Source organism: Stenotrophomonas panacihumi, from assembly GCF_001431645.1.
GTDB classification, from domain to species: Bacteria; Pseudomonadota; Gammaproteobacteria; order Xanthomonadales; family Xanthomonadaceae; genus Stenotrophomonas_A; species Stenotrophomonas_A panacihumi.
Genome location: NZ_LLXU01000085.1, coordinates 1 through 55,020, shown reverse-complemented (window position 1 = coordinate 55,020; position 55,020 = coordinate 1). Strand labels below are relative to the sequence as shown.

At 69.3% G+C, this 55,020-nt stretch carries 56 protein-coding genes, 1 tRNA gene and 1 pseudogene (1 of these 58 only partly in view); 38 read left to right on the top strand and 20 right to left on the bottom strand.

Annotated features, from left to right (window positions below; genetic code table 11):
- The 6 genes from treY to ARC20_RS10980 all read left to right on the top strand — a co-directional run.
- Positions 1–1,124, top strand: the 3' portion of a protein-coding gene (gene treY / locus ARC20_RS11000; protein ID WP_057647030.1) for a malto-oligosyltrehalose synthase. It extends 1,468 nt beyond the left edge of the window; only the last 1,124 of its 2,592 coding nucleotides appear in the window; its start codon lies off the left edge, out of view; its stop codon occupies positions 1,122–1,124.
- 4 nt (positions 1,125–1,128) lie between these two features.
- Complete coding sequence (locus ARC20_RS17985; RefSeq protein WP_081418151.1) at positions 1,129–1,302, top strand: DUF2934 domain-containing protein; 174 nt, start codon at positions 1,129–1,131, stop codon at positions 1,300–1,302.
- A gap of 19 nt (positions 1,303–1,321) precedes the next feature.
- Positions 1,322–3,496: a glycogen debranching protein GlgX gene (gene glgX / locus ARC20_RS10995; RefSeq protein ID WP_057647028.1), complete on the top strand. Its 2,175-nt coding sequence runs from the start codon at positions 1,322–1,324 to the stop codon at positions 3,494–3,496.
- Between the two features lie 43 nt (positions 3,497–3,539).
- Entirely contained in the window at positions 3,540–4,166 is a 627-nt protein-coding gene (locus ARC20_RS10990; RefSeq protein WP_181360109.1) for a glutathione S-transferase family protein, read from the top strand.
- Between the two features lie 103 nt (positions 4,167–4,269).
- Positions 4,270–4,707, top strand: a complete 438-nt coding sequence (locus tag ARC20_RS10985; RefSeq protein ID WP_146165773.1) for a hypothetical protein — start codon at positions 4,270–4,272, stop codon at positions 4,705–4,707.
- A 59-nt stretch (positions 4,708–4,766) separates the two neighbouring features.
- On the top strand, positions 4,767–5,405 hold the full coding sequence (locus ARC20_RS10980; RefSeq protein ID WP_057647024.1) for a Rossmann-fold NAD(P)-binding domain-containing protein: 639 nt from the start codon (positions 4,767–4,769) through the stop codon (positions 5,403–5,405).
- Between the two features lie 3 nt (positions 5,406–5,408).
- Here ARC20_RS10980 and ARC20_RS10975 read toward each other — a convergent pair whose 3' ends face one another.
- Positions 5,409–5,798 (bottom strand): OsmC family protein, encoded by a 390-nt coding sequence (locus tag ARC20_RS10975; protein WP_057647022.1) that lies wholly within the window; start codon positions 5,796–5,798, stop codon positions 5,409–5,411.
- A gap of 91 nt (positions 5,799–5,889) precedes the next feature.
- The gene (locus ARC20_RS10970; protein ID WP_057647020.1) at positions 5,890–6,648 is read right to left on the bottom strand and encodes an SDR family NAD(P)-dependent oxidoreductase; all 759 of its coding nucleotides are present in this window, start codon (positions 6,646–6,648) and stop codon (positions 5,890–5,892) included.
- Between the two features lie 175 nt (positions 6,649–6,823).
- Between ARC20_RS10970 and ARC20_RS10965 the strand changes: the two genes are divergently transcribed.
- Positions 6,824–8,218, top strand: a complete 1,395-nt coding sequence (locus tag ARC20_RS10965; protein WP_057647017.1) for an FAD/NAD(P)-binding protein — start codon at positions 6,824–6,826, stop codon at positions 8,216–8,218.
- A 72-nt stretch (positions 8,219–8,290) separates the two neighbouring features.
- Here ARC20_RS10965 and ARC20_RS10960 read toward each other — a convergent pair whose 3' ends face one another.
- The 4 genes from ARC20_RS10960 to pdhA are packed head-to-tail and all read right to left on the bottom strand — an operon-like array spanning position 8,291 to position 12,179.
- Positions 8,291–9,679 carry a dihydrolipoamide acetyltransferase family protein gene (locus ARC20_RS10960; protein WP_057647015.1) on the bottom strand — a complete coding sequence of 463 codons (1,389 nt, stop codon included), beginning with the start codon at positions 9,677–9,679 and terminating at the stop codon, positions 8,291–8,293.
- Positions 9,676–10,029, bottom strand: a complete 354-nt coding sequence (locus ARC20_RS10955; RefSeq protein WP_057647012.1) for an SH3 domain-containing protein — start codon at positions 10,027–10,029, stop codon at positions 9,676–9,678. Before ARC20_RS10955 ends, ARC20_RS10960 begins: the two co-directional genes overlap by 4 nt.
- Before the next feature lies 1 nt (position 10,030).
- Positions 10,031–11,104, bottom strand: a complete 1,074-nt coding sequence (locus ARC20_RS10950; RefSeq protein WP_057647010.1) for an alpha-ketoacid dehydrogenase subunit beta — start codon at positions 11,102–11,104, stop codon at positions 10,031–10,033.
- Positions 11,097–12,179 (bottom strand): pyruvate dehydrogenase (acetyl-transferring) E1 component subunit alpha, encoded by a 1,083-nt coding sequence (pdhA, locus tag ARC20_RS10945; RefSeq protein ID WP_057647009.1) that lies wholly within the window; start codon positions 12,177–12,179, stop codon positions 11,097–11,099. The genes ARC20_RS10950 and pdhA overlap by 8 nt, the downstream gene beginning before the upstream one ends.
- A 318-nt stretch (positions 12,180–12,497) precedes the next feature.
- On the opposite strand from pdhA, the gene ARC20_RS10940 reads away from it, so the two are divergent.
- The 3 genes from ARC20_RS10940 (at position 12,498) to ARC20_RS10930 (ending at position 15,820) form a co-directional block, all read left to right on the top strand.
- A complete protein-coding gene (locus ARC20_RS10940) occupies positions 12,498–13,361 on the top strand; it encodes a tryptophan 2,3-dioxygenase (RefSeq protein ID WP_057647007.1) in 864 nt (287 codons plus the stop codon).
- Between the two features lie 337 nt (positions 13,362–13,698).
- The gene (locus ARC20_RS10935; RefSeq protein WP_057647005.1) at positions 13,699–15,222 is read left to right on the top strand and encodes a peptide MFS transporter; all 1,524 of its coding nucleotides are present in this window, start codon (positions 13,699–13,701) and stop codon (positions 15,220–15,222) included.
- A 10-nt stretch (positions 15,223–15,232) separates the two neighbouring features.
- Positions 15,233–15,820, top strand: coding sequence for a thioredoxin family protein (locus ARC20_RS10930; protein ID WP_057647002.1), 588 nt, complete (start codon positions 15,233–15,235; stop codon positions 15,818–15,820).
- 69 nt (positions 15,821–15,889) lie between these two features.
- On the opposite strand, the gene ARC20_RS10925 is transcribed toward ARC20_RS10930, so the two are convergent.
- Entirely contained in the window at positions 15,890–16,393 is a 504-nt protein-coding gene (locus tag ARC20_RS10925) for a MarR family winged helix-turn-helix transcriptional regulator (RefSeq protein ID WP_057647001.1), read from the bottom strand.
- 175 nt (positions 16,394–16,568) lie between these two features.
- Between ARC20_RS10925 and hppD the strand changes: the two genes are divergently transcribed.
- The 4 genes from hppD to ARC20_RS10905 all read left to right on the top strand — a co-directional run bounded on the left by hppD (position 16,569) and on the right by ARC20_RS10905 (position 20,788).
- Positions 16,569–17,639: a 4-hydroxyphenylpyruvate dioxygenase gene (gene hppD, locus ARC20_RS10920; protein ID WP_108143286.1), complete on the top strand. Its 1,071-nt coding sequence runs from the start codon at positions 16,569–16,571 to the stop codon at positions 17,637–17,639.
- Positions 17,640–17,674: 35 nt separating this feature from the next.
- The gene (hmgA, locus tag ARC20_RS10915) at positions 17,675–18,979 is read left to right on the top strand and encodes a homogentisate 1,2-dioxygenase (RefSeq protein ID WP_057646996.1); all 1,305 of its coding nucleotides are present in this window, start codon (positions 17,675–17,677) and stop codon (positions 18,977–18,979) included.
- Between the two features lie 117 nt (positions 18,980–19,096).
- The gene (locus ARC20_RS10910; protein WP_057646993.1) at positions 19,097–19,756 is read left to right on the top strand and encodes a hypothetical protein; all 660 of its coding nucleotides are present in this window, start codon (positions 19,097–19,099) and stop codon (positions 19,754–19,756) included.
- Positions 19,757–19,825: 69 nt separating this feature from the next.
- Positions 19,826–20,788: a calcium/sodium antiporter gene (locus ARC20_RS10905; protein ID WP_057646990.1), complete on the top strand. Its 963-nt coding sequence runs from the start codon at positions 19,826–19,828 to the stop codon at positions 20,786–20,788.
- Positions 20,789–20,803: 15 nt separating this feature from the next.
- Here ARC20_RS10905 and ARC20_RS10900 read toward each other — a convergent pair.
- From ARC20_RS10900 to ARC20_RS10870, 7 genes and pseudogenes are all read right to left on the bottom strand, one after another.
- Positions 20,804–21,127, bottom strand: a pseudogene (locus ARC20_RS10900) (Na+/H+ antiporter subunit G); the annotation flags it as partial.
- Positions 21,124–21,408: a K+/H+ antiporter subunit F gene (locus tag ARC20_RS10895; protein ID WP_057646986.1), complete on the bottom strand. Its 285-nt coding sequence runs from the start codon at positions 21,406–21,408 to the stop codon at positions 21,124–21,126. The pseudogene ARC20_RS10900 and the gene ARC20_RS10895, both read right to left, overlap by 4 nt.
- Positions 21,405–21,914, bottom strand: a complete 510-nt coding sequence (locus tag ARC20_RS10890; protein WP_057647040.1) for a Na+/H+ antiporter subunit E — start codon at positions 21,912–21,914, stop codon at positions 21,405–21,407. Before ARC20_RS10890 ends, ARC20_RS10895 begins: the two co-directional genes overlap by 4 nt.
- Positions 21,914–23,458: a monovalent cation/H+ antiporter subunit D gene (locus tag ARC20_RS10885; RefSeq protein ID WP_057646983.1), complete on the bottom strand. Its 1,545-nt coding sequence runs from the start codon at positions 23,456–23,458 to the stop codon at positions 21,914–21,916. The genes ARC20_RS10890 and ARC20_RS10885 overlap by 1 nt, the downstream gene beginning before the upstream one ends.
- Positions 23,455–23,835, bottom strand: coding sequence for a Na+/H+ antiporter subunit C (locus tag ARC20_RS10880; RefSeq protein WP_057646982.1), 381 nt, complete (start codon positions 23,833–23,835; stop codon positions 23,455–23,457). Before ARC20_RS10880 ends, ARC20_RS10885 begins: the two co-directional genes overlap by 4 nt.
- Entirely contained in the window at positions 23,835–26,660 is a 2,826-nt protein-coding gene (locus tag ARC20_RS10875; RefSeq protein ID WP_181360113.1) for a monovalent cation/H+ antiporter subunit A, read from the bottom strand. Before ARC20_RS10875 ends, ARC20_RS10880 begins: the two co-directional genes overlap by 1 nt.
- A 118-nt stretch (positions 26,661–26,778) precedes the next feature.
- Complete coding sequence (locus ARC20_RS10870) at positions 26,779–27,702, bottom strand: universal stress protein (RefSeq protein WP_081418150.1); 924 nt, start codon at positions 27,700–27,702, stop codon at positions 26,779–26,781.
- A 75-nt stretch (positions 27,703–27,777) separates the two neighbouring features.
- Here ARC20_RS10870 and ARC20_RS10865 point away from each other — a divergent pair, with 75 nt between their 5' ends.
- Positions 27,778–28,671, top strand: coding sequence for an SDR family oxidoreductase (locus ARC20_RS10865; protein ID WP_057646976.1), 894 nt, complete (start codon positions 27,778–27,780; stop codon positions 28,669–28,671).
- A 7-nt stretch (positions 28,672–28,678) separates the two neighbouring features.
- Here ARC20_RS10865 and ARC20_RS10860 read toward each other — a convergent pair whose 3' ends face one another.
- Together ARC20_RS10860 and ARC20_RS10855 are read right to left on the bottom strand one after the other, a co-directional pair.
- Positions 28,679–29,158, bottom strand: a complete 480-nt coding sequence (locus ARC20_RS10860) for an Mpo1 family 2-hydroxy fatty acid dioxygenase (RefSeq protein WP_057646974.1) — start codon at positions 29,156–29,158, stop codon at positions 28,679–28,681.
- Positions 29,159–29,254: 96 nt separating this feature from the next.
- Complete coding sequence (locus ARC20_RS10855; RefSeq protein ID WP_057646972.1) at positions 29,255–30,181, bottom strand: phosphoribosylaminoimidazolesuccinocarboxamide synthase; 927 nt, start codon at positions 30,179–30,181, stop codon at positions 29,255–29,257.
- A gap of 222 nt (positions 30,182–30,403) precedes the next feature.
- Between ARC20_RS10855 and ARC20_RS10850 the strand changes: the two genes are divergently transcribed.
- The 11 genes from ARC20_RS10850 (at position 30,404) to ARC20_RS10800 (ending at position 39,897) form a co-directional block, all read left to right on the top strand.
- Complete coding sequence (locus ARC20_RS10850) at positions 30,404–30,733, top strand: J domain-containing protein (RefSeq protein WP_057646971.1); 330 nt, start codon at positions 30,404–30,406, stop codon at positions 30,731–30,733.
- Positions 30,734–30,752: 19 nt separating this feature from the next.
- Positions 30,753–31,424 carry a ribulose-phosphate 3-epimerase gene (gene rpe / locus ARC20_RS10845; RefSeq protein WP_057646969.1) on the top strand — a complete coding sequence of 224 codons (672 nt, stop codon included), beginning with the start codon at positions 30,753–30,755 and terminating at the stop codon, positions 31,422–31,424.
- A complete protein-coding gene (locus ARC20_RS10840; protein ID WP_057646967.1) occupies positions 31,421–31,912 on the top strand; it encodes a GNAT family N-acetyltransferase in 492 nt (163 codons plus the stop codon). The genes rpe and ARC20_RS10840 overlap by 4 nt, the downstream gene beginning before the upstream one ends.
- 329 nt (positions 31,913–32,241) lie before the next feature.
- Positions 32,242–33,171, top strand: coding sequence for a lipid kinase YegS (gene yegS, locus ARC20_RS10835; protein WP_057646965.1), 930 nt, complete (start codon positions 32,242–32,244; stop codon positions 33,169–33,171).
- A 168-nt stretch (positions 33,172–33,339) separates the two neighbouring features.
- A complete protein-coding gene (gene trpE, locus ARC20_RS10830) occupies positions 33,340–34,815 on the top strand; it encodes an anthranilate synthase component I (protein ID WP_057646964.1) in 1,476 nt (491 codons plus the stop codon).
- Positions 34,815–35,858, top strand: a complete 1,044-nt coding sequence (locus ARC20_RS10825; protein ID WP_057646961.1) for a threonine aldolase family protein — start codon at positions 34,815–34,817, stop codon at positions 35,856–35,858. Before trpE ends, ARC20_RS10825 begins: the two co-directional genes overlap by 1 nt.
- Positions 35,859–35,882: 24 nt before the next feature.
- A complete protein-coding gene (locus tag ARC20_RS10820) occupies positions 35,883–36,662 on the top strand; it encodes an SIMPL domain-containing protein (RefSeq protein WP_057646960.1) in 780 nt (259 codons plus the stop codon).
- A 10-nt stretch (positions 36,663–36,672) separates the two neighbouring features.
- Entirely contained in the window at positions 36,673–37,257 is a 585-nt protein-coding gene (locus ARC20_RS10815) for an anthranilate synthase component II (RefSeq protein WP_057646958.1), read from the top strand.
- Positions 37,258–37,288: 31 nt separating this feature from the next.
- Entirely contained in the window at positions 37,289–38,323 is a 1,035-nt protein-coding gene (gene trpD / locus ARC20_RS10810) for an anthranilate phosphoribosyltransferase (protein WP_057646956.1), read from the top strand.
- 69 nt (positions 38,324–38,392) lie between these two features.
- The gene (trpC, locus tag ARC20_RS10805; RefSeq protein WP_057646954.1) at positions 38,393–39,184 is read left to right on the top strand and encodes an indole-3-glycerol phosphate synthase TrpC; all 792 of its coding nucleotides are present in this window, start codon (positions 38,393–38,395) and stop codon (positions 39,182–39,184) included.
- On the top strand, positions 39,181–39,897 hold the full coding sequence (locus ARC20_RS10800; RefSeq protein WP_057646951.1) for a haloacid dehalogenase-like hydrolase: 717 nt from the start codon (positions 39,181–39,183) through the stop codon (positions 39,895–39,897). The genes trpC and ARC20_RS10800 overlap by 4 nt, the downstream gene beginning before the upstream one ends.
- Positions 39,898–39,952: 55 nt before the next feature.
- Here ARC20_RS10800 and crp read toward each other — a convergent pair whose 3' ends face one another.
- Positions 39,953–40,642, bottom strand: a complete 690-nt coding sequence (crp, locus tag ARC20_RS10795; RefSeq protein ID WP_057646950.1) for a cAMP-activated global transcriptional regulator CRP — start codon at positions 40,640–40,642, stop codon at positions 39,953–39,955.
- 139 nt (positions 40,643–40,781) lie between these two features.
- Here crp and speD point away from each other — a divergent pair, with 139 nt between their 5' ends.
- Positions 40,782–41,576 carry an adenosylmethionine decarboxylase gene (speD, locus tag ARC20_RS10790; RefSeq protein ID WP_057646947.1) on the top strand — a complete coding sequence of 265 codons (795 nt, stop codon included), beginning with the start codon at positions 40,782–40,784 and terminating at the stop codon, positions 41,574–41,576.
- Between the two features lie 158 nt (positions 41,577–41,734).
- A complete protein-coding gene (sugE, locus tag ARC20_RS10785) occupies positions 41,735–42,049 on the top strand; it encodes a quaternary ammonium compound efflux SMR transporter SugE (RefSeq protein ID WP_057646945.1) in 315 nt (104 codons plus the stop codon).
- 32 nt (positions 42,050–42,081) lie between these two features.
- On the opposite strand, the gene coq7 is transcribed toward sugE, so the two are convergent.
- Positions 42,082–42,750: a 2-polyprenyl-3-methyl-6-methoxy-1,4-benzoquinone monooxygenase gene (gene coq7, locus ARC20_RS10780; protein ID WP_057646944.1), complete on the bottom strand. Its 669-nt coding sequence runs from the start codon at positions 42,748–42,750 to the stop codon at positions 42,082–42,084.
- A gap of 169 nt (positions 42,751–42,919) precedes the next feature.
- Here coq7 and rplM point away from each other — a divergent pair, with 169 nt between their 5' ends.
- Together rplM and rpsI are read left to right on the top strand one after the other, a co-directional pair.
- On the top strand, positions 42,920–43,348 hold the full coding sequence (gene rplM / locus ARC20_RS10775; RefSeq protein ID WP_057646941.1) for a 50S ribosomal protein L13: 429 nt from the start codon (positions 42,920–42,922) through the stop codon (positions 43,346–43,348).
- 2 nt (positions 43,349–43,350) lie between these two features.
- Positions 43,351–43,743: a 30S ribosomal protein S9 gene (gene rpsI, locus ARC20_RS10770; protein WP_057646939.1), complete on the top strand. Its 393-nt coding sequence runs from the start codon at positions 43,351–43,353 to the stop codon at positions 43,741–43,743.
- A 161-nt stretch (positions 43,744–43,904) separates the two neighbouring features.
- Here the strand turns inward: rpsI and ARC20_RS10765 are convergent.
- A tRNA-Gln gene (locus tag ARC20_RS10765) sits at positions 43,905–43,979 on the bottom strand.
- A 324-nt stretch (positions 43,980–44,303) separates the two neighbouring features.
- Here ARC20_RS10765 and ARC20_RS10760 point away from each other — a divergent pair.
- The 6 genes from ARC20_RS10760 to ARC20_RS10735 are packed head-to-tail and all read left to right on the top strand — an operon-like array spanning position 44,304 to position 49,711.
- Positions 44,304–45,164 carry an STAS domain-containing protein gene (locus ARC20_RS10760; RefSeq protein WP_057646937.1) on the top strand — a complete coding sequence of 287 codons (861 nt, stop codon included), beginning with the start codon at positions 44,304–44,306 and terminating at the stop codon, positions 45,162–45,164.
- A gap of 1 nt (position 45,165) precedes the next feature.
- Entirely contained in the window at positions 45,166–45,528 is a 363-nt protein-coding gene (locus ARC20_RS10755) for an STAS domain-containing protein (protein ID WP_057646935.1), read from the top strand.
- Complete coding sequence (locus ARC20_RS10750; RefSeq protein WP_057646933.1) at positions 45,525–45,926, top strand: anti-sigma regulatory factor; 402 nt, start codon at positions 45,525–45,527, stop codon at positions 45,924–45,926. Before ARC20_RS10755 ends, ARC20_RS10750 begins: the two co-directional genes overlap by 4 nt.
- Positions 45,917–46,927 carry an ATP-binding protein gene (locus ARC20_RS10745; protein ID WP_057646931.1) on the top strand — a complete coding sequence of 337 codons (1,011 nt, stop codon included), beginning with the start codon at positions 45,917–45,919 and terminating at the stop codon, positions 46,925–46,927. Before ARC20_RS10750 ends, ARC20_RS10745 begins: the two co-directional genes overlap by 10 nt.
- Entirely contained in the window at positions 46,927–47,787 is an 861-nt protein-coding gene (locus tag ARC20_RS10740; protein WP_057646929.1) for a sensor histidine kinase, read from the top strand. The genes ARC20_RS10745 and ARC20_RS10740 overlap by 1 nt, the downstream gene beginning before the upstream one ends.
- Positions 47,777–49,711, top strand: coding sequence for a response regulator (locus ARC20_RS10735; RefSeq protein ID WP_057646927.1), 1,935 nt, complete (start codon positions 47,777–47,779; stop codon positions 49,709–49,711). The genes ARC20_RS10740 and ARC20_RS10735 overlap by 11 nt, the downstream gene beginning before the upstream one ends.
- 4 nt (positions 49,712–49,715) lie before the next feature.
- Here the strand turns inward: ARC20_RS10735 and ARC20_RS10730 are convergent, their stop codons facing one another.
- On the bottom strand, positions 49,716–50,273 hold the full coding sequence (locus tag ARC20_RS10730) for a DUF3228 family protein (protein WP_057646925.1): 558 nt from the start codon (positions 50,271–50,273) through the stop codon (positions 49,716–49,718).
- Positions 50,274–50,371: 98 nt separating this feature from the next.
- On the opposite strand from ARC20_RS10730, the gene ARC20_RS10725 reads away from it, so the two are divergent.
- Positions 50,372–51,616, top strand: coding sequence for an MFS transporter (locus ARC20_RS10725; RefSeq protein ID WP_057646924.1), 1,245 nt, complete (start codon positions 50,372–50,374; stop codon positions 51,614–51,616).
- Positions 51,617–52,019: 403 nt separating this feature from the next.
- Positions 52,020–55,020: efflux RND transporter permease subunit (locus ARC20_RS10720; RefSeq protein ID WP_338062984.1), on the top strand; the 3,001-nt coding region annotated here is incomplete at its 3' end.

Below are 55,020 nucleotides of genomic sequence, written 5' to 3'. Positions count from 1 at the left end.
CCAAGGCCGTGGAGGACACGGCCTTCTATCGCCACGGCGTGCTGCTCTCGCGCAACGAGGTGGGCAGCGAACCGGATCACTTCGCGCTGACCACCGCGCAGTTCCATGAAGCCTGCCGCCGACGCGCAAGGACGCATCCCCGCGCGCTGCTCGCCACCGCCACCCACGACCACAAGCGTGGCGAGGACGTGCGCGCGCGGCTGGCCGTGCTGTCCGAATGGCCGGCGTGGTGGCGCGAACAGCTGCGCGGCTTCGACGCGCTGGTGACCGGCCTGCCGGTGCCCGCCCCCGACCTCGGCGATGCGGCGATGCTGTGGCAGACGGTGGTCGCGGCATGGCCGCTGGCGCTGGCGGTAGACGACCACGGGGGCCTGGCAGACTACGCCGCCCGCGTATGGCAGTGGCAGTGCAAGGCATTGCGCGAAGCCAAGTTGCGCAGCAGCTGGCTCGATCCGCAGCCCGGCTACGAAGACCGCATGCACGCCTTCATCGACGCCGTGCTGGTATCGCGCGCTGGCCTGCCGCTGCGCCGCGCGCTGCATCGCGCCGCCCGCCACATTGCGGTGCCCGGCGCGCGCAATGGCCTGGCGCAAGCCTGCCTGCGGCTCACCGTGCCCGGCGTGCCGGATCTGTACCAGGGCCGCGAAGGCTGGGATCTCTCGCTGGTCGACCCGGACAACCGCCGCGAAGTGGACTACGCGCAGCGCCAGCGCTGGCTCGATGATCGACGCGATTGGCCGACGCTCCTGCACGACTGGGCCGATGGCGCGGTGAAGGCACAACTCATCGCCCGGCTGCTGCGCGTGCGCGCCGAACATCCCCGCCTGTTCGCCGAGGGCCGTTACCAACCCCTGGCCGGCGCGGGCGAGCGCGTGCTCGCGTTCCTGCGCGACGATGGCGAGCGGCAGCTGCTGGTGGCCGTGGCACGCCTGGGCGCCGACACCGGCGCGCACGCGCTGGCGCTGCCCGCGCGCACCTGGGGCCAGGCCGCATTGCCGTGCGCGCCGGGCCGGTATCGCGACGTGCTCGAACAACGCGACGTCGTGCAGCGTGGCCGTCGCATCGCGCTCTCGACGCTGCTTGCACGCAGCCCGGTGGCAGTGTGGCTTTCCTCCACGGATTGACCGAATGAAACCCACCGAGCGCGATGCGCGAATACGCGAGCTGGCCCGCGAGATCTGGGAGGCCGAAGGCCGCCCGGACGGCCAGCAGGTCCGCCACTGGGCGATGGCCGAACGGCTGGTGGATGCGGAAATCCGCGCCGCCGCCGAAGACCCGCCGCCGTCGCACGACACGCCATGATCCATAGCCCGGAGCGCGCATGCCGCCACGCAAACTGACCCAGCGCTCGCGCATCCGCGAGGGCCGTCCCTTCCCGCTCGGCGCCACCTGGGACGGGCTGGGCGTGAACTTCTCCCTCTACTCGGCCAACGCCACCCAGGTGGAGCTGTGCCTGTTCGACGAGCGCAACCGCGAAACCGAGCGCATCGTGCTGCCCGAGTACACGGACGAGATCTGGCACGGCTACCTGCCTGACGCGCGCCCCGGCCAGCGCTATGGCTATCGCGTGCATGGCCCCTACGCGCCGGATGCCGGACACCGCTTCAATCCCAACAAGCTGTTGCTGGACCCGTATGCGAAGCAGATCGTCGGCCAGCTGAAATGGGCGCCGCAGCTGTTCGGCTACACGCTGGGGCACAAGGACAAGGACCTGAGCTTCGACCGCCGCGACAGCGCCGCCTTCATGCCGCGCAGCGCGGTGATCGACCCCGCCTTCACCTGGGGCCAGGATCGCCGCCCGCACGTGCCGTGGCAGCACACCGTGATCTACGAAGCCCACGTGCGGGGCCTGAGCATGCGCCACCCGGCGGTGCCGGAAGAAGAGCGCGGCACGTTCTCGGCGCTGCGCAACGACGCGCTGGTGGAACACATCAAGGGGCTGGGCGTGACGTCGGTGGAGCTGCTGCCGGTGCATGCCTACGTGGACGACTCACAGCTGCTCGACCGCGGCCTGCGCAATTACTGGGGCTACAACACGATCGGCTTCTTCGCCCCGCAGGCCCGCTACATGGCCACGCGCACGGTGGCCGAGTTCAAGCAGATGGTGGCACGGCTGCACAACGCCGGGCTGGAGGTCATCCTGGACGTGGTCTACAACCACACCGCCGAAGGCAACGAGCTGGGGCCGACGCTGTCGTTCAAGGGCATCGACAACGCCAGCTATTACCGCCTCGCCGATGACCGCCGCTATTACATCAACGACACCGGCACCGGGAACACTTTCGACCTCACCAATGCCGGCGCGCTGCGCATGGTGCTGGATTCGCTGCGCTACTGGGTGCTGGAGATGCATGTCGACGGCTTCCGCTTCGACCTGGCCACCATCCTCGGGCGCGAGCGCTACGGCTTCGACCCCAGCGGCAGCTTCCTCGACGCGGTGCGCCAGGACCCGGTACTGAGCCAGACCAAGCTGATCGCCGAGCCGTGGGACGTGGGGCCGGGCGGCTACCAGGTGGGTGGCTTCCCGCCCGGCTGGGCGGAATGGAACGACCACTTCCGCGACAACGTGCGCGCGTTCTGGCGGGGCGACGCCGGCCAGCTGGCCGAGCTGGCCACGCGCCTGACCGGGTCGGCCGACCTGTTCCGCCACAAGGGCCGCCGCCCGCATGCATCGGTGAACTTCATCACCGCGCACGACGGCTTCACCCTCAACGACCTGGTCACCTACGACAACAAGCACAACGAGGCCAACGGCGAGGACAACCACGACGGCAGCGACAACAACATCTCGGCCAACTACGGGGTGGAAGGGCCGACCGACGACGTCGCCATCATTGGCACCCGCCGCCAGCAGATGCGCAACCTGCTGGCCACCCTGCTGCTCTCGCAGGGCACGCCGATGCTGCTGGCCGGCGACGAGTTCGGCCACAGCCAGGGCGGCAACAACAATGCGTATTGCCAGGACAACGAGACCACCTGGATCGACTGGGAGGCTGCGCAACTGGCGCCGGCCGCCGACCAGGCGCGCTTCGTGCGCCGGCTGCTCTCGCTGCGCCGGCGCTACCCGCTGCTGCACCGCAGCCGCTTCTTCGACGGCGAGTACGACGAGGCGCTGGGCTTCCGCGATGTCACCTGGCTGGCGCCCCATGGCGAGGAGATGACCCCGGAACAGTGGCAGGACGCCAACGCGCACGCGCTGATGATGCGGCTGGATGGCCGCGCTCCCGCCAGCGGCCTGCGCCAGGTGGCGGCGAACGTCACCTTGCTGATGCTGCTCAACGCCGACCCGGTGAACTCGGTGGAGTTCCAGCTGCCGGCGATGCACGACGAGCACTGGCGGGTGTTGATCGATACCGCCCGCCACGGTGGGCGCGCGGTGCCCGGCGGCAGCCCGTGGACGGCGCCGCCGCGTTCGCTGGCGCTGCTGGCGGTGGAGCGCGACCGCATCGCCAGCAGCGCGAAGGTGGCGCCGGATGGCGGCATGCTGCCGCATTGAGTCGGCGGGCCGCGCTTAGAATGGCGGCCATTCCACTCGGGCGATGGCCATGCTGAAGATCTGGGGACGCCACAATTCCAGCAACGTGCGCAAGGTGCTGTGGTGCGCGGAGGAGATCGGGCTGCCGTATGAGTCGATCCAGGTCGGCGGCGCGTTCGGGCAGGTGGATACGCCCGAGTACCGCGCGCTGAACCCGAACGGGCTGGTGCCGATGATCGAGGACCACGGTTTGCCGCTGTGGGAGTCCAACACCATCGTGCGTTACCTCAGCGCCCGCTATGCGCTGGATACGCTGTATCCCGCCGACCCGGCCGAGCGCGCCGTGGGCGAAAAGTGGATGGACTGGACGACCTCGAGCTTCGCCGCGCCGTTCCGCGATGTGTTCTGGGGCACGCTGCGTACCGCGCCCGAACAGCGCGATCACCAGAAGATCGCCGCCGGGATCGAACGCTGCGGCGAGCTGCTGGCGATGGTGGACGCGGCGCTGGCGAAGGCGCCGTGGTTGTCCGGGGCGAAGTTCGCGATGGGGGATATCCCGCTGGGGGCCTTCATCTATGCGTGGTTCGAGATGCCGATCGACCGGCCGGCACTGCCGCACCTGCAAGAATGGTACGAACGGTTGAAGGCGCGGCCGGCGTATCGCAAGGCCGTGATGACGGCGCTGACCTGAGGGGCGGATATGCCGTGTCCCGTCCCCGTGCACTGCGGCAGGCGCGGCTCCCGCCGCGACCGTCGAGCCCGCCGCAATCCTGATGACGCTTCCGCGGACGGCCATGGATCGTGACGATGAGGACGACGTGGAGAAGGCACTGCTGTCCGCCATGGCTGCGGAGGCGCGGGCCTACATCTCCAGCTTTTCGTGGTGTCCCGATATTCGGCGCATCGAGCTGACCTTTGGCGTGGGCGGCGTGGTAGCGCTGTTCCTGGTCGACTTTGTGTCCGCCATCGGCGGGGAAGATGACAGGCTCTGGGTCGTGGTCGGTGACATTCCGAGCGCGTACATGGTGGTGGATGGGCAACGTCCGGGACCTGCCTTGGAGAACTACTGCGACCTGATGGAAGATTGGGCGGCCGCGGTTCTCTCGGGCAGCCTCGCGCAAGCGGAGGTTTTCCCGGTGGCTGCCGCGGCGACGCGTCAGAATGCCGAGGATCTCCTGCGGCGCGTAGCCTCGCTGCGTTCCGATTTCGTGCCCTTGGCGGGCATGGATTGACGGTTGCGGCTGAGGACACACCACCAGCGCTATGCTTCAGGCAAACGGAGACCCCCACCATGCGCATCCTGCTCGCCGGCGCGACCGGCCTCGTCGGCTCGCTCGCCCTGCCGATGCTGCTCGACGATCCGCGCTGCTCGGCCGTCATCGCGCCCACGCGCCGCCCGCTCGCCGTGCAGCACGCCAAGCTCGATAACCCCGTGCTCGATTTCGATGGCATCGGCGAGGCCGCCCGTCATTGGCAGGTCGATGCAGCCATCTGCGCACTTGGCACCACCATGAAACTGGCCGGCTCGCGCGAGGCATTCCGCCGGGTCGACCACGACTACCCGCTGGCGCTGGCCGAGTCCCTGCGCGAAGAGGGCACCGCGACGTTCGTGCTCAATTCCGCGATGGGCGCCGACGTGGGCTCGCGCTTCTTCTACAGCCGGGTGAAAGGCGAGCTGGAGCGCGACCTGCGCGCGCTGCGCTTCGAGAGCCTGGTCCTCGTGCGCCCGGGCCTGATCGGCGGCGAGCGCAGCGGGCCGCCGCGTGTCGGCGAGCGCATCGGCATGGCCGTGCTCGGTGCACTTGAGCTGGTGCTGCCGCGTGCGTGGCGAATCAATCCCGCGCTGGAGATTGCCTGGGCGATGGTCGATGCCGCGCTGGCGCCGCAGCCGGGTGAGCGTGTCATCGATTCGGCACAGCTCGCCGATTGAGGCTCAGCCGCGCGCGCTGGTGATCACCGCGCCCTCGCGCATCACCAGCGTCACCGGCGTGCGTGCGACCACGTCGAGCAGCTTTTCCCACTGCGCTTCATCCAGCACGCCGGTGGCATGCAGGATGCGATGGACATGCAGCTTGCCGTCCTCGTCGCGGCGCGAACTCAGTTCGGCACTGAACTCGCCCAGCTCCCAGCCCTTCTTCTCGGCGTACATGCGCAGCGTGATCGCGGTGCAGGCGGCGAGCGAAGAGAGGTAGAGGTCGAACGGCGCCATGCCGGCATCCTGCCCGCCGAGCGCGGGCGGTTCGTCCGCGACCAGTTCGTGGTGGCCGCTGGTGATGCGGTGGGCGTAGTGCGGGCCGAGCGAGGTGACGCGGGCGTGGGCCATGGGGTGCTCCGGTGGGTGGGTCGGGTCGCGGCGGAAGCCGCTCCCGTGAGGGTGCCGTGTATCGGGATGACACGAAAGCACGCGCGTGCGCTCAAGGCCCCAGGTGCTGGCCACCATCGACGGCCAGGATCTGGCCGGTGATCCAGCGCGCCTGCGGGGAGGCGAGGAACAGCGCCGCGTTCGCCACGTCTTCCACGGCGCCGAAGCCACCGAACGGGATGCCGTCGCGGATCTTCGCGTACAGCGCCGGCTCGCTTTCGCGCCGGCGATCCCACAGGCCGCCCGGGAACTCGATCGACCCGGGCGCAATGGCGTTGACGCGGATGCGCTCCGTGGCCAGTTCGCTCGCCAGCGTCACCGTGTAGTAGTTCAGCGCGGCCTTAGCGGTCGAGTGCGCCGCCGCGCGTGGGGTGGGGCGCTGGGCATTGATCGAGGTGATGTGCAGGATCCACGGCGACGCACTGCGGCGCAGCCACGGCAGCGCCGCGCGGTTGGCGCGTACGGCGGCCATGAGGTCGATGTCGAAGCCGGCCTGCCAGCTGGCGTCGTCGGTGCCGTTGCCGAAGCCCGAGGCGTTGTGCACCACGCCGTCGATGCCGCCCATCGCTTCGGCCGCGGCGGCGATCCAGCCCTCGATCTGCGCCGGGTCGGCCAGGTCGCAGCGCTGGCAGTGCACGCGGCCGCCATGGCGCAACAGGTGTTCGCCGGCGTCGGCCAAGGCCTGCGGTTCGCGACCGCAGATCGAGAGCAGCGCGCCGGCGCGGGCAAATGCATCGGCAATGCCCAGGCCGATGCCGCGGGTGCCGCCGGCCACGAGGATGCGCTGGTCGCGCAGGGGAAGGTCGGACATGGGGGTCTCCTGCAGGGTCACCGCATTATCCGCCAGCCGCCGCGCCACGCCTGCCTTATCTCCAAGGGCTATCAGCTCATGCCGGTTCGTGGTCGCGCATCTAACCCTTCCTTTACACGCCGCGGCGCCGGCGCAGGCACAAAAGGCCGGGTCAACGGGATGGGACGAGGCAGTCATGGGCAAGCACATCACCCTTATCGGCGCCGGCTTCTGCGGTGCCGCGCTGGTCCGCGAGCTGGCGTATCGCGCCGATGCCTCGACCCGCATCACCCTGGTCGGCATGGCCGACAGTTTCGGCAGCGGCGTGGCCTATGGCGCGGCGCGGCCGGAGCACCTGCTCAACGTGCGTGCGCGCGACCTGGGCATCGACCCCGACGAGCCGGGCGGGTTCGCCGATGCGCTGCACCTGGGCGAATCCGGGCGGCAGGCCTTCCTGCCACGGCTGGCGTATGCCGATTACCTGCGTGGCGAGTTGAGCGCGGCGATGGCGTCGTCGGCCGCGCATATCGTCTGCAAGCCGCAGGAGGCCATCGCCGCCGAGCGCACGCAGCGTGGCTATCGCGTGTTCCTCGCCAACGGCGAAGCCTTCGACAGCGACCAGCTGGTGCTGGCGGTCGGCGCACTGGCGCCGCAGGCGCTGCCTGGCATCGGCCCGCGCCTGAGCGTGCATCCGCGCTATATCGGCTGGCCGTGGCAGCCCGGCGCGCTGGACGGCATCGCGCCGGACGCACGCGTGCTGATCGTCGGCACCGGGCTGACGATGGTGGATGTCGCGCTGAGCCTGCAGGGCCGTGGCCACACCGGTGCGCTGCACGCCATCTCCCGTCGCGGCCTGGTGCCGCAGGCGCACGACGCCGAGGCCGGTGCGCCGCAGGCATTGCCGCTGGCCGTGCAGCAGGCGCTGGGCGCGGGCGATCTCAACGCCGTGCTGCGCGGTGTGCGCCGCGCCGTGCGCGAGGGCGCGCCGTGGCGCGGCATGGTCGATGCACTGCGTCCGCACCTGCAGCCGCTGTGGCGCAGGCTCGATGCGCAGCGGCGCGCGAGCTTCCTGCGCCACCTGCGGCCGTATTGGGAAGCGGCGCGTCACCGCGTGGCGCCCGCCGCGGCCGGGGTGATCGCCGACCTGCGCACGCGCGGCCAGCTGCAGCTGGAGTCCGCGCGCCTGCTGCGGGCACGCTGGACACCCGAAGGGCTGGAAGCGGTGCTGCGGCGGCGCGGCGAGGACGAATCGCGCACCGAACGCTACGACGTGCTGATCCGCGCCACCGGCCTGGATACCGACATCGACCGCACCAGTGATCCATTGATCGCCGGGATGCGCGAAGCCGGGTTGTTGCAGGCCGATCCGCTCGGCCTGGGCGTGGGGGTGGACGAAGACTTCCGCGTGCGCGATGCCGCCGGCCGCGCATCCCCCGGCCTGTACTGCATCGGCCCGCTGCTGCGCGGCGCGTTGTGGGAAATCACCGCCGTGCCGGAGCTGCGCGTGGCCGCGCGGCAGCTCGCGCGCCACCTGCTCGAACCCACCCGCACGGTGGCCGCGCCACGCACGCTGCTGCGCGTGGTGGGCTGAAGGCCGGTCCAAAAAGAAGGGCCCGGGCATCCCCTCGATGCCCGGGCCCTTCCGACGAGGACGAGCGCGTCGTTACTGCGCCAGCGCGAGGTCGTCGAGCATCGCGCGCAGGAAGCGCGCCGCTTCGCCGCCGGTGGCGGCGCGGTGGTCGAAGGTCAGCGAGAGCGGAATCACCTTGTGCGTCTCCACGCCGCCCATCACCGGGGTGAGCTGGTAGCGCGCGCGGCCGGCGCCGACGATCGCCACGCACGGCGGCACCACCACCGGGGTGGCGTAGCGGCCGGCGAACATGCCGAAGTTCGAAAGCGAGATGGTGTAGCCGCTCAGCTCCGAGGCCGGCAGGCTGCGCGCCTCGACCTGCTGGCGCAGGCGGTTGACACCTTCGCGCACGCCGCGCGCATCGAGCATGTCGGCGTTGCGCAGGGCCGGCACGAACAGGCCTTCCTCGGTATCGACCGCGATGCCCACGTCCACCTGCGGGTGCAGGGTGCGGGTCAGTGCGTCGCCGTCGAACCAGGCATTGAGCGCGGGCACCGCCTTGCAGGCGACGACGATCGCGCGCACCAGGCGCACGGTGACGTCGTTGCCCGGGGTCCAGGCGTGGACGTCGGCGTCGTCGGTGAGGGTGGTCGGCACGACCTTGCTGTGCGCGTCGGCCATGACGCGCGCCATGTTGCGGCGCACGCCCTTGAGCTGTTCCGGCTGGCCGCTGGCGCTCACGCCCGGCGGCTGGGTGCGCATGGGCTTGCCGGCGGCGGACAGCGGGGTGCGCGCGGTGGCGGGGGCTTCCCTTGCAGGCGCGACCTCGGCGGCGACCTGCGGGGCGCGTGCAGCCGCGGCCGGCGTGGCGCCTGCAGCCGCCGAAGCGCTGCCGTTGGCGGCCGCCTGCTTCACGTCACCCATCGTCACGGTGCCGTCGGGGCCGCTGGCGCGCACGCGCGACAGATCCACGCCCAGCTTCTTGGCGAGCGCGCGCACGGCCGGCATGGCGCGCACGCCGCCCACGGCCACGGCCTGCTCGCTGTGCACGGTGTCCGAGCTCTGCATCGCGCCGACCACGGTACCGGCATCGGCCCGCTCGTTCTTCTCGGCGATCTCGCCGCCTTCGTCCGAGGCCACGACCTTGTCCGCCTTCGCCGGCGCCGGCTCGCCGGTCGACGGCGCATGGCCGTGCGAGTGGCCGGTGTCCTGCGCTTCGGCGCGCTGCGGCAGGTTCGGGTCCGGCGCGAACTGCGCCAGCACGCTGCCGGTGACCACGACGTCGCCCGGGCCGCCGGCCAGCTTCAGCACCTTGCCGGAGACCGGCGAGGGCACTTCGACCACGGCCTTGGCGGTCTCCATGGAAACCAGCGGTTCGTCCAGGCGAATGATGTCGCCTTCCTTCACGAACCACTCGACGATGGTCGCGTCCGGCAGGCCTTCGCCCAGGTCGGGCAGGTGGAAATTCTTGGTGTCGCTCATGGGCAGGTCTCTTCCATCAGTTCCAGGTCGGCCGCCGGCAGCCAGCCCTGCGCGCCATCCGCGCGCTCGGACCACCACCAGCCGCCATGTTCATGGTGCAACGTCACCGCATCGCCGCGGTCGGCCTCCAGCTCCCGCGCATCGTAGTCGCGCAGGGCCTCGGCGCGGCCGTCGCCGAGTGGCCGCAGCCACTCGACCGGCGCCCAGCCGGCGAGGCCGCCGTCCAGGCTGACCCACGCGAACGCCGGCCATTCCTCGTCACGCACCCCCAGCGCGACCACCTGGCCGGCGCGGAAGTGGATGGGTTTGGCGTACGGCGTGCGGTAGTCGCAGAGCAGGCGCGCCCGCATGTCAGCCAGCGGCCACGGCCTTCTTCGCCGCGGCCACGATGCGTTCCACGCTGGGCAGGTACTTCATCTCCAGGCGGAACAGCGGGATGTGGGTGTCATAGCCGGTGACGCGCTGCACCGGGGCCACGAGATCGAACATCGACTCCTCGGCCAGGCGGGCGGCGATCTCGGCACCGAAACCGGCGGTCTTCGGGGCTTCCTGCACGATCACGCAGCGGCCGGTCTTGGCCACCGATTCGGCGATGGTGTCGAAATCCAGCGGGCGCAGCGTGGCCACGTCGATCACTTCGGCGCTGATGCCTTCGCCGGCCAGCTTGTCGGCCGCTTCCAGCGCTTCCTTCACCTGCGCGCCCCAGGCGACCAGGCTCACGTCGGTGCCATCGCGCAGCACGAAGCACACGTCCAGCGGCAGCGCCTCGCCGTCGTCGACCACCACTTCCTTGTACTGGCGGTAGATGCGCTTGGGCTCCATGTAGATCACCGGATCCGGCTCGCGGATCGCGGCCAGCAGCAGGCCGTAGGCGCGCTGCGGCGAGGACGGCAGCACCACGCGCAGGCCGGGCACGTTGGTGAAGATCGCCTCGTTGGCTTCGCTGTGGTGTTCCGGGGCGCGGATGCCGCCGCCCCACGGCACGCGCAGCACCATCGGGCAGTGCAGGCGGCCACGGGTGCGGGTACGCAGGCGCGCGGCGTGGCAGATGATGTGGTCCACCATCGGGTAGACGAAGCCGTCGAACTGCGCCTCGGCCACCGGCTTCATGCCCTGCGCGGCCAGGCCGACGGTGAGGCCGGCGATGGTGGTTTCATCCAGCGGGGTGTCGAGCACGCGCTCGCTGCCGAACTTCTGCTGCAGGCCGGCGGTGGCGCGGAACACGCCGCCATTGACGCCCACGTCTTCGCCCAGCACCAGCACCGAGGGGTCGTGGGCCAGTTCCCAGGCCAGCGCCTGGGTGACGGCTTCGATCAGGGTGATGGGCGTGGCGGTCATCGCGGGGGTTCCTCGCTCGGCGGCGTGGTGGGCGGCCGCGTCGTGCGAAGCCGTGGTGCTGGCGGTGCTGCGCTTGATCTCATCCATGGCGGTTCTCCAGGGCCAGGGCCGCGGCGCGTTGGGCGAGCAGGTCCGGCGGCGGATCGGCATACAGGTAATCGAACATCGCCTCGACCGGCTGCACCGGGGTGTTGAGGTAGGCGTTGACCTCCTCGTCCACGCGCGCGCCGCATTCTTCCTTCCACGCGTTCTCGTCCGCCTCGCTCCACAGGCCCAGGCCGGTGAGGTACTTGCGCAGGCGCAGCATCGGCTCGACCAGCCACGCGTCCTTGACCTCCTGCTCGCCACGGTAGCGGCGCGCATCGTCGGCGGTGGTGTGGTCGGAGAGGCGGTAGGTCATGAACTCGATCACCGTGCCGCCTTCCCCGGCCAGCGCGCGTTCGCGCGCCTGGCGCATGGCTTCGAGCACGGCGATGAGGTCGTTGCCGTCCACCTGCAGGCAGAACAGGCCACCGGCCAGGCCCTTCTGGGCCAGGGTCTGCGCGCCGGTCTGCGCCGAGCGCGGCACCGAGATCGCCCAGCCGTTGTTCACCACGCACAGGATCAGCGGCAGCTTGTAGGCGCCGGCCGAGTTGAGCGCGGCGTAGAAGTCGGTCTTGGAGCTGCCGCCGTCGCCGCAGCTGGACACGGCGACGTGCTGTTCGCCGCGCAGCTTGAACGCCAGCGCCGCGCCGGCGGCATGCAGGCACTGGGTGGAGATCGGCACGCAGAAGGGGAAGTCGATGGCGGCATCGGCGTCGCGGGCATAGTCGTTGCCGCGCTCGTCGCCGCCCCAGTACAGCAGCACGTCGCGCGGGCGCACGCCGCGCATGAACATCGCGCCATACTCGCGGTAGCTGGGGGCGAACACGTCGCCGGTCTTCATCGAGGCGCCGACGCCGACGTGGGTCGCTTCGTGGCCCAGGCAGGAGGCATAGGTGCCCAGCTTGCCGGTACGCTGCAGGGCGACGGCCTTGGTGTCGAAGGTGCGCACGTAGAGCATCTGCTTGAACAAGGTCAGCAGGGTCTGCGGGTCGCAGGAAGCGGGCAGGTCGCGCACGGGCTGGCCGTCCGCGTCCAGGTATTGCAGGTACTCGATCTCGAACTGGGCGGCTACGGTCATGCGAACTGCACCTTCGACAGGAAGTTTCAAATGATACGAAGCGCTATGGTAAGGACTGCGTGACCGCAGCCCTTCCTGCGCCGCAGCAAGAAACATGCTGCATTCGCAGCAATTGTGCCCGTTCATTTTTGCCGCAGGCTTGTCCGCCGTGGGTTGCAGTGTTGCTGCGGTGCAAGAGTCGGCGATGGGCTGAATGCGCTAGGCGCGGGTGATTTTTCCATTGGGTTCCGCTTCAGCCGCCGGCAAGTGCTGCAGCGCATGCCCCTACCAGCGCGAGCTGCTGGGTTAACCTTGCCGCCCCTCAAGACCCCCACGCCCATGTCCGTCGACAAGAACCAGCGCGATCTGGAAGCCGGCATCCACACCGACCTGCAGGGCCGGCTGACCTACGGCGGCTACCTGCGCCTGGACCAGCTGCTGACCGCCCAGCAGCCGCTGTCCGACCCGCCGCACCACGACGAGATGCTCTTCATCATCCAGCACCAGACCTCGGAGCTGTGGCTGAAGCTGCTGGCGCACGAGCTGCGCGCGGCGATCGGCCACCTGCAGCGCGACGAGGTGTGGCAGTGCCGCAAGGTGCTGGCGCGCAGCAAGCAGGTGCTGCGGCAGCTGACCGAGCAGTGGTCGGTGCTGGAGACGCTGACGCCTTCGGAATACATGGGCTTCCGCGACGTGCTGGGGCCGGCGTCGGGGTTCCAGTCGCTGCAGTACCGCTACATCGAGTTCCTGCTCGGCAACAAGAATGCGCAGATGCTGCAGGTGTTCGGCCATGACCCGGAAGGGCAGGGCCGCCTGCGCGAGGTGCTGGAAGCGCCGAGCCTGTACGAGGAATTCCTGCGCTACCTGGCCCGTTTCGGGCATGCCATCCCCGGGCAGTACCTGGCGCGCGACTGGACGACCTCGCATGTGTCCGACCCGGCGCTGCGGCCGGTGTTCGAGCGGATCTACGAAAACACCGACGTGTACTGGCGCGAGTACTCGCTGTGCGAGGACCTGGTCGACCTGGAGACCCAGTTCCAGCTGTGGCGCTTCCGCCACATGCGTACGGTGATGCGGGTGATCGGGTTCAAGCGCGGGACCGGCGGGTCGAGCGGGGTGGGGTTCCTGCAGCAGGCGCTGGCGCTGACCTTCTTCCCCGAGCTGTTCGATGTGCGGACTTCCATCGGGCTCAGCGATAGCTGAGGTGGTTCTTGTCGCAGAGCTTTGGGCTGTCGCGCGGCGCCCGGGGGCCATGCCCCGGCGGGGGACGCCGAAAGCGGCCATCCATGGCCTCGAGCTCGTGAGGCGACATCCTGTCGCCCCACGCCCCCGCCAGGGCATGGCCCCCGGACGCCCGACAGGCCAACGCGACCTGCAGGAAGATCAAGAGCGGGGCTGCGCGGCCTGCAAAGCTCGCGCGTTTTCCGGCGGCGCTTGGCGCGTGACGTTGACGTGAATGCAGCCTGCGGGCGATCCTCGCCCGTCGCCCCGGCATGGCCGGGGGCACCCAGCCTTTCATGAATACGCAAGGGACATCCTTATGAGCGTTGACGCCGTCGCGCCGAAATCCGCCTCCGACCAGCCGCCGCCGTCCGCGCCCATCCCAGAGTTCAAGACCATCCTCGGCCATCCCAAGCCGCTGTGGATGCTGTTCATGACGGAGTTCTGGGAGCGCTTCGCGTTCTACGGCATCCGCTGGGCGCTGGTGCTGTACATCGTGGCCCAGTTCTTCGGCGGCGATGGCAGCGGCCAGGCGCCGGCCGGCCGCACTTATGGCGCGTACCTGGCGCTGGTGTACGCCGCGGCGATCTTCGGCGGCTACGTCGCGGACCGGGTGCTGGGCTACCAGCGCTCCATCCTGGTCGGCGCCAGCGTCATGGCCGCGGGCCTGTTCCTGATCGCGGTGCCGAACCAGCAGCTGTTCGAGATCGGCCTGGCGACCGTGGTGGTCGGCAACGGCCTGTTCAAGCCGAACATCTCGGCCATGGTCGGGCAGCTGTACGGCGTGTCGGATCCGCGTCGCGATAGTGGCTTCACCATCTTCTACATGGGCATCAACCTGGGCGCGATGATCTCGCCGGTGCTGACCCAGCAGCTCGCCGAGCGCGTGTTCGGCACGCAGGCGATGCCGTCCTACAAGATCGTGTTCATCGCATCGGGCATCGGCATGCTGATCAGCCTGGTCTGGTTCTTGATCGGCCGCGCGCAGCTCAAGGGCATCGGCGCGCCAGCGCCCAACACCGGCGGTTTCGCGCGCGTGATCTACGTGCTGCTGGGCTGCATCGTGGCGATCCCGTGCGTGTACTTCATGCTCGCCGCCGGCGCCAACGTGCTGCAGGGCATCCTCAGCGTGCTGTTCGTCGCGCTCGCGGTGCTGCTGCTGGCCGAAGGCATCCGCGAGGGCAAGGTGCAGCGCGACCGGGTGATCGCGATGCTGATCATTTTCGCCTTCAACGTGCTGTTCTGGATGTTCTTCGAGCAGGCCGGCAGTTCGTTCACCTTCCTGGCCGACAACATCGTCAACCGCCAGTTCGGTGACTGGACCTTCCCGACCGCGTGGTTCCAGTCGGTCAACTCCATTGCCATCATCACCCTGGCGCCGATCATCGCGTGGATCTGGATCGCGATGCGCAATGCCAACCCGTCGATCCCGCGCAAGTTCGGCCTGGGCCTGCTGTTCAATGGCCTGGCGTTCCTGCTGCTGATGTTCGCGCTGTCCTCGCTGGTGAACGATGCCGGCAAGATCCCGTTCTGGACGCTGTTCATGGTCTACGTCATCCAGTCGGTGGGCGAGCTGTGCCTGTCGCCGATCGGCCTGTCGATGGTGACCAAGCTGGCCCCGGTGCGTCTGGTCGGCTTCGGCATGGGCGGCTGGTTCCTCTCCACCGGCATCGGCAACAACCTCTCGGGCATCTTCGCCGGCGTGGTGAGCGGCGAAAGTGGCATGAGCGTGCAGTCGGCGCTGAAAGGCTATACCTTCGGGTTCTGGTCATTGCTCGGCGCCGGCGTACTGCTGTTCCTCATCGCGCCGCTGATCAACAAACTCATGCACGGCGTGAAGTAAGGAATCCTTGATGAAGAAACTGCTCACCACTGCCCTGTTCGCCCTCACCCTCGCTGGCTGCGGCCAGCAGGCCGAGGACACCCAGCCGGCGCCCAAGCCGCTGGATACGTCGATGCAGAAGCCGCCGGTGGCAGACCCGACCCAGCCGGTGGCGTCGGGCAATACGCCCACCGCCGCCGACATCGCCGCCGCGGCGGCGCTGAGCGCCAGCTTCGACCCGGCGCGCGACCCGGTCGCCGACCTGGAAACCGCCAAGGTCGAGGCCAAGCGCGGCGGCAAGCGCATCCTGCTGGACGTGGGCGGGGAGTGGTGCTCGTGGTGCCACATCCTCGACGACTTCATCGGCGGCGACGGCGAGCTGCGCAGCTTCCGCGATGCCAACTTCGTCTGGGTGAAGGTCAACTACAGCCCGGAGAACGAGAACCAGGCGTTCCTGTCGCAGTACCCGGAGATCAAGGGCTACCCGCATATCTTCGTGCTCGACAACGACGGCAAGCTGCTGCACTCGCAGTTCACCGGCGAGCTGGAGAAGGGCAAGAGCTACGATCGCAAGAAGTTCTTCGACTTCCTCAAGGCCTGGGCGCCGCCGAAGGCGTGATGTCCATGCCATGACGACAGAAGGCCCGCGCGATGCGGGCCTTCTTCGTTTCGCAGAGCGGGCTTGGCGCTACGGTGCCGCGCCGCCCTGCATGCTTTCCAGCCCGACATCGGCCAGCTTGTCGATCAGCCGGTCCAGCGTGGCGCGCTCTTCCTCGGTCAGCGGCGCCAGCAGGCGGCGTTCGCAGTCGATCACCATCGGCGCGATGATCTCGTAGGCCTCGAAGCCCGATTCGGACAGCGCCAGCACCGAACGCCGGCGGTCGTCGCCGTGCATCTCGCGCTTGATGAAGCCGCGCTCCAGCAACCGCGCTACCGCGCGGCTCACAGCCACCTTGTCCATCGCCGTGCGGTCGGAGACCTCGCTGGCCGACGAACCCGGATACAGCGCCAGCACGGTCATCACCCGCCACTCCGGGATTACCAGGCCGTAACGGTCGCCGTACACCCTGGCGATGTTCCCGCTCACGCGGTTGGACAACACGCTCAGCCGGTAGGGCAGGAACTGCTCCAGGTCCAGCAATGCGCGATTGGGTCGCTGGCCCCCGCCAGCGGGTATTTCCGGTGGGCTCATGTTGCAGTGCACCTTGATGGTTGTTTCAGGTGAAACTATAAGGGATGCTAGCTCGACCCGCCCATTCTCGCGGGTCTTCAGTCCGCCCGCACCTGTTCCGATGCGGCGGGGTCGTCCAAGCCGGAGGTACGCCATGAACGCCCAAGTCCACTCCTCGTCCGCGCCCAACCTGGGCATGCAGGTCACCACGTTCGAGAACCCCATGGGCATCGACGGTTTCGAGTTCGTCGAATTCGCCGCCCCGGCCGGCAGCCCCGTGGACCTGCACGACTACTTCCGCAAGATGGGCTTCACCGCGGTGATGAAGCACAAGTCGCGGCCGATCACGCTGTACCGCCAGGGCGGGGTGAACTTCCTGGTCAACGAGGACCCGGATTCGTTCGCCGCCGACTTCGCCGCCCAGCACGGCCCCTGCGCCTGCGGCTTTGCCATCCGCTTCCGCAAGCCGGCCGGTGAAGTGTACGAGGGTGTGCTCGCCAACGGGGGCGTGGCCATCGACCACAAGCCGGACAGCCGCGCGGTCGACGCGCCGGTGGTCAAGGGCATCGGCGACTGCATGCTGTACCTGGTGGATCGTTACGGTGATGCCGGCAGCATCTACGAAGGCGACTTCGAGCCGATCACCGGCGTGGACCAGGACCCCAAGGGCTTCGGCCTGACCTTCATCGACCACCTCACGCACAACCTGTATTTCGGCAACATGCAGCAGTGGTCGGATTACTACGAGCGGCTGTTCAACTTCCGCGAGATCCGCTATTTCGACATCAAGGGCGCCAAGACCGGCCTGGTGTCCAAGGCGATGACCGCGCCGGACGGCATCGTGCGCATCCCGCTCAACGAGTCCTCCGACCCGAAGAGCCAGATCAACGAATACCTCGACGCCTACAAGGGCGAGGGCATCCAGCACATCGCCTGCTTCACCGACAACATCTACGACACGGTCGAGGCGATGCGCGCCCAGGGCGTGACGTTCCTGGATACGCCCGATACCTATTTCGACGTGGTCGACCTGCGCATCCCGGACAACGGCGAGGACGTGCCGCGCCTGCGCCGCAACAAGATCCTCATCGACGCCGACCCGGAAACCAAGCAGCGCAAGCTGCTGCAGATCTTCACCGAGAACTGCATCGGGCCGATCTTCTTCGAGATCATCCAGCGCAAGGGCAACGAGGGCTTCGGCGAAGGCAATTTCCAGGCGCTGTTCGAGTCCATCGAACGCGACCAGATGAAGCGCGGCGTGCTGTAATCGCCGCCCACGCCCCGCCGCCGAGGAACGCCGCCATGACCACGCTCGACCTGACCCGCGGTTACCAGAGCGGCTTCGGCAACGAATTCGCCACCGAAGCCGTGCCCGGCGCGCTGCCGCTTGGGCAGAACTCGCCGCAGCGGGTGGCGCACGGGCTGTACGCCGAGCAGCTCTCCGGCACGGCGTTCACCGCGCCGCGCGGGCAGAACCGTCGCAGCTGGCTGTATCGGCTGCGCCCGGCGGTGATGCATGGACACTTCAGCGCGTACGCGCAGCCGCGTTTGCACAACGACTTCGCGCAGGGCGCGGTGTCGCCGGACCAGCTGCGCTGGAGCCCGCTGCCGCTGCCCGACGCGCCGACCGATTTCGTCGATGGCCTGTACACGATGTGCGGCAACAGCAGCGCCTCGGCGCATGCCGGCGTCGGCATCCACTTGTACGCCGCCAATGCCGACATGCGCGGCCGCTATTTCTACGACGCCGATGGCGAGCTGCTGATCGTCCCGCAGCTGGGCCGCCTGCGCCTGCTCACCGAGCTGGGCGTGCTGGAGATCGAGCCGCAGCAGGTCGCGGTGATTCCGCGCGGCGTGCGCTTCCGCGTCGAACTGCCGGAGGGCGAGGCCCGCGGCTATGTGTGCGAGAACTTCGGCGGCCTGCTGCGCCTGCCCGACCTCGGCCCGATCGGCGCCAATGGCCTGGCCAACCCGCGCGATTTCGAAACGCCGCATGCCGCGTTCGAGGACGTGGACGGTGATTTCGAGCTGATCGCCAAGTTCGAAGGCGCGCTGTGGCGCGCGGACATCGGCCACTCGCCGCTGGACGTGGTGGCCTGGCACGGCAACTACGCGCCGTACCGCTACGACCTGCGCCGCTTCAACGTGATCGGCTCGATCAGCTTCGACCATCCGGACCCGAGCATCTTCACCGTGCTCACCGCGCCGAGCGAAGTGCCGGGCACGGCGAACATGGATTTCGCGATCTTCCCGCCGCGCTGGCTGGTGGCGCAGCACACGTTCCGTCCGCCGTGGTTCCATCGCAACGTGGCCAGCGAGTTCATGGGGCTGGTGCATGGCGTGTACGACGCCAAGGCCGAAGGCTTCGCGCCGGGCGGCGCGTCGCTGCACAACTGCATGAGCGGGCACGGGCCGGATGCGGCCACGTTCGAGAAGGCCTCTGCCGCGGACCTGTCCAGGCCCGATGTGATCACCGGCACGATGGCTTTCATGTTCGAAACGCGCGGCGTGCTGCGGCCGACCGCGCAGGCGATGGACGCAACGCACCGCCAGCGCGATTACCAGCAGTGCTGGACGGGGCTGAAGAAGCACTTCGTCGCGCCCTGATTCGCCGCGGCACGACGCCGCGAATGCGGGCACGCCGGTCGCGGCCGAGGCCGCTCCTACATGGTGTTCACGCCATCGGAGGTTAGCCTGTGCGCGTCAATCGTGCCGGGGAAGCCGATGAAGCGTCCTGTTTCCACACTGCTGCTGTGCCTTCCGCTGCTCGCGGCCTGCCAACGCGCGCCCGAAACGGTCACGCCCGCGCAGGACCAAGCCGCCGCGCAGGCCGATGCCACGCAGGCCGGTGCCGACCAGCCCAGCGGCGACGTGCCGCCGGCCACCGCACCGCCCGGCACGCTGCCGCCGCGCCTGCAGCAGGGCGGCCAGGTGCTCGCGCGCTGGGACGGCTATGGCGATGTCCGCTTCGGCATGGATCCCGAACAGGTTCGCCAGTCATGGGGCGGCCAGCTCGAAGGCGCGCCCGATGCGGCCAACGGTGCGGAGGGCTGCTATTACCTGCGCCCGAAGTGGGCCGTCGAAGACCGCAGCTTCGGCTTCATGATGGAAGGCGCCAGGCTGGTGCGCTACGACAGCACCAATCCCAAGGAACTGGCGCCGGGCGGTGGCCGTGTCGGCATGCCGGAGACCGACATCACCACGCTGTACGCCGGCCATGTCGAAACGCAGCCGCACAAGTACGAGGAAGGCGCCCACGTCTTGCGGGTCACGCAGGACGGCCAGCCCGGCGTGCTGGTGTTCGAGACCGATGCGGGCGGCAAGGTCACGCGCTGGCGCGTGGGGCTGGCGCCGCAGGTCGACTACGTCGAAGGCTGCGGCTGAGGCCACCCGGCGCTGGCATGGCGCCGGCCTTGGGGTGAGAATCGCCGCAACCACAGGGAGGCCGGCACCATGCAAAGCGCCACGCTCGCGGCGACAGGGAGTTTCCTGCTCGGTGTCGTCCTGCTCGCCCTGGGGGGCGACTCCATCGTCAAGGCCGCCTCCGGGCTCGCGCAGCGCTTCGGCGCATCGCCGTTCCTGGCCGGGTTGCTGCTGGTGGCCTTCGGCACCTCGCTGCCGGAGTTGGCGGTCAACGCTCGCGCGTTTGCCGCGGGCATGGAAGAACTCGCGCTGGGCAACGCGGTCGGCAGCAACATCGCCAACCTGGGCCTGACGCTCGGCGTGGCCGCGATGGTCGCGCCGCTGGCGGTACGCATGCGCCTGCTGGGCCCGCTGCTCGTCCTGTTGATCGCCGCCACGGTGGCGGTGATCGGCTTCGGGCTCGATGGCGCCATCGACCGTTTCGAGGGCGTGCTGCTGCTCGTGGTATTCGTCGTATTGCTGGCGCTGCTGCCGGGGCGTGGGCGTCGCGAGACCGCGGCCGTGCGCGAGACGGTCGAAACGTTCGCGATGACCCGCACCGAGTTGCAGCTCAACCTGCTGCGGTTGGTGATCGCCTTGCTGCTGCTGTACTTCGGCGCGGGCCTGGTGGTGAAGCCGGCGCCGCAGCTCGGCATGGCGCTGGGGTTGTCGCCGCTGCTGGTCGGCCTGTTGCCGGTGGCCATCGCCACGGCGGTGCCGGAAATGGTCGCGGCCATCGTCGCCGCACGACGGGGGCAGGGCGACATGGTCGTCGGCCATGTCATCGGCTCGAGCCTGTTCAACCTGCTGGTGATCATCGGCGGCATGGCCGCGTGGCGCCCGCTCGCGCTGCCGGCCTCGTTCGTGCGGCTGGAACTGCCGGCCGCCATCGCCTTCGCGCTGGTGCTCTACCCGATGCTGCGCGGTGACCTGCGCATCAGCCGCCTCGAAGGCGCGATCCTGTTCGGCGCGTTCTGCGGCTGGGTCGTGCTGGAGCTATTGCTGGTCGGTTGAAGAAGGTGTGTCGTGGTCCTGCGCGGACGGCTCGCGCGGGCGCTCGCCCAGCATCAGCGAAAGCGCCGTCTTGGCCATCATGTACGCGCTGATCGGCGCGGTGATGAACAGGAACGCGGTGATCAGCAGTTCGCGCGGCTGCGGGTCCTCGCCCAGCAGCAGGTGGTAGCCCACCGAGGCCAGCAGCACGCAGCCCACGCCCAGCGTGCTGGCCTTGGTCGGCGCATGCAGGCGCTTGAAGAAGTCCGACAGCTTCACCAGCCCGAGCGCGCCGATCAGGATGAAGAACGTGCCCACGATCAGCAGCGCGGACAGCACGTATTCGATCAGCGCGATCATTCGACGATATCCCGGCGCAGCACGTACTTGCTCAGCACCACCGTGCTGCCGAAGCCGAGCATGGCGATCACCAGCGCGGCCTCGAAGTAGATCGGTGAATCCAGGTGCATGCCGAACAGCATCAGCTCGGCGATCGCCGTGACCGAGAGCGTGTCCAGCGCCAGGATGCGGTCCGGCAGCGTGGGGCCGCGCAGCAGCCGCCACAGCGCCATCATCATCGCCAGCCCCACGACGTGCATGCACACCACGATGGTGGTCTCGATGAAGATATGGCCGGTCACGGGAAGATCTCCATCAGCGGCTTTTCGTAGCGCTGCTTGATCTCGGCGATCAGCGCGTCCGGGTCGTCCAGGTGCAGCACGTGCACCAGCAGGTGGCGGCGGTCGTCGGAGAGTTCGGCCGAGACGGTGCCCGGCGTCAGCGTGATCATGCTGGTCAGCGCGGCGATGCCATGGATGTTGGCGATGTCCAGCGGCACCCAGATGAAGCCCGGGTGGATCGCCGATTCGCGGCCCAGCACCTGGCCGGCCACGCGCACGTTGGAACGCACGATGTCCCAGCCGGCGACCACCAGCATCTTCGGGATCGGCCGCAACGAGCCGATGCGCGCGAACTCGCGATCCAGGCGCGCGGCGAACGGCGGCACCACCGTGGCCATGAACAATCCCATGACGGCCGCGCCAAGGCCGAGGCTGTCGGTGAGCATCAGCCAGAACGCGAAGATCGTCGCGCTCAACGGCAGCGAGGGATACAGGCGGCGCCACAGCGGGCGGGCGTTGGAGGACATCATGGCTGCCTCATCACGGGAGAGGTATCGCGCAGCACCCGCACGTAATCATCCACCTGCCGCAGCTGCTGCGCCATCGCATCGGTGTGCCGCATCAGCGGACCGGCGGCCACCGTCATCGCCAGCAGGTAGCCCAGCAGCAGGAGCGTGGCGGCGGTTTCGGCCGGGCGCAGGCGTGCGCGCCGCGGCGTGGGCAAGGGCGCGGCGCCGGGCTCGACCTCGGGCACGCGCCAGAACAGGCGAATGCCGGCGCGGGTCAGGCCGATCACCACCAGCAGGCTGCCGCCGATCACCGCCGCCCATACCGGCGCCACCTGCGCATCGGGCACATGCGCCAGCAGCGCGACCTTGGCCAGGAAGCCGGACAACGGCGGCAGGCCCGCCACCGCGATGGCGGCGACGAAGTACAGCGTGCCGGGCACCGCGCGCCCCGGCAGCGGCGCGACGATGGCCTTGCGGTCGCTGGCATCGCCGCGGCGGCGGCGCACCAGGTCGGCGATGAGGAACAGCGCGGCGGCGGCGAACGTGCTGTGCGGCAGGTAGTAGAGGCCGGCGGCGATTGCCCCGGTGTCCTGCAGCGAGAACGCGATGAACAGCGTGGCGGCCGACAGCACCACCAGATAGGCGACGAGCACGCGCAGCCGCGTCGCCGCCATCACGCCGAAGGCCGCCAGCACCAGCGTGGCGATGCCGGCATACAGCAACGCGGTGTGCCCGAAGCCCTGCAGCGGCCCGGCCGCCGGCCCGAACCACAGCAGGCTCACGCGCAGCACCGCGTACAGGCCGACCTTGGTCATCACCGCGAACAGCGCGGCCACGGCGGCTGGCGCGCGCGAATACGCTTCCGGCAGCCACAGGTACAGCGGCAGCAGCGCCGCCTTGCTGCAGAACACCAGCAGCAGCAACCCGAGCGCGGCGCGGGCCAGCGGCAGTTCGGCGGCCGGCAACTGCGCGATGCGCTGCGACAGCTCGGCCATGTTGAGCGAACCGAGCAGCGCGTAGAGCAGGCCGAGCGCGATCAGGAACAGCGTGGAGGCGGTGACGTTGAACACCACGTAGTGCAGGCCCACGCGCATGCGCAGGCCGCGCCCGCCGCTGACCAGCAGGCCGTAGGAGGCGATCAGCATCACCTCGAAGAACACGAACAGGTTGAAGATGTCGCCGGTGAGGAAGGCGCCGTTGAGGCCCATCAACTGGAACTGGAACAGCGCATGGAAGTGCGGCGCGCGGCGGTCCCAACCGGCGCTGGCGTGCAGCAGGCAGGCTGCCGCCAGGCACAGCGTGGTCAGCAGCATCCAGGCCGAGAGGCGGTCGGCCACCAGCGCGATGCCCAGCCGCGAAGGCCAGTCGCCCAGCAGGTAGACGAGGATCCGTCCGCTGGCGGTCGCCTCGAACACCGCCACCACCGCGACAGCCAGCAACGCCACGCTGGCCCAGGCCACCCCGCGTTGCGTGCGCGCGCCGAAGCGGCGGTGTTCGACGAAGAGCGAGACGATGGCACCCAACAGCGGGATCAGCACCGGCAGGATCGGCAGGTGGTTCAACGCGCGTCCTCCCCGCCATTCGCCTGCGCTGCAAGCGGCTCGTCTTCGTGGCCATCCACGTGGTCGCTGCCGTTGTCGGCGCGGCTGCGCATGGCCAGTACCAGGCTCACCGCGGTCATCGCGAAGGCGATGACGATGGCGGTGAGTACCAGCGCCTGCGGCAGCGGGTCGGTGTGCTGGGCCAGCGTGGGCGCCACGCCATCGCGAAGCACTGGTGCCTGCCCTTCGCGCAGGCGGCCGCCGGCGAAGATCAGCAGGTTGGTCGCATAGGAAAGGAAGGTCAGCCCGAGGATCACGTCGAAGCTGCGCGCGCGCAGCAGCAGGTAGATGCCGCACGCAGTGAGCAGGCCGATGGCGGTGGCCAGCGCGAGTTCCATCAGGCACGGCCTCCGGTCAGGGGCGAACGTCGCGCCGGGTCGATCTCGCCGCGCAGCGAGCGGCGCGTCAGCGAGGGCTTCACCGTGCCCATCATCGAGAGCATCAGCATCACCGAGCCGAACACCACCAGGTACACGCCGGTATCGAAGCCCATCGCGCTGGCCAGTTCGAGCGTGCCGATGAGCGGCAGGTCGAGCTCGGCATGGCCGCTGGTGAGGAACGGCACGCCGAACAGCATCGAGGCCGCGCCGCTGAGCAGGGCGATGGCCAGGCCCGCGCCGATGCAGCGCACATAGTCGAAGCCGAAGCGCGATTCCACCGATTCGGTGCCCTGGATGACGTACTGCATCAGCAGCGGCACGGCCAGCACCAGGCCGGCGACGAAGCCGCCACCGGGCGCGTTGTGGCCACGCAGGAACAGGAACACCGAGACGGTGAGCGTGAGCGGGAACAGCAGCTGGGTAAGGTCGGCCGGGACCGGCAGCTTGATCGGCGGGCCGGGCATCACTTTCTCCGGCGCCATGCGCGCGCGGCGCAGCAGCGCGTGAACGACCAGGCCGGCAATGGCGAACACGCAGATCTCGCCGAACGTATCGAAGCCGCGGAAGTCCACCAGGATCACGTTGACCACGTTGTGGCCATACGCCTCGGGCAGCGAGCGGGCCAGCATCTCGCCGGCCATGGTGCGGCTGGGGCGGGTCATCAGGGCGTAGGACAGCGCCGCCAGCCCCGTGCCGCAGGCGATGGCGATGGCCGCGTCGCGCCAGCGCACCCAGCGCACGCGCTCAGGCCGCGAGACGCTGGGCAGGTAGTTCATCGCCAGCAGCATCAGGGTGAGCGTGACCATCTCCACCAGCAGCTGGGTCAGCGCCAGGTCCGGCGCGGAGAGGAACACGAACACCAGGCTCACCGCCAGGCCGCTGCCGCCGATCACCATCACCGCCAGCAAGCGCTGGCGATGCAGGAACAGGCCGCCGAGCGTGCAGGCCACCAGCAGCAGCCACAGCGCCCAGCCCAGCAGCGGGATCGGCTGCGGCGCCTGCCACGCCGGCAGCGTGCCTTCACCGATGAAGGGCGCCAGGCCGACCGCCAGTGCGGCCAGCACCAGCAGGAGCAGCATGCGTTGCATCCGTCCATCGACGATCAGCGAGGTGAAGCGCAGCGCCAGCCCGGACAGCGCATCCAGGTGCCACTGGAACAGCGCCTTGCCCTGCGAACGCGAGGACACCGCGTACAGGTCCAGCATGCGGCGCAGGCCGAAATACAGCGCCACGCCGCCGACCACGCCGGCGAAGCTCATCGCCAACGGCCAGTTCAGGCCATGCCATACCGCCAGGCTGTAGTCGGGCAGTTGCGGGCCGAGGATCGCCCCGGCGGCCACGCGCAGCACCGGCGCCACGGTCAGCCCGGGCACCATGCCCACCGCCACGCAGATCGCCACCAGGATGCCGACCGGGATGCGCATCCAGCGCGGCGGTTCGTGCGGCAGGTGGTCGAGCTGGCGCGGGCCCTGGCCGAAGAAGGTGTCGTGCACGAAGCGCAGGCTGTAGGCCACGCCCAGCACGCTGGCCAGCAGCGCGGCCACCGAGGTGAACACCCGCATCGGTGCCGGCGCTTCGGTTTCCAGCGCCACGGCGAAGAACATCTCCTTGGACAGGAAGCCGTTGAGCAGCGGGATGCCGGCCATCGCCAGCGAGGCGACGATCGCCAGCGCGCTGGTCACGGGCAGGTAGCGGCGCAGGTTGCCGAGCCGGCGCATGTCGCGCGTGCCGGTCTCGTGGTCGATGATGCCCGCAGCCATGAACAGCGAGGCCTTGAACACCGCGTGGTTGAGGATATGGAACACGCCGGCCACCACCGCCATCGGCGTGGACAGGCCGAACAGCATCGTGATCAGCCCGAGGTGGGAGATCGTCGAGTAGGCGAGCAGGCCCTTGAGGTCGTGCTGGAAGATGGCGTGCCAGGCGCCCAGCACCAGGGTGATCGCGCCGACGCCGCTCACCGTGTAGAAGAACAGGTCGCTGCCGGCGAGCGCCGGATGCAGCCGCGCCAGCAGGAACACGCCGGCCTTCACCATCGTCGCCGAATGCAGGTAGGCCGACACCGGCGTGGGCGCGGCCATCGCATGCGGCAGCCAGAACTGGAACGGGAACTGCGCGCTCTTGGTGAAGATGCCGCCCAGCACCAGGAACAGGGCCGCCGGATACAGCGGGCTGGCACGCAGTGCCTGGCCGGAGGCGAGCACCACGTCCAGGTCGTAGCTGCCGACGATGCGGCCGATCAGCAGCACGCCGCCGAGCAGCGCCAGCCCGCCGCCGCCGGTAATGACCAGCGCCATGCGCGCGCCTTCGCGCGCGTCCGAACGGTGCGTCCAGAAGCCGATCAGCAGGAACGAGCTGAGGCTGGTCAGTTCCCAGAACACCAGCAACAGCAGCAGGTTGCCGGCCAGCACCAGCCCGAGCATCGCGCCCATGAACAACAGCAGGAAGGCATAGAAGCGCGCCGCGCTGTCCTCGCGCGAGAGGTAGTAGCGCGCGTACATCACCACCAGCGCGCCGATCGCCAGCACCAGCACGGCGAACATCCAGGCCAGGCCGTCCAGGCGCAACGCGAAGCTCAGTCCGACCTGCGGCAGCCATGCGTGTTCGCCGCGCACCACATGGCCGCCGAACACCGCCGGCGCCAGCCATATGAGCAGCAACAGCCCCAGCAACGGCGCGGCCCCGGCCAGCCAGGCCAGCGCGGGACGCGACCTTCCGCGCAGCGCGGCGACCGCCGCGGCGGCCAGGAACGGCAGCGCCAGCAGGATTTCGAGGAACGGGATCATGCAGGGATCGGGCCTTGTAAGCGGCGATTCGCGAGCAGTGCCCCGAGTCTAACAGCGCAACGCGCGCGGCCGGGCAGGGAAATGAATGGCGCGTTCGGTTTGGCCGGCGCGCCGCTCAGGACGCCACGCGCATCGTGGCGGCCACCTCGCCGCGGTCGCGCACGAACAGCGTGTCGGTCTGCACGGTACCCAGGATGCGGCCGGCGACATCGCCCAGCAGCAGGCCGGTGAGCGCACTGCGCCCGTGGCCGCCGACCACGACCAGGTCGGTGTCGTGATCACGCACGTAATCGCGCACGAGGCGCGAGGGTTCGGCATCGCTCACCACCGATTCCAGCCGGCCGCGCAGGGCGGTGGGCAGGCCGAGCGCGTCGAGGTTGGCATGCAGCGCGTCCTGCGCACGCGTGCGCGCCTGCGCTATCGCGGTGGCGGCGTGCGTGTCGCGCTGGCCCAGCCGCGGGACGTGGAAGGCGTGCAGCGCGGCCAGCGTGACCGGGTCGCCGAACAGCGCCAGTGCCTCGTGCAGGGCGCGCGTGGAGGTGGGCGAGAGGTCGCTCGCCCAGGCCAGGCTGCGATACGGCCCATGCACGCGCCGGTGCACCACCAGCAGCGGCAGCGTGGCATGGCGCGACAGCCAGCCGATCGACGAACCGAGGCTGGGCTGGGTGAACAACGCATTGCGGGCGACGCCGGCGACGATCAACCCGCAGGCATGCGATTGCGCCACGCGCTGCAGCGCCGGCCCGACCGCGCCGCTTTCCACCTGCACCTCGAAATCGAGGTCGTCCACCGCCAGGTCGCGGCGCAGGCGCCGCTCGACGAGGGGCGCGAGCACCGCCGGCCGCTGCCACGGCGGCGAGCCGAGGATGGGGTCGTGGAAATCGAGTTCCTGCGTGGAAGGCAGCACGGTGACGACCACCAGGCGGGCGTCCCATTGCCGCGCGAGCTGCACGGCGCGATCGAAGGCGCGATCGCCCCGGGCGCTCAGGTCGGTGGCCAGCAGCACCGAGGACGGGGGTACGACGGGAACGTCGGACATCACATCTCTCCAGGCGGGGAGGGCGCGCGCCCGAGTCTACGCTGCCGCGCGTGAGGCGCCGGTATCATGGCCCGCATGTCGAACGATGCCCCGCTTCCCACGCCTTCTTCGCCACGCCATGCCTGGGTGTTCGGCGGCAGCGGGCAGATCGGCGAGCGCGTGCTGGACCGCCTGCTGGCGCGTGGCGTGGAAGTCACCGCATGGTCGCGCCAGCCGCAAGCCCCGCGGCCCGGCCTGACCTGGCGCGCCGGCGGCCTGTCCGAAGCGGGCACGCTGCCGGCCGGGGTCGAAGCGGTATTCAGCTGCGGCCCGCTCGACCACTTCGCGCGCTGGTTCGCCGGGCAGTCGGGTGCGCCGGCGCGCGTCGTCGCGTTCGGCTCCACCAGCGTGGAAGTGAAGGCCGATTCGGCCGACGCGGGCGAGCGCGATGTCGCACGTCGCCTGGCCGAGGCCGAAGCGACGCTGTTCGCCGCGGCCGCCGCGCGCGGCACCGCCGCCACCGTGCTGCGCCCGACCCTGGTCTACGGCGCCGGGCGCGACGCCACGCTCAGTGTCATCGCCGCGATGGCGCGGCGCCATGGCCGCTTCGTGCTGCCGCGCAGCGCCGCCGGCCTGCGCCAGCCGGTGCACGTGGACGACCTGGCCGATGCCGCGCTGGCCGCGTGGACTTCGCCGGCCACTTACCAGCACGCGTACGCGGTGGGCGGCGGCGAAGTGCTGTCCTATGACCAGATGGTGGCGCGCGTGCTGCAGGCGCTGGCCCCGCCGGCCACGCTGCATCGCGTACCCACGCCGCTGTTCACCGGGATGTTGCGCATCGCGCATGCCGCCGGCCGGCTGCGCGGCCTCAACGCCGAAGCGCTGCGGCGCATGCGCGCCGACCTGGTGTTCGACCTGGCGCCGGCACGGCGCGATTTCGGTTACGCGCCGCGCGGTTTCGCGCCGGGCGCGGCGGAGGTCGGCGCCTGAGCGTGGCTCAGTAGCGCCAGCCCATGCGGCGGTAGAGCTTGGCGAGCACCCAGGCCGGGCCGATCAGCAGGTACACCAGGTCGGTGAGGAAGCTGGGCTTGCGGCCTTCGAACTTGTGGCCGATGAACTGCGCGATCCACGCCACCACGAACACGCCGATGGCCAGCCACAGCAGGTTGTCCAGGCCGATGCGCATTTCCAGCAGGCGGCACAGGCAGCCGCAGAAGAAGAACACCGCCAGCATGCCCAGGCCCATGCGCCGCGACAGCCGGTTGTAGAACATCCACGCGCCGAACATCGCCAGCGCCGCCCAGATGCCGCTGCGCAGCAGCGTGCCGCCGACCGGGATGCACCACAGCAGCGCCACCACCGACCACAGGATGGCCGGCACGGCGACCACGTGGATGCGCTGGTTCAGTTCGTTGCGATGGTCGCCGGAATAGCTGGCGAAGAAGCGGTCGATCGGGCGCGCGGCGGAGATGTCCATGTTCCCTCCCAGGAATGGGCCAAGGATACCGCTGGCGCGACAGCGCTGCGCGGACCGCCTCCGCAAAGAAGAAGGGGCGCCTGCGCGCCCCTTCGTTCAATCGACCGAGATCCCGGCCAGCTTCTCCAGCGCCTCGGCGTATTTCGCCCGCGTGCGCGAGATCACCTCGGCCGGCAGCGCCGGGCCCGGCGCGGTCTTGTTCCAGTCCAGCGTTTCCAGGTAGTCGCGCACGAACTGCTTGTCATAGCTCGGCGGGCTGGTGCCCACTTCGTACTGGTCGGCCGGCCAGTAGCGCGAGGAATCCGGGGTCAGCATCTCGTCCATGATGTACAGGCGGCCATCGGCGTCGGTGCCGAACTCGAACTTGGTGTCCGCCAGCAGGATGCCGCGCTCGGCGGCGAAGTCGGCCGCGAAGCGGTAGATGCGCAGCGTCGCGTCGCGCACGCGCTCGGCCAGTTCGGCGCCGACGGTCTTCACCATCGCGTCGAAGTCGATGTTCTCGTCGTGGTCGCCGACGGCGGCCTTGGTCGAGGGGGTGAAGATCGGCTCGGGCAGCTTCTGCGCCTGGCGCAGGCCGTCCGGCAGTTCGATGCCGCTCACCTTGCCGGTGCGCTGGTAATCCTTCCAGCCGCTGCCGATGAGATAACCGCGGGCGATCGCCTCCACCGGCACCGGCTTGAGCTTGCGCGTCACCACCGCGCGCTTGGCGTACAGCGCCTTGTCCACGCCGTCGGGCAGCACGCTGGCCACGTCGATGCCGGTGAGGTGGTTCGGCATCAGGTGTTCGGTCTTCTTGAACCAGAAGTTGGAGACCTGGCAGAGCATCTCGCCCTTGCCCGGGATCGGGTCGGGCAGCACCACGTCGAACGCGGAGAGGCGGTCGGTGGCGACCATCAACAGGTAGTCGCCCGGCGGGGCGTCGGCGGGCAGGCGCTCGCGGGGGATATCGAACACATCGCGAACCTTGCCGCGGTGACGCAAGGGCAGGCCGGGGAGATCGGATTGCAACAGCGTGGTCGACACAGGCACTCCTAAGGACTTCGCATTGGCGCTGTCCCCGGGACCCGTCGGGCCCGCGGCGGCGACAGCGGGCCGCGTAGTGTACGGCGCTTCGGGGCCGGATGGGGGCCTGCCGGCCCTGCGCCGCGCATGCCGCCGGGGCGGACCCCGACGCGGCCGGTCGGGCCGGTCCCGACCCGCCGCTGGCGTAGAATGGCCGGCCCTGTCCCGCGACACTGTCGACGCATGCCCAGGTACGGAAAATTGCTGGGTTTCCTCATCGGCGCCCTGCTGTGCCGGCCCAGCCCGCTGCTGGGCGCGGTGATCGGCCTGCTGATCGGCCATGCCTTCGACCGCGGCTGGTTCAGTGGCGAGCGCGACGACCCGTACCGCGAGCTTGGGCTGACCTCCGACGCCACCGCCGCGGAGATCGACCTGGCCTACCGCCGGCTGATGTCGCAGTTCCACCCCGACAAGGTGGCCCGCGCCGCCCCCGAGGCGCGCCGCCAGGCCGAGCGTCGCGCCAGCCAGATCAACGCCGCCTACGACCGCATCCAGCGCCGCCGCCGGCGCTGATCCCCTCCTGGAGACCGCCATGTCCACCTGCATCATCGCCCCGTCCATCCTTTCGGCCGACTTCGCCCGGCTTGGCGAGGAGGTGGACAACGTCATCGCCGCCGGCGCCGACTGGGTGCACTTCGACGTGATGGACAACCACTACGTGCCGAACCTGACCATCGGCCCGATGGTGTGCCAGGCGCTGCGCAAGCACGGCGTCACCGCGCCGATCGACGTGCACCTGATGGTGGAGCCGGTGGACCGCCTGATCCCGGATTTCGCCGAGGCCGGCGCGACGTACATCAGCTTCCACCCGGAGGCCAGCCGCCACGTCCACCGCACCATCCAGCTGATCAAGTCGCATGGCTGCAAGGCGGGCCTGGTGCTCAACCCGGCCACGCCGGTGGACTTCCTGGACTGGGTGCTGGAAGACCTGGACATGGTGCTGCTGATGTCGGTGAACCCGGGTTTCGGCGGGCAGGCCTTCATTCCCTCCGCGCTGGACAAGCTGCGCGCGGTGCGCCGCAAGATCGACGCCACCGGCAAGTCGATCCGCCTGGAGATCGACGGCGGGGTGAAGGCCGACAACATCGGCGAGATTGCCGCCGCCGGCGCGGATACCTTCGTGGCCGGCTCGGCGATCTTCAACGCGCCCGACTACGCCGACGTCATCCGCAAGATGCGCGTGGCCGTGGCGGCCGCCCGATGAGCCCCGCGCCGCGCATCCGTGCCGCCGCCCCGGAAGACGCGGCGCTGCTGCACGAGCTGGTCACCGCGCTGGCGGTGTACGAGCGCGAACCCGACGCGGTGAAGGCCACCGTCGAGGACCTGCGCGCCAGCCTGTTCGGCGAGGGCGCCACCGCGCATGCGCTGGTGTGCGAGCAGGACGGCGTGGCGGTCGGGTTTGCCGTGTACTTCTTCAATTACTCGACCTGGCTGGGCCGCAACGGCATCTACCTGGAAGACCTGTTCGTGCGCCCGGAACATCGCGGAAACGGCGCGGGCCTGGCGCTGCTGCGCCACCTGGCCCAACTGGCGGTGGAACGTGGCTGCGGGCGTTTCGAATGGTCGGTGCTGGACTGGAACCAGCCGGCCATCGACTTCTACCGCGCGGCGGGCGCACGGCCGATGGACGAGTGGACGGTGTACCGGATGGAAGGCCAGGCGCTGCGCGAGTTCGCCGCCGGCGTTCGCTGAGCAGCGTTCGTCGCGTCGATCGGGTGCCTGCCGGGGGAGGGACCGTCAGCCCGATCGACGCGAACGCGCGCCACTTGCCAGTGCGCCGCAGGAGAGAGGATGCGGCGCCTTGAACGAATGGGATCCGCCCGTGCGGGCGGACCCGGAAGATTGGAGGCTTATCCTGCCTCCGCCCGTCGTCCCTGCTATGGCCCTCCACGTTAGGTCGCATCGATGACATCGCCATGACATGGCGCACGCGTCGCACACGAAACGTTTGAATGCGTTCACGAAGCTGGCATCGCCGGCTTGCTAGCGTTCGAGCACCTCTCTCCTCCCTGGATTCACGCATGCAGCCCCCGCGCTGGCGACTCATCCTCAACGGCAAGGCCGCCGGCGACGACGCAGTGCGCGAGGCGGTGCATGACGCGCGCGGGCGCGGCATCCACCTGGACGTGCGCGTGACCTGGGAAGGGGGCGATGCCGAGCGCTATGTCGCCGAGGCCATCGGCGATGGCGTGGACACGGTGATCGCCGGCGGCGGCGACGGCACGCTGAGCGAGGTGGCGACCACGCTGGCGCATCGCGATGAGTCCGCCGACGTGCTGCCTTCGCTCGGCCTGCTGCCGCTGGGCACGGCCAACGATTTCGCCGGTGCCGCCAACATTCCCGCCGAGCCCGACGCGGCGCTGCGGCTGATTGAGGAGCGTCCCGCGCAGCCGCTGGACCTGTTGCGGCTGGAGGCCAACGGCCAGGTCCATTGGTGCGCCAACCTCGCCAGCGGCGGATTCGGCACCCAGGTGACCGTGGAGACCGACGAGGGATTGAAGGACTTGCTGGGTGGCTTGGCGTACCTGGTCACCGGCCTGTCGCGGCTCGGCCGCATCGAGCCGGTGCAGGCGCGCCTGCGCGGGCCGGATTTCGCGTGGGAAGGCGGCTTCATCGCGCTCGGCGTGGGCAACGGCCGCCAGGCCGGCGGTGGCCAGGCGCTGTGCCCGGACGCGCTCGTCGACGACGGCCTGCTAGAAGTCACGGTGATCCCCGACCTCGCCGGCGATGTCGCCGCCACGCTGGGCACGCTGGTACGCGGCGGCAAGCGCGCCGCATTGGAGCGGGTGGCCGAGCGCCGTCAGCTATCGTGGCTGGAAATCGACGCGCCCGCGCCGCTGGTGCTCAACCTCGACGGCGAACCCGTCACCGCCCGCCATTTCCGCATCGAATGCATGCGCCACCGGCTGCGCATGCACCTGCCCGTCGAGTGCCCGCTGGTCGCAAGCTGACGGTTTCGTCCGATACCACGCCCACACCGCCCACGGGTTTGGGTTAAAGTGGGGCGGTGTCCACTCTGACGACCCCGCGTTCCTTCTCTTCCGCTCGCCGCTGGTGGCGATGGTGGCCCGTTGCCGTCGTCCCTCCCCGCACCGCAGCCTCCCGGAAGGAAAGTCGTCTTGATCACTGCCGAGCAGTTCCAGCAGCAGGCCGCTGAAGGCCACACCCGCATCCCTGTCGTCCGTGAAGTGCTGTCCGACCTGGACACGCCGCTTTCGGTCTACCTGAAACTCGCCGACGGCCCGCATACCTATCTGTTCGAATCGGTCGAGGGCGGCGAACGCTTCGGTCGCTATTCGATCATCGGCCTGCCCGCGCGGCGGATATACAGCTTCCGCGGCCACACGCTGGAAGTGAGCGAGCTGGGCGAAGTGGTGGAGACGCGCGAGGTCACCGACCCGCTGGCCGAGGTCGAGGCGCTGCGCGCCGAGCATTCGGTCCCGCAGTTCGCGGGCCTGCCCGGGTTCACCGGTGGCCTGGTGGGCTGGTTCGGCTTCGAGTGCATCCAGTACATCGAGCCGCGCCTGGCTGCCGGCGACAAGCCCGACGAGCTCGGCACGCCGGACATCCTGCTGATGCTGTCCGAAGAGCTGGCGGTGTTCGACAACCTCAAGGGCCGCCTGTACCTGATCGTGCATGCCGACCCGCGCCAGCCGCAGGCCTTCGCGCGCGCCAACCGCCGGCTCGACGAGCTGGCGCACCGGCTGCGCCAGGCCGGCGCCGGCTACCCGCAGGCGCAGGTCTCCGATGCCATCGACGAGCAGGATTTCCGCTCGTCGTTCACCCGCGAGGAGTACCACGAGGTGGTGCGCAAGGCGCAGGAATACGTGCGCGCCGGCGACATCTTCCAGGTCGTGCCGAGCCAGCGCCTGCGCGTGCCGTTCCGCGCGCGGCCGATCGACGTGTATCGCGCGCTGCGTGCGCTGAACCCCTCGCCGTACATGTATTACATCGACGTGGGCGGCACCCAGGTGGTGGGCTCCTCGCCGGAAATCCTCGCCCGCCTGCGCGATGGCGTGGTCACCGTGCGGCCCATCGCCGGCACCCGCCCGCGTGGCGCCACGCCCGAGCAGGACGCCGCGCTGGAAGCCGAGCTGCTGGCCGACCCGAAGGAGCGCGCCGAGCACGTCATGCTGATCGACCTCGGCCGCAACGACGTCGGCCGCGTGGCCGAGCCCGGCACGGTGGAAGTGGGCGAGCAGTTCGTGATCGAGCGCTACAGCCACGTCATGCACATCGTCAGCGAGGTGACCGGCAAGCTGAAGGCCGGGCTGAGCTACAGCGACGTGCTGCGCGCGACGTTCCCGGCCGGCACCGTCAGCGGCGCGCCGAAGATCCGCGCGCTGGAGATCATCCGCGAGTTGGAGCCGGTGCGGCGCAACGTGTACTCCGGCGCGGTGGGCTACATCGGCTGGCATGGCGATGCCGATACCGCCATCGCGATCCGCACCGCGGTGATCCAGGACGGCCATCTGTACGTGCAGGCCGGCGGCGGCGTGGTCTACGACTCCGACCCGGACGCCGAATGGCAGGAAACGATGAACAAGGGCCGCGCGCTGTTCCGCGCCGTCGCCCAGGCGGCGAAGGGGCTGTGATGGACGCGCGAGTGGCGCGGATCGGCTTCCGCAACGATTACAGCGAAGGCGCGCACCCGCGCCTGCTGCAGGCGCTTGCCAGCGCCAGTGGCGAGCAGAACGCCGGCTATGGGCTGGACCGCCACAGCCAGCGGGCGGCGGAACTCATCCGCGCGGCCTGCGCGCAACCGCAGGCGCAGGTGCACCTGCTGGCCGGCGGCACGCAGACCAACCTCACCGCGATCGGCGCATTCCTGCGCCCGCACCAGGCGGTGATCGCCGCCGAGAGCGGGCATATCGCCGTGCACGAGACCGGTGCGATCGAGCTGACCGGCCACAAGGTGCTCACCGCGCCGGGCGTCGACGGCAAGCTGACGCCGGAGGCCATCGAAGCGCTGCTGGCGGTGCACGACAACGAGCACCTCGTGCAGCCGAAGCTGGTGTACGTCTCCGATACCACCGAGCTGGGCACGATCTATCGCCGCGCCGAACTGGAGGCGATCTCGCGCCTGTGTCGCGCGCGCGGGCTGCTGCTGTTCCTGGATGGCGCGCGCCTGGGCGCGGCGCTGACCGCGGAAGGCAACGACCTCACCCTGGCCGACATCGCCGCGCTGACCGACGCCTTCTATATCGGCGGCACCAAGAACGGCGCATTGCTCGGCGAGGCGCTGGTGATCGTGAATCACGCGTTGCAGGAAGATTTCCGCTACCTGCTCAAGCAGCGCGGTGCGCTGCTGGCCAAGGGCATGGTGCTGGGCGTGCAGTTCGCCACCCTGTTCGAGGACGGGCTGTTCTTCGCGCTGGCCGAGCATGCCAACCGCATGGCGCGGCGGCTGCGCGAAGGGCTGGAAGCAGCCGGTGCGCGCTTCGTGGTGGCGTCGCCGACCAACCAGCAGTTCATCGTCGTCACTGCAGCGCAGCTCGATGCGCTGGCGCGCCGCTACGATTTCGAGCGATGGGAAACCCGCGCCGACGGCGAGGTGGTGATCCGTTTCGTCACCTCGTGGGCGACCACCGCCGCGATGGTGGATACCCTCTGTGGCGATTACGCCCAACTGACCTGACCCATGACACAAGGAATTGTCCGCATGCGCCGTCTCGTTGCCGCTGTCATGTCCGCCTGCCTGATGCTCGCGCCCTGGGTGGCCGTTGCGCAGGTCAACAGTTTGCCGTCGCAGCCGCATCTGCTGGTACGCGGGAAAGGCGAGCGGGAAGTGATGCCGGATCGCTTCATGCTGAGTGTCCGCCTGGAGCAGACCGACGCTTCGCCCGAACTCGCCCGTAGCCGCGTCCAGGCAGACGCGGCCACCGTGCTGGGACTGTTCAAGGCGAACAAGGCGTTGGCCGATTCCATCGAGGCATCTTCGCTCTCGATCGAACCCAGCAGCCGGTATGTGGATGGACGGCAGGTATTCGAGGGCACTCAGGTCAGCCGTCGGCTGTCGGCCACGTTCTCTCGGCTGGAGCAGGTGCGCGCGGTGCTGGGCGGGCTGAAGACCAGCGACCACCTGCAGGTCAGCGGCGTGACGCCTTCCTACAGCGAAGAAACGCGCGTGCGCGGCGAGCTGAAGCGTGAGGCCGTAGCCCAGACGCGCGAAACTGCCGGCAAGCTCGCCGATGCCTACGGCGTCCGGCTGGGCGGGCTTTACACGATCTCCGAAGTGGCCCCCGATTTCGCTTACGGCATTCAGGCGGGCAGCTGGGGAGAGGGCCGATGGCACGGCGGCCCGGTTCTGCCAGCGCCGCCAGCGCCCGCCTTCGACGTGCCCGAGCCACGCGCCTCGGACAAGGTCCAGGCCGAATCCCTCGAGGCCGGCAGCCTCACCCTCACCGAATACGTCTACGCGATCTTCCTGATCGCCCCCTGAGATTCCCGCCATGCTGCTGATGCTCGACAACTACGACAGCTTCACCTACAACCTCGTGCAGTACCTGCAGGCGCTGGGCGCCGAGGTGACGGTGGTGCGCAACGATGCGATGAGCGTCGAGCAGATCGCCGCGCTCAAGCCCGAGCGCATCGTCGTCTCGCCCGGCCCGTGCACGCCGAACGAGGCCGGCATCTCGCTGGCGCTGATCGAGAAGCTCGGCCCCACCACGCCCATCCTCGGCGTGTGCCTGGGCCACCAGGGCATCGGCCAGGTCTACGGCGGCGACGTGATCCGCGCCGGCAACATCATGCATGGCAAGACCTCGCCGATCCGCCATGAAGGCAAGGGCGTGTTCGCCGGCCTGCCGGATCGTTACGAGGCCACGCGCTACCACTCGTTGGTGGTGGACAAGCGCACGCTGCCCGACGCGCTGGAGATCACCGCCTGGACCGAGAACCCGGACGGATCGATGGAAGAGATCATGGGCCTGCGCCATCGCACCCACCCGGTGGAGGGCGTGCAGTTCCATCCCGAATCCATCCTCACCGAGCACGGCCACGCGCTGCTGCGCAATTTCCTCGAGCGCCCGCTGTGACAATCCCCGAACACGCCGCCCCGTGACGACCATGACCTTCACTGCCCAGGAAGCGCTCCAGCGCACCATCGAACACCGCGAGATCTTCTTCGACGAGATGGTCATGCTGATGCGCAGGATCATGCGCGGCGAGGTATCCGAAACGATGACCGCGGCCATCCTCACCGGCCTGCGCGTCAAGAAGGAGACCGTGGGCGAAATCGCCGGCGCCGCGCAGGTGATGCGCGAGTTCTCGCGCACCGTCGAGGTGGCCGACCGCTCGCACCTGGTCGACATCGTCGGCACCGGCGGCGACGGCTCGCATACCTTCAACATCTCCACCTGCACGATGTTCGTCGCGGCCGCCGCCGGTGCGCGCGTGGCCAAGCATGGCAACCGCAGCGTCTCCTCGAAGTCCGGCAGCGCCGATGCGCTCGAGGCGCTGGGCGCGATCATCGAGTTGCAGCCCGAGCAGGTCGGCCGCGCCATCGCCGCCAGCGGCATCGGCTTCATGTTCGCCCCGGTGCATCACCCTGCGATGAAAGTCGTGGCGCCGGTACGCCGCGAGATGGGCGTGCGCACGATCTTCAACATCCTCGGGCCGCTGACCAACCCGGCCGGCGCGCCGAGCATCCTGATGGGCGTGTTCCATCCGGACCTGGTCGGCATCCAGGCGCGCGTGCTGCACGAGCTGGGCGCGGAACGCGCACTGGTGGTGTGGGGTCGCGATGGCATGGACGAGATATCGCTCGGCGCCGGCACGCTGGTCGGCGAGCTGCGCGACGGCCAGGTGAGCGAATACGAGATTCATCCGGAGGATTTCGGCATCGCCATGTCGCACAGCCGCAACCTCAAGGTGGACGACCCGGAGCAGTCGAAGGCGATGCTGCTGGGCGTGCTCGACAACCAGCCCGGCCCGGCGCTGGACATCGTGGCGCTCAATGCCGGTGCGGCGCTGTACGTGTCCGGCGTGGCGCACGACATCGCCGATGGCATCGCGCGTGCGCGGGCGGCCATCGCCGATGGCAGCGCCCGCGCCAAGCTGCACGAGTACGTGGCCCTGACCCGCACGTTGGCCGCCCAATAAGCACGCGGGCCGCGTTGGCCGGCCGGCGGGCTTTGGTCGATAATGCGCGGTCTTACGGATATCCCTGCGATGAGCGACATTCTCAACACGATCCTGGCCCGGAAGGCCGAAGAAATCGCCGAGCGCAGCGCGCGCGTGCCGTTGGCCGAGGTCGTGGCGCGTGCCGCCGATGCCTCGCCGGTGCGCGGCTTCGCCAATGCCCTGCAGGCCGCCATCGCCCTGGGTGACCCGGCGGTGATCGCCGAGGTGAAGAAGGCCAGCCCGTCCAAGGGCGTGATCCGGCCGGACTTCCGCCCGGCGGATATCGCGGTGAGCTACGAGTTCGGCGGCGCCAGCTGCCTGTCGGTGCTCACCGACGTGGACTTCTTCCAGGGCGCCGATGCCTACCTGCAGCAGGCCCGCGAGGCCTGCACGCTGCCGGTGCTGCGCAAGGATTTCACCATCGACCCGTACCAGGTGTACGAGGCGCGCGCGCTGGGCGCGGACTGCATCCTGCTGATCGTCGCCGCGCTGGACGACGCGCAGCTGGCCGATCTCTCCGGCCTGGCGCTGTCGCTGGGCATGGACGTGCTGGTGGAAGTGCACGATATCGACGAGCTCGAGCGTGCCATCCAGGTACCGGTGCCGCTGGTCGGCATCAACAACCGCAACCTGCGCACCTTCGAGGTCACGCTGGATACCACGCTGGCGATGCGCGCCGCGGTGCCGCGCGACCGCCTGCTGGTCACCGAAAGCGGCATCCTCGGCCCGGACGACGTGGCGCTGATGCGCGGGCAGGGCGTGAACGCGTTCCTGGTCGGCGAGGCGTTCATGCGCGCCGAGGAACCCGGCGAGGCGCTGCGCGCGCTGTTCTTCCCGTGAGTGCGCCTCCAGTGCCCGGCGCCGCCGCGCCGCTGGTGGTGTTCGATTTCGACCACACCCTCTACGACGGCGATTCCGGCAGCCACCTGTTCGCCTGGCTGATCCGCCGCAACCCCCTGCGCCTGCTGGCCGCGCTGCTGCTGACGCCGCTGCTGGGCCCGCTGGTGGCATTGCTGCCGACGCGCCGGCACGGCATCTCCGGCTATGTGTGGATCGCCACGTTCGGCCTGAAAGGCGCGCGCGAGTTCAACCGGGTCATCGACGCCTACGTGCTCGCCCACCAGGACGACGTGCGCGCCCGCCTGCTGCCGCATGCGCTGGAAGTGTTCGCCGGGCACCGCCGGGCCGGCGACCGGGTGGTCGTGGCGACCGGCGCGCCGCCGGAGCTGGCGCGGGCGATCCTGGCGTTCGTGGCCCACGAGGACGTGCCGGTGGTCGGCAGCCTGATCGGCCCGCGCCTGGGCGGCGTGGGCGCGGTGCGCCACTGCCACAACGAAGAGAAGATGCGCATGCTGCGCGAGCTGGGCTACGGCGACATCGCCATCGCCTACTCCGACAGCACCGCCGACCTGCCGCTGCTCAAGGCCGCGCGCGCGCCGGTGGTGGTCAATCCGAAGGCGCGCCGCGTGGACTATTTCCGCCAGGTACTGCCGCCGGGCACGCCGATCCTGAATTGGGGTTGCGCGGACCGCGCCGGCGATCCGCTGCCCTGAAACGCGCGACCCCCGGCGGGCCGGGGGTCGGGAAAGTGGGCGGTGCGGTGGGCCCTCAGCGGGTGCCGTAGAGCACCACCGTCTTGCCGCGGGCATGCAGCAGGCCGTCGGCCTGCAGCTTCTTGAGCACGCGGCCGGCCATTTCACGCGAACAGCCGACCAGCCTGGCCAGCTCCTGCCGCGAGACGCGCAGCTGGGTGCCCTGCGGGTGGCTCATGGCTTCCGGCTCGCGCGCCAGGTCGTGCAGGGTGCGCACGATGCGGTCGGTGACGTCCAGGAAGGCCAGGCGGCTGGCCTTGCGGGTGGTGTCCAGCAGGCGCTTGGAGAGCTGCACGCCGATGGCGTAGAGCAGCCGGGGCGCATCGGCCGACAGGCTGGTCTGCATCAGCTGGTGCAGGCGCTCGTAGCTGATCTCGGCCAGCTCGCACTGGCTGCGGGTGCGCAGGATCACCTCGCGGGTGTCGGACTCGATGAACAGGCCCATTTCACCCACGAACTCGCCGGCGCCGAAGTAGCCCAGCACCAGCTCGCGGTCGTCCTCTTCCTCGGCGATGATGCTGATTGAGCCGCTGATCACATAATAGAGCGTGCCCGCCGGGTCGCCCGGGCGAAAAACGTCCGTGCGGGTGGGGTAGCGGCGTCGGTGGCTGTGGGCGAGGAAGCGCTCGATGGTCGCCGTGTCCAGGGACAGGGGCGTCGTCGCTTGACGTACTGATGTCATACCCGTGTTGTTCCCTAGGTTCATGGTGGTTCCGCGGCTCGATTCCCGGAAGCTTAACGGGATGGCTCGCCTCTGGTAAACCGTTGTCGGCGGTAGCCGTTCCGCTACCGTGCGCTTTGGCCCATAATTGCCCCCTTTCCCGTCTCCCAGAGGATGGACCGCCGTGGTCAAGCCGTTGCCTCGCCTGAGGTTGCAAGGTTTCAACAACCTCACCAAGGCGCTGAGCTTCAACATCTACGACGTCTGCTACGCCCGCACGGAAGAAGAGCGCCAGCGTTACATCGAGTACATCGACGAGCAGTACGACGCCGATCGCCTGACCCAGATCCTGACGGATGTGGCCGAGATCATCGGCGCCAACATCCTGAACATCGCGCGCCAGGACTACGACCCGCAGGGTGCTTCGGTGACGATCCTGATCTCCGAAGAGCCGGTGATCGACAAGAAGCAGGCCGGCAAGGAGCTGATCTCCGACGCCGTGGTCGCGCACATGGACAAGAGCCACATCACCGTCCATACGTACCCGGAGACCCACCCGCAGGAAGGCATCGCCACCTTCCGCGCCGATATCGACGTCGCCACCTGCGGCGTGATCTCGCCGCTGAAGGCGCTGAACTACCTGATCGAGTCGCTGGAATCGGACATCGTGATCATGGACTACCGCGTCCGTGGCTTCACCCGCGACGTGAAGGGCAAGAAGCACTTCATCGACCACAAGATCAACTCGATCCAGAACTTCCTGGCCAAGAACATCAAGTCGCGCTACGAGATGTTCGACGTCAACGTCTACCAGGAAAACATCTTCCACACGAAGATGCACCTGAAGGACTTCGACCTGGACCAGTACCTGTTCGAGGAAAAGGCCAAGAACCTCTCGTTCAAGGAGCGCATGAAGATCGAGGCGCTGCTCAAGCGCGAGATCGAAGAGCTGTTCCACGGCCGCAACCTGGCCGAGTAAGGGTTACATCCGGTTACGGCGCCACCGCGTAAGGTGGCGGCACGAATCGACAGGCGGGACGGCCCGCCGCGCGGAATCCCGCGTTACAGAGCCGACGGCGGCCCGGTGTGCAGACACCGGGCCGCTTTTTTTTCGCCTTGAGGAAAGGAGGACGCACGATGTCCTGGATCTATCTGCTGCTGGCCGGGTTGTTCGAGATCGGCTTTGCGATGGGGCTGAAGTACAGCCAGGGGTTCACCCGGTTGTGGCCCAGCCTGGGTACCGCGGCGGCCGCGGCGATCAGCCTGTGGCTGCTGACCCAGGCGCTGCGCACGCTGCCGGTCGGCACGGCCTATGCGATCTGGACCGGTATCGGCGCGCTGGGCGTGGCGGTGCTGGGCATCTTCCTGTTCGGCGACAGCGCGTCGTGGCCGCGGCTGGCGTGCATCGGCTTGATCGTCGCCGGCGTGGTCGGGCTGAAGCTGGTGGGTTGAGCGCGGGGCGGATGCCGCCCCCGGAATCCGGCTCAGAGCCGGTAGGCGACCGACTTCATCAGTTTGGAGGCCAGCGCCATCGCCGCCGGGATCGGCTGCGGCAGGATGCGCGCGCCGGCCTGTTCGGCATGCTCGGCGTGGCGCGCCTCGTCGGCCTTCATCACCCGCAGGATCTCGCGGCTGCGCAGGTCCGCCGGCGGCAGGGTCTCCAGGTGCTCGTCCAGGTGCGCCTCGACCTGGCGCTCGGTCTCGACCACGAAGCCCAGGCTCCAGTCGTCGCCGCGCAGCGCCGCCAGTGCGCCGAGGGCGTAGCTGCCGGCGTACCACAGCGGGTTGAACAGGCTGGGCCGGCTTTCCAGCTCGCGCAGGCGGTCGGCGCACCAGGAGAGGTGGTCGGTCTCCTCCTGCGCCGCATCCAGCAGGTGGGTGCGGGTGTGGGCATCCCGGGCGACCGCGGCCTGGCCGAAATACAGGCCCTGCGCGCAGACCTCGCCGACATGGTTGATGCGCATCAGGCCGGCTGAATGACGTCGTTCAGCCTCGTCCAGCGGGACTTCCGGGGTCTTGCCAGCCGGGTTGGGGCGCAGCGCGGCCGGGTCGCCGAACACCGTCTCCAGGGCGCGCTGGGCTTCCAGCAGCAGGTGGTCCAGGGGGCCGTGGCGGCGCAGGTCGGGGGTACGGGAGGCGAGGGAATCGTCCATGCGGGGGATTTTCACCCCGCGCCGCCCGCCTGCCAACCGCCCGCCAGGGGCTGCCTTGCACGGGCCCGGGTGGCCCGGTACAATCCCGCCTCTTCGTTTCACCAAAACGCGCGGCAAAGTTCCGGCAACCTGCGGAATCCGCCCGACCACTTCAACCAAGAGTTTCTCCATGACTACGTTCACCGCAAAGTCCGAGACCGTCCAGCGCGACTGGTACCTCGTTGACGCCTCCGGCAAGACGCTCGGCCGTCTCGCTTCCGAACTGGCCCGCCGCCTGCGTGGCAAGCACAAGCCCGTCTACACCCCGCACGTCGATACCGGCGACTACCTCGTCGTGATCAACGCCGAGAAGATCGCGGTGACCGGCAAGAAGCTGCAGGACAAGATGTATCACCGCTTCACCGGCTACATCGGCAACCTGAAGTCCGAGAACCTCGCCCAGGCGCTGGAGCGCCACCCGGAGCGCGTGATCGAGATCGCCGTCAAGGGCATGCTGCCGAAGGGCCCGCTGGGCCGCGACATGTATCGCAAGCTCAAGGTCTACGCCGGCCCGAACCATCCGCACGCCGCTCAGCAGCCGCAGGTCCTGGACATCTAATCATGGCTATCACTCAGAACTACGGCACTGGCCGTCGCAAGTCCTCCACCGCCCGCGTGTTCCTGCGCAAGGGCACCGGCAACATCACCGTCAACGACCGTCCGCTGGACGAGTTCTTCGGCCGTGAGACCGCGCGCATGATCGTGCGCCAGCCGCTGGAGCTGACCAAGAACACCGAAAGCTTCGACATCTACGTGACCGCCGCTGGCGGTGGCACCACCGGCCAGGCCGGTGCGATCCGCCTGGGCATCGCCCGCGCGCTGGTCGAGTACGACGAGTCGCTGAAGTCCGAGCTGCGCAAGGCCGGCTTCATGACCCGCGACGCCCGTGAGGTCGAGCGCAAGAAGGTCGGTCTGCACAAGGCCCGCCGCGCGACCCAGTTCTCCAAGCGCTGATCCATCGCGCAGGAGGTGGCGGGTCTTCGGATCCGCCCACGCAAAAGCCCGGCCTTGGCCGGGCTTTTGTCGTTTCGGGGGCATGCGCCGGTCACAAGGGACTGGGTGCTTTTCGACGGACAAAAAGAAAGGCCCGATCAGAGATCGGGCCTTTCTGGATTTGGCTGCCCCGGATGGATTCGAACCACCGAATGCCTGAGTCAGAGTCAGGTGCCTTACCGCTTGGCGACGGGGCAATGTGAAGCTAGGCCGGAGAGTATCGCATGTCCGCGCGGGACTGTGAACCTTTCCGGTGGGATGAAGCGCGCGCCGCATCCCGGGCCGGCGATTCTATAGGTTCGCCGTGGGCCGCTCAAGCCCTCGGGGCATTCACAACCCCGCCACGGCGAAAACGCTCCAATAGCACCGCGCGCGGAGTCGGCGCCACGCCTGGGGGAGGCACGCGGGGGACGGCCATGGTCGCTCCCGCACGATTGGATTAATCTCCATCATCTTTTCCGCAGTCGGGCTTGCACGCCGGTGCTGCGCGTCTCCTTGTTCCCCACTTCCAGGATTTCCCCATGGCGGCTCTGCAGCAGCGCACCACCGACCTTATCCGTGCCCACGAAGAACAGGTGCTGGCGACCTGGATCGCCGACCTCGCGCGCGTGGGCCAGGGCCAGGACACCCGCATCACTGGCCGCGAACTGGAAGTGCAGGTGCGCGAGTTCTGGCGCCTGTTCCTCGCGGCGATGACCGCCAAGGACGCCAGCAACCTGCGCGGCGAGCAGTGGCAGGAAATTCGCCACTTCCTTGAAGACCTCTCGCGCGACCGCGTGCTGCGCGGCTTCAACTCTTCGGAAACCGCCACCTTCATCTTCTCGCTCAAGCGCCCGCTGTTCGAGCTGGTGCAGGAAGGCTTTGCCGATTCGCCCAAGGACCTCGGCGAGCAGATGTGGGCGCTGTCCGAACTGCTCGACCTGCTCGGCCTGCACACCGTCCAGGCGTTCCAGAAGACGCGCGAGGACGTGATCCAGCGCCAGCAGGAAGAAATGCTCGAACTCTCCACCCCGGTGGTGAAGCTGTGGGAAGGCGTGCTCGCGCTGCCGATGATCGGCACGCTCGACTCGCAGCGCACCCAGGTGGTGATGGAGTCGCTGCTGCAGCGCATCGTAGATACCGGCTCGGAAATCGCCATCATCGACATCACCGGCGTGCCCACCGTCGACACCCTCGTCGCCCAGCACCTGCTCAAGACCGTCACCGCGATCCGCCTGATGGGCGCCGACGCCATTATCAGCGGCGTGCGTCCGCAGATCGCCCAGACCATCGTGCACCTGGGCCTGGACCTGCAGGGCATCGTGACCAAGGCCAACCTCGCCGACGCGCTGGCGCTGGCGTTGAAGCGCACCGGCCAGAACGTGGTCAAGGCTGCCCCCTGACATGGATCGCATCCCCATCCTGCGGATGGGTGACCTGCTGCTGGTCACCATCCAGGTCGACATGCACGACCAGCTCGCGCTGGCGCTGCAGGACGACCTCACCGAAAAGATCCAGGCCACCTCCGCGCGCGGCGTGCTGATCGACATCTCCGCGCTGGACATCGTCGATTCGTTCATCGGCCGCATGATCGCCACCATCTCCGCGCTCGCGCGGATCATGGACGCGACCACCGTGGTGGTCGGCATGCAGCCGGCGGTGGCGATCACGCTGGTTGAACTGGGGCTCAACCTCACCGGCGTGCGCACCGCGCTCGATGTCGAGCGGGGCATGAAGCTGCTGCAGCACACCGACGCCGCGCCATGACCGCATCCAGTGGGTCGCAGCCCGTCCGCATCGAACAGGACGTCGTGCTGGCGCGCCAGACCGTGCGCCAGGTGGCCGTGGCCTGTGGCCTGCGGCTGGTCGACCAGACCAAGCTGGTGACCGCGGCCAGCGAGCTGGCGCGCAACACCGTCATCTATGGCGGCGGGGGCGAGATGCAGTGGGAGACCCTGCAGCAGGGCCTGCGCCGCGGCGTGAGGCTGGTTTTCGCTGACCAGGGCCCGGGCATCCCCGACATCGACCAGGCGCTGACCGACGGCTGGACCTCCGGCACCGGCATGGGCCTGGGCCTGTCGGGCTCGCGCCGGCTGGTGGACGAATTCGAGCTGGAGAGCGCGCCGGGCCAGGGCACGCGGGTCACCATCACCAAATGGACGTGAACTTTTCCGGCCACGTGACCCGTCGCGTGCCGGTCGAGGAAACCACGCAGGTCGGGCAGGCGCGCCGCGAAGCGCTGCTGGTCGCCGAACAGTGTGGTTTCGGCGAGATGGACGCCGGGCGCGTTGCGCTGGCCGCCACCGAACTGGCGACCAACATGCTCAAGCATGGACGCGGCGGGGTGATGCACGTCTCGCTCGTGCAGGGCCGCCATGGCCTGGGCGTGGAGCTGTGCGCGATCGACCAGGGCCCGGGCTTCAGCCTCGCGCAATGCCTGCCCGACGGCTATTCCACCCAAGGCACGCAGGGCCTGGGCCTGGGCGCGATCAAGCGCCAGGCCGCCGTGCTGGATGTGTGGTCCGACGCCCGCGGCGCGATCGTGCTCGTGCGCGTCCATGCCGAAGCCGCGCCGCGCGACCCCGACCTGGCCTATGGCGCGCTGCGCCTGCCGATGCGCCACGAGGTGGCCTGCGGGGATGCCTGGCACCTCGCCAGCGATGGCCAACGCCTGGCGGTCACCCTGATAGACGGGCTCGGCCATGGCGTGCCGGCCACCGAAGCGGCCAACGCCGGCGCGGTGGCGGCTTCGCAGGCGGGTTTCCCCGGGCCGGTCGAGCTGATTGGCCGCCTGCACGCCGGCATGTCCGGCACCCGCGGCGGCGCGGCGGCGGTGGCCTGCGTGGATGCGGGCGGGCACCTGCAATTCGCCGGCATCGGCAACATTGCGGCCAGCGCCTGGGATGCCAACGGTTCGCGCGGGCTGGCCTCGCACCCGGGCATCGTCGGCGTGCAGTACCGCAAGGCGCAGGCATTCGACCTTCACGTCCAGCCGGGCAATCTGCTGGTGATGCATAGCGACGGACTGCAGGCACGCTGGAACCTGCGCGACTACCCCGGCCTGGTCCATCGCCATCCGGCGCTGGTGGCCGCCCTCCTGCAGCGGGATTTCGATCGCGGTCGGGACGACGCCGGCATCATCGTCGTGCGCCTCGGAGCCTTGTGATGACCCTCCCCGAACCGTCCGCCGCCGATACCGAACGCCTGCGCGCCGAGAACAGCGCGCTGCGCGCCGAGCTCGACGAGACCAACCAGGGCGTGCTGGCGCTGTACGCCGAGCTGGACCAGCAGGCCGAGCAGCTGCGCGAGGTCTCCGAGCTCAAGAGCCGCTTCCTGTCGTACATGAGCCACGAATTCCGCACGCCGCTCGGTTCGATCCTGAGCATGACGCGCCTGCTGGAAGATGGCATGGACGGCCCGCTCAACGAGGAGCAGCGCAAGCAGGTGCGCTTCGTCAGCGCCGCGGCGCGCGAGCTGCGCGAGATGGTGGACGACCTGCTGGACCTGGCCAAGATCGAGGCCGGCCGCATCAGCATCTCGCCGGGCTGGTTCGACCTGATGGACCTGTTTTCTGCCCTGCGCGGCATGTTCCGCCCGCTGGTGGAGGGTAACTCGATCGACCTGGTGTTCGAGGACCCGCCGCCGCTGCCCATGCTCTACACCGACGACAAGAAGCTGGCGCAGATCCTGCGCAACTTCATTTCCAACGCGCTGAAGTTCACGCCGAATGGCCACGTGCGCGTCTCCGCGCGGCGGGAAGGCGAGCACGAGGTGCGCTTCAGCGTGCACGACACCGGCATCGGCATCCCCGAGGAGCTGCAGCCCACGCTGTTCGAGGATTTCGTCCAGGTCGACACGCCGCTGCAGAAGCGCCTGCGCGGCACCGGCCTGGGGCTGTCGCTGTGCAAGCGCTTCGCCGAGCTGCTCGGCGGGCGCGTGGGCGTGCACAGCGTCGTGGGCGAAGGCTCGGAATTTTTCGTGGTCCTGCCGCTGGAACTCGCACAGGAGGTGCCCGATGCCGAATAGCAACCGCATCCTGGTGGTCGACGACAACGCCGCCACGCGCTACTCCGTGCGGCGCGTGCTCGAACACCATCGCTTCCGCGTGGAAGATGCCGGCACCGGCACAGAGGGCCTGGCGCGGTTGGCGGACGAGGATTTCGCCGCCGTGGTGCTCGACGTCAACCTGCCCGACATGAGCGGCTTCGACGTGGTGCGCCAGCTGCGCGAGGACGCACGCACGCGCCTGTTGCCGGTGGTGCACGTCTCGGCGGCCTCGATCGCCACGGGCGATTTGATCACCGGCCTGGATGCCGGCGCCGATGCCTACCTCATCCACCCGGTCGACCCCGACGTGCTGGTCGCCACGCTGCGCACCCTGCTGCGCGTGCGCCGCACGGAAGATGCGCTGCGGGCCAGCGAGGCCCGCTTCCGCGAGATCTTCGAACACATCGGCGCGCCCATCGCGGTGGTCGATTCTGCACTGTGCGTGCACGACGCCAACGCCGCCTTCCAGAAGCTGCTGGGCGGCGTGGACATGTCCGGCGCGCTGGAATCGCGGTTCGTCGGCCAGCCGGAAGTGCTGGCCGCGCTGCGCGAGGCACTGACCACGCGCCAGCGCTGGAGCGGCACCCTCGCGCTCGGCACCGCCACCGGCGTGCGCATGACCGAGTGGCGCCTGACGCCCTACCGCGACCCGGACATCGGCATGCTGTTCGTGGAAGACGTGACCGAGCAGCACCGCCGCGAGCGCGTCCATCGCCAGGAAATGGACACCGCCAACACCGAGCTGGCGCACCAGATCGCCGAGCGCGAGCGCACCGAAGCCGAACTGATGCAGGCGCAGAAGATGGATTCGCTGGGCAAGCTCACCGGCGGCATCGCGCACGATTTCAACAACCTGCTCACCAGCATCATCTCGGCGCTGGACATGATCGCCATCTCGGTGGAAAGCCAGCGGCTGGAAAAGGTGCCGCGCTACACCGAGATCGCCAACAGCTCGGCGCATCGTGCCGCCGCGCTGACCCAGCGCATGCTGGCGTTCGCGCGCAAGCAGTCGCTGGACCCGCAGCCGTTCAACGTCGGCGAGCGCGTGCGTTCGCTGGAGGACATGCTGCGGCGTTCGATCGGCGAGAACCTGCAACTGGAGTTCGAACTGGGTGACGTGCCGCTGGTGGCCATCGCCGACCCGAACCAGTTCGAGAACGTCATGCTCAACCTGGTCATCAACGCGCGCGACGCACTCGGTGGCGAGGGCGCGGTGCGCATCCGCGGCGAACTGGTCGACTGCCGGCGCGAACCGGACCTGGCCGATGGCCCGTATGTCAGCATCAAGGTCATCGACAACGGCGTGGGCATCGCGCCGGACGTGCTGGCCAAGGTGTTCGAGCCGTTCTTCACCACCAAGCCGCAGGGGCAGGGCACCGGCCTGGGGCTGTCGATGACCTATGGCTTCGCCCGCCAGTCCGGCGGCCTGGTGCGCATCGTCAGCGAACCGGGGCAGGGCACCGAGGTGGAGCTGCTGCTGCCGCGCGGCGAGGCGCCGCAGCCGGTGGCCGATTCGCCCAGCGAGCGCGCGCCGCGCGGGCGCTCCGAACGCGTGCTGCTGGTCGACGACACCGACGTGGTGCGCCTGATGCTGCGCGAAGTGCTGCAGGAAGCCGGCTACCAGGTGGTGGATGCGGCCAATGCCAATGACGCGCTGTACGAGCTGCGTGCCGACGCGCACATCGACCTGCTGCTCTCCGATGTCGGCCTGCCCGGCATGAATGGCCGCGAGCTGGCCGATGCCGCGCGCGCATTGCGCCCCGCGCTGCCGGTGCTGTTCATCACCGGCTACACCGAGGGCGCCGCGCAGCGGCAGGAGTTCCTCGACCACGGCATGGCGCTGCTGCCCAAGCCCTTCAGCCTGGACGAACTGCTGCACAAGGTGCGGCAGATGCTGGCCTGAAGCGTCAGGGCCGCCAGTTGGCGTTCGCTTCCCAGAACGCCACCGCGCGCGCATAGGCCTCGCGGTCCAGGCCCACGCCCGAGCCGCCTTCGGAAACGCCGAGCGCGTTGCGCATCATCGTGATCGGCGCCATCGGGATCTCCGCCGGCTCGGCGGTGTACAGGCAGCCGACGATGCCCCAGTCCGCCTCGATCGGCGAACCCTCGCGCGCCAGCTGCTCGCGGCTGTAGAGAATGGGCAGCAGGTAATTGGCGCGCGGCGCCTCCACGCCCTCGAACCAGCGCACCAGCACCGGCAGTTCCTCGCGGCTGCGCGCTTCGTAGCCGGAGCGCAGCAGGTGGTGGTTGTCCTCGGTGACGGGCACGGTGAGGCAGCGCGTCGACGTCCAGTTGGCATGCACGTGCAGCTTGCAGAACGGCGCGTAGCCGTCGAGCACCCGCAGCGGGGCGTGGTCGTTGAGGTAGCGCTCGAACTGTTCCGGCGTGCAGTCCTGCACGGTGTTGCGGCGCGCCTGCCGGGGGAACAGCCGGGTGCGGGCGAAGGGCGTCAGGACGATGGACATGGCGGGGCCGGCGGGGAAAGGGCGCCACTGTAGCCGAACGATGTCGATTCCCGCCGCGCTGGCGCGTCGCCTGCAGGAGATCCCGCCGGAGCCGCGCCATGTTCCGTTCGCCTGCCCCTCCCATCGACCACAACTGGCCCCTGGTCGCCGCAGGCGCACTGGTCGGCTGCGTCGGCATCGGCGTGGTGTTCTCGCTGGCGGTGCTGCTGGCGCCGATGGGCGCGGCCACCGGCTGGTCGCGCGCCGGGCTTTCGGCGGCGATGACGCTGGCCTTCCTCGCGGCCGGCCTGGCCGCCTTCGGTTGGGGCGCCCTCAGCGACCGCTTCGGCCCGCGCCCGGTGGTGCTGGCCGGCGCGCTGCTGCTCGGCCTGGCCTGCCAGCTGGCCGCGCGGGCCGGCTCGCTGCTGCAGTTCCAGCTGGCGTTCGGCGTGCTGATGGGCGTGGCGATGGCCAGCTTCTTCACCCCGGTGATCGCCGCCACCGCCGCCTCGTTCGAGCGGCGGCGCAACCTGGCCGTCTCGCTGGTCTCGGCCGGGGTCGGCGTGGCGCCGTTGACGATGTCGCCGCTGGTGGCCTGGCTCATCACCCACTACGACTGGCGGCAGACGCTGCAGATCGTCGGCCTGCTGGCCTGGGTGCTGAGCGTGCCGGCGGTGGTGTTCCTGCGCGCTTCGCCGGGGGCGTCGGCGGGGCAGGCCGAAGTCGGCGTGGCGGCCGACGCGCCGATGACCCTGGCCCAGGCGCTGCGCTCGCGCGCCTTCCTCGTGCTCGGCCTGACCTTCTTCGCCTGTTGCGCGGCGCACTCCGGGCCGATCTTCCACACCGTCAGCTATGCCATGGGCTGCGGGCTGCCGGTCACCGCGGCGGTGACCATCTACAGCGTGGAGGGCGCGGCCGGGCTCGGCGGACGCCTGCTGTTCGGGCTGGCCGCCGACCGCCTCGGCGCCAAGCCGGTGCTGGTGACAGGCCTGCTGGTGCAGGCGCTGGCCGCGGCGAGCTACCTGGCGGTGGACCAGCTGGGCGGCTTCTACGCGGTGGCGCTGGTGTTCGGCATGGCCTACGGCGGCACGATGCCGCTGTATGCCTCGCTGGCGCGGCAGGCGTTTCCGGCGCGCATCCTCGGCAGCGTGTTCGGCGCGGCGAGCCTGCTCTCGGGCCTGGGCATGGCGCTGGGGCCGTTCGTCGGCGGCTGGCTGTTCGACCGCTTCGGCAGCTATGCCTGGATGTACCTCGGTTCGATGGGCGTGGGGCTGGCGGCGGTGGCGATGGCCTTGCTGTTCCCCTCGACGGCGCGCCCGGCACCGCCGCGCGCCGTGTCCCCCGGCCGCGGCGTGCCGGCCTGACGCCGCGCGCGGCCCTGACAAACGCCCGCGCCGGGCTTTGCCGAGTGCGGCGGCATGACCCGCGGCACGCCGACCATGACTTTCAGGACGGGTGCCCGCCCCGGCGACAGGCGTACTTGTGCGCATTGATGAATCTGGCTCATCGCATCATTCCATGGAAGCTGTGTAATCACAGGACCCCGCCCGGCTAGATTGCAGGGGCGGCGCGCCGGGAGGGCGTGCCTGTGGCTGTCGCGGTACCCGGCCGGTTGGTTTGGCCGGCTGGCTATGAAACCCCCCACCGCCTGCCGTCGTCCCCCCGGGGTCGGCGGCCGGATTGCAGAGTTCTCCCCCACATGTCCGTTTCGTTCCTGCCTGGCCCGCGCATGCGCGGGCACGCCGCCGTCCCGTGCGGGGTGGCCGCATGCTGATGCAAGCCGTGCGGGTCGCCCTGCGGCGGCCCTACACCTTCGTGGTGATGGCGGTGCTGATCCTCATCGGCGGCGTGCTCGCCGCCCTGCGCACCCCCACCGACATCTTTCCGCAGATCGACATCCCGGTCATCGCGGTGGCCTGGACGTATACCGGCCTGCCGCCCGACGAGATGGCCGGCCGCGTGTCCTCGCAGTTCCAGCGCCTGCTCAGCACCACGGTCAACGATGTCGAGCACATCGAGGCCAACACCTACCCGGGCATCAGCGTCATCAAGGTGTATTTCCAGCCGGGCGTGGACATCGCGGTGGCCAACGCGCAGATCACCGCGTCCTCGCAGCTGGCGTTGCGGCAGATGCCGGCGGGCATCCAGCCGCCGGTGATCCTCAACTACAACGCCGCCACCGTGCCGATCCTGCAGCTGGCGCTGTCCGGCCAGGGCCTGGGCGAGCAGCAGCTGTCGGACATCGCCACCAACTCGGTGCGCACCCAGCTGATCACCGTGCCCGGCGCGGTGCTGCCGCTGCCCTACGGCGGCAAGCAGCGCCTGGTGCAGATCGACGTGCGCCCCGAAGCGCTGCAGGCCCGCGGGCTCTCGGCGCAGGACATCGCCAACGCGCTGGCCGCGCAGAACGTGCTCACGCCGATCGGCACGCAGAAGATCGACAACTACGAATACACGCTGCAGCTCAACAGCGCGCCCTCGGCGATCGAGGACCTCGGCCGGATCCCGGTCAAGGTGGTGGACGGCACCACCATCTACCTGCGCGACGTGGCCGACGTGCATGACGGCAACTCGCCGCAGACCAACATCGTGCACGTGGATGGCGGCCGTTCCGTGCTGATGTCCACGCTGAAGAACGGCTCGGCCTCCACGCTGGCCATCGTGGACGGCATCCGCGCCAAGCTGGAGGAGATCAAGGCCGGCCTGCCGGAAGCGCTCAAGGTGGTGCCGATCAACGACCAGTCGCTGTTCGTGCGCGCGGCCATCAAGGGCGTGGTGCTGGAAGGCGCCATCGCCGCGGTGCTGACCAGCATCATGATCCTGCTGTTCCTGGGCAGCTGGCGCTCGACGGTGATCATCGCCATCTCGATCCCGCTGTCGATCATGGGCTCGATCATCGCGCTGTCGGCGATCGGCCAGACGCTCAACCTGATGACGCTCGGCGGCCTGGCGCTGGCGATCGGCATCCTGGTCGACGACGCCACGGTGACCATCGAGAACGTCAACTGGCACCTGGAGCAGGGCAAGGACGTGGAGAGCGCGATCCTCGACGGCGCGCAGCAGATCGTCACCCCGGCCTTCGTCTCCCTGCTGTGCATCTGCATCGCGTTCGTGCCGATGTTCTTCCTGGAAGGCGTCTCGCGCTACCTGTTCGTGCCGATGGCCGAAGCGGTGATCTTCGCGATGGTGTGCTCGTTCATCCTCTCGCGCACGCTGGTGCCGACGATGGCCAAGTACCTGCTGCGCCCGCATGCCCCGCACACCGACCTGCACGGCAACGACGCCGCGCTCCCGCCCTCGCGCAACCCGCTGGTGCGCCTGCAGCGTGGCTTCGAGGCGCGCTTCGAGCGCTTCCGCAACGGCTACCGCGACCTGCTCGCCCGCGCGCTGGGCAACCGCCGCGGCTTCATCATCGGCTTCACCCTCGCGGTGCTGGTGTCCTTCGGCCTGGTGCCGTTCCTGGGCGCGAACTTCTTCCCCTCGGTGGACTCGGGCCAGGTGCTGATGCACGTGCGCGTGCCGGTCGGTACCCGCGTGGAGGAGACCGCCGCGCGCTTCGCCGAGATCGAACGGGCGATCCGCGAGGTGATTCCCTCCGAGCAGATCGAGACGATGGTCGACAACATCGGCCTGCCGCCGAGCGCGATCAACCTCACCTACAACAACACCGGCGTGATGGGTCCGCAGGACGGCGATTTCCAGATCGCCCTGCGCGAAGGCCACCCACCCACCGCCGATTACGTGCGCCGCCTGCGCGATGAACTGCCCAAGCGCTTCCCGGACACGACGTTCTCGTTCCCGCCGGCGGACATCGTCAGCCAGATCCTGAACTTCGGCGCGCCGGCGCCGATCGACATCCAGATCCGCGGCGGCAACCTCGACGGCAACTACGCCTACGCGCAGATGCTGCTGAAGAAGCTGCGCGCGGTGCCGGGCGTGGCGGACGCGCGCATCCAGCAGTCGCAACGCGCGCCGCGCTTCAACGTCGACCTGGACCGCACGCAGGCCCAGCAGCTTGGCCTGACCACGCGCGACGTCACCAACTCGCTGGTGGTCAACCTGGCCGGCAGCAGCCAGGTGGCACCGACCTACTGGCTCAACCCGGCCAACGGCGTGACGTATTCGATCGTCATGCAGACCCCGCAGCGCGACCTGGATTCGCTGACCGCGTTGCAGAACCTGCCGGTCGGCAACGGCACGCGCCCGGCGGAAACCACGCTCGGCGGCGTCGCCACGCTGACGCGCACCAGCGCGGCGGCGTTGGTGAGCCAGTACAACATCCAGCCGATGGTGCAGATCCACGCCGCCACCGAGGACCGCGACCTGGCCGCGGTCGCCGCCGACATCCGCAAGCTGCTGGCCGAGACCGCCGACCAGGTGCCCAAGGGCAGCCGCGTCGAGCTGATGGGCCAGGTGCAGACGATGAACAAGGCGTTCTCCGGCCTGCTGTTCGGCCTGCTCGGCGCCATCGTGCTGATCTACCTGCTGATCGTGGTGAACTTCCAGTCGTGGCTGGACCCGGCGGTGATCGTCTCGGCGCTGTCGGCCGCGCTGGCCGGCATCGTGTGGATGCTGTTCCTCACCGACACCACGCTATCGGTACCGGCGTTGACCGGCGCGATCATGTGCATGGGCGTGGCCACCGCCAACAGCGTGCTGGTGGTGAGCTTCGCCCGCGAGCGCCTGCTCGAACTCGGCGATGCCACCGCCGCCGCGCTGGAGGCCGGCTTCGTGCGCTTCCGCCCGGTGCTGATGACCGCGCTGGTGG

Coding starts and splice junctions, on each gene's coding strand:
- sugE (WP_057646945.1), top strand. CDS start 41,735: ATGTCCTGGATCTATCTGCTGCTGGCCGGGTTGTTCGAGATCGGCTTT.
- ARC20_RS10970 (WP_057647020.1), bottom strand. CDS start 6,648: ATGTCCGACCTTCCCCTGCGCGACCAGCGCATCCTCGTGGCCGGCGGC.
- ARC20_RS10730 (WP_057646925.1), bottom strand. CDS start 50,273: ATGTCCATCGTCCTGACGCCCTTCGCCCGCACCCGGCTGTTCCCCCGG.
- ARC20_RS10870 (WP_081418150.1), bottom strand. CDS start 27,702: ATGTCCGACGTTCCCGTCGTACCCCCGTCCTCGGTGCTGCTGGCCACC.
- ARC20_RS10890 (WP_057647040.1), bottom strand. CDS start 21,914: ATGTCCTCCAACGCCCGCCCGCTGTGGCGCCGCCTGTATCCCTCGCTG.
- ARC20_RS10880 (WP_057646982.1), bottom strand. CDS start 23,835: ATGGAACTCGCGCTGGCCACCGCCATCGGCCTGCTCACTGCGTGCGGC.
- ARC20_RS10725 (WP_057646924.1), top strand. CDS start 50,372: ATGTTCCGTTCGCCTGCCCCTCCCATCGACCACAACTGGCCCCTGGTC.
- ARC20_RS10930 (WP_057647002.1), top strand. CDS start 15,233: ATGAAGAAACTGCTCACCACTGCCCTGTTCGCCCTCACCCTCGCTGGC.
- ARC20_RS10740 (WP_057646929.1), top strand. CDS start 46,927: ATGACCCTCCCCGAACCGTCCGCCGCCGATACCGAACGCCTGCGCGCC.
- ARC20_RS10975 (WP_057647022.1), bottom strand. CDS start 5,798: ATGGCCCACGCCCGCGTCACCTCGCTCGGCCCGCACTACGCCCACCGC.
- ARC20_RS10960 (WP_057647015.1), bottom strand. CDS start 9,679: ATGAGCGACACCAAGAATTTCCACCTGCCCGACCTGGGCGAAGGCCTG.
- ARC20_RS10760 (WP_057646937.1), top strand. CDS start 44,304: ATGGCGGCTCTGCAGCAGCGCACCACCGACCTTATCCGTGCCCACGAA.
- rplM (WP_057646941.1), top strand. CDS start 42,920: ATGACTACGTTCACCGCAAAGTCCGAGACCGTCCAGCGCGACTGGTAC.
- ARC20_RS10940 (WP_057647007.1), top strand. CDS start 12,498: ATGTCCGTCGACAAGAACCAGCGCGATCTGGAAGCCGGCATCCACACC.
- trpD (WP_057646956.1), top strand. CDS start 37,289: ATGACCTTCACTGCCCAGGAAGCGCTCCAGCGCACCATCGAACACCGC.
- ARC20_RS10935 (WP_057647005.1), top strand. CDS start 13,699: ATGAGCGTTGACGCCGTCGCGCCGAAATCCGCCTCCGACCAGCCGCCG.
- ARC20_RS10865 (WP_057646976.1), top strand. CDS start 27,778: ATGTCGAACGATGCCCCGCTTCCCACGCCTTCTTCGCCACGCCATGCC.
- ARC20_RS10860 (WP_057646974.1), bottom strand. CDS start 29,158: ATGGACATCTCCGCCGCGCGCCCGATCGACCGCTTCTTCGCCAGCTAT.
- ARC20_RS10925 (WP_057647001.1), bottom strand. CDS start 16,393: ATGAGCCCACCGGAAATACCCGCTGGCGGGGGCCAGCGACCCAATCGC.
- ARC20_RS10850 (WP_057646971.1), top strand. CDS start 30,404: ATGCCCAGGTACGGAAAATTGCTGGGTTTCCTCATCGGCGCCCTGCTG.
- yegS (WP_057646965.1), top strand. CDS start 32,242: ATGCAGCCCCCGCGCTGGCGACTCATCCTCAACGGCAAGGCCGCCGGC.
- ARC20_RS10905 (WP_057646990.1), top strand. CDS start 19,826: ATGCAAAGCGCCACGCTCGCGGCGACAGGGAGTTTCCTGCTCGGTGTC.
- trpC (WP_057646954.1), top strand. CDS start 38,393: ATGAGCGACATTCTCAACACGATCCTGGCCCGGAAGGCCGAAGAAATC.
- ARC20_RS10985 (WP_146165773.1), top strand. CDS start 4,270: ATGGATCGTGACGATGAGGACGACGTGGAGAAGGCACTGCTGTCCGCC.
- pdhA (WP_057647009.1), bottom strand. CDS start 12,179: ATGACCGTAGCCGCCCAGTTCGAGATCGAGTACCTGCAATACCTGGAC.
- rpsI (WP_057646939.1), top strand. CDS start 43,351: ATGGCTATCACTCAGAACTACGGCACTGGCCGTCGCAAGTCCTCCACC.
- crp (WP_057646950.1), bottom strand. CDS start 40,642: ATGAACCTAGGGAACAACACGGGTATGACATCAGTACGTCAAGCGACG.
- rpe (WP_057646969.1), top strand. CDS start 30,753: ATGTCCACCTGCATCATCGCCCCGTCCATCCTTTCGGCCGACTTCGCC.
- ARC20_RS10745 (WP_057646931.1), top strand. CDS start 45,917: ATGGACGTGAACTTTTCCGGCCACGTGACCCGTCGCGTGCCGGTCGAG.
- glgX (WP_057647028.1), top strand. CDS start 1,322: ATGCCGCCACGCAAACTGACCCAGCGCTCGCGCATCCGCGAGGGCCGT.
- ARC20_RS10815 (WP_057646958.1), top strand. CDS start 36,673: ATGCTGCTGATGCTCGACAACTACGACAGCTTCACCTACAACCTCGTG.
- ARC20_RS10735 (WP_057646927.1), top strand. CDS start 47,777: ATGCCGAATAGCAACCGCATCCTGGTGGTCGACGACAACGCCGCCACG.
- ARC20_RS10825 (WP_057646961.1), top strand. CDS start 34,815: ATGGACGCGCGAGTGGCGCGGATCGGCTTCCGCAACGATTACAGCGAA.
- ARC20_RS10980 (WP_057647024.1), top strand. CDS start 4,767: ATGCGCATCCTGCTCGCCGGCGCGACCGGCCTCGTCGGCTCGCTCGCC.
- ARC20_RS10755 (WP_057646935.1), top strand. CDS start 45,166: ATGGATCGCATCCCCATCCTGCGGATGGGTGACCTGCTGCTGGTCACC.
- ARC20_RS10950 (WP_057647010.1), bottom strand. CDS start 11,104: ATGGATGAGATCAAGCGCAGCACCGCCAGCACCACGGCTTCGCACGAC.
- ARC20_RS10965 (WP_057647017.1), top strand. CDS start 6,824: ATGGGCAAGCACATCACCCTTATCGGCGCCGGCTTCTGCGGTGCCGCG.
- ARC20_RS10840 (WP_057646967.1), top strand. CDS start 31,421: ATGAGCCCCGCGCCGCGCATCCGTGCCGCCGCCCCGGAAGACGCGGCG.
- hppD (WP_108143286.1), top strand. CDS start 16,569: ATGCAGGTCACCACGTTCGAGAACCCCATGGGCATCGACGGTTTCGAG.
- ARC20_RS10910 (WP_057646993.1), top strand. CDS start 19,097: ATGAAGCGTCCTGTTTCCACACTGCTGCTGTGCCTTCCGCTGCTCGCG.
- ARC20_RS10990 (WP_181360109.1), top strand. CDS start 3,540: ATGGCCATGCTGAAGATCTGGGGACGCCACAATTCCAGCAACGTGCGC.
- ARC20_RS10750 (WP_057646933.1), top strand. CDS start 45,525: ATGACCGCATCCAGTGGGTCGCAGCCCGTCCGCATCGAACAGGACGTC.
- ARC20_RS10955 (WP_057647012.1), bottom strand. CDS start 10,029: ATGCGGGCGCGCCTGCTCTGCGACTACCGCACGCCGTACGCCAAACCC.
- coq7 (WP_057646944.1), bottom strand. CDS start 42,750: ATGGACGATTCCCTCGCCTCCCGTACCCCCGACCTGCGCCGCCACGGC.
- ARC20_RS10820 (WP_057646960.1), top strand. CDS start 35,883: ATGCGCCGTCTCGTTGCCGCTGTCATGTCCGCCTGCCTGATGCTCGCG.
- ARC20_RS17985 (WP_081418151.1), top strand. CDS start 1,129: ATGAAACCCACCGAGCGCGATGCGCGAATACGCGAGCTGGCCCGCGAG.
- hmgA (WP_057646996.1), top strand. CDS start 17,675: ATGACCACGCTCGACCTGACCCGCGGTTACCAGAGCGGCTTCGGCAAC.